This is a genomic window from Ralstonia sp. 1B3 (assembly GCF_036631435.1).
On the sequence record NZ_JAPNUG010000005.1, the window covers coordinates 1 to 57,671 of the forward strand.

Annotated in this window: 41 protein-coding genes, 1 tRNA gene and 17 pseudogenes; 9 read left to right on the forward strand and 50 right to left on the reverse strand. The window is 62.9% G+C overall.

The features are described 5' to 3' along the window. Positions 1–262: glutathione S-transferase family protein (locus OWR21_RS01080; RefSeq protein WP_332394418.1), on the reverse strand; the 262-nt coding region annotated here is incomplete at its 3' end. A 109-nt stretch (positions 263–371) separates the two neighbouring features. Between OWR21_RS01080 and OWR21_RS01085 the strand changes: the two are divergent. The 4 genes and pseudogenes from OWR21_RS01085 (at position 372) to OWR21_RS01100 (ending at position 4,573) form a co-directional block, all read left to right on the forward strand. Then, a pseudogene (locus tag OWR21_RS01085) lies at positions 372–1,879 on the forward strand (3-hydroxyacyl-CoA dehydrogenase). A 42-nt stretch (positions 1,880–1,921) separates the two neighbouring features. Then, a pseudogene (locus OWR21_RS01090) lies at positions 1,922–2,700 on the forward strand (oxepin-CoA hydrolase, alternative type). 12 nt (positions 2,701–2,712) lie between these two features. Continuing rightward, a pseudogene (locus tag OWR21_RS01095) lies at positions 2,713–3,446 on the forward strand (histidine phosphatase family protein). A 38-nt stretch (positions 3,447–3,484) separates the two neighbouring features. Then, the gene (locus OWR21_RS01100; RefSeq protein ID WP_316899393.1) at positions 3,485–4,573 is read left to right on the forward strand and encodes a phosphotransferase; all 1,089 of its coding nucleotides are present in this window, start codon (positions 3,485–3,487) and stop codon (positions 4,571–4,573) included. 9 nt (positions 4,574–4,582) lie between these two features. Here the strand turns inward: OWR21_RS01100 and OWR21_RS01105 are convergent. Both OWR21_RS01105 and OWR21_RS01110 read right to left on the reverse strand, forming a co-directional pair. Next, a pseudogene (locus tag OWR21_RS01105) lies at positions 4,583–5,000 on the reverse strand (glyoxalase). Next, positions 4,997–5,710, reverse strand: coding sequence for an SDR family oxidoreductase (locus tag OWR21_RS01110; RefSeq protein ID WP_332394419.1), 714 nt, complete (start codon positions 5,708–5,710; stop codon positions 4,997–4,999). The pseudogene OWR21_RS01105 and the gene OWR21_RS01110 overlap by 4 nt, the downstream one beginning before the upstream one ends. 235 nt (positions 5,711–5,945) lie before the next feature. Between OWR21_RS01110 and OWR21_RS01115 the strand changes: the two genes are divergently transcribed. Further along, complete coding sequence (locus OWR21_RS01115) at positions 5,946–6,812, forward strand: LysR family transcriptional regulator (RefSeq protein WP_332394420.1); 867 nt, start codon at positions 5,946–5,948, stop codon at positions 6,810–6,812. Positions 6,813–6,818: 6 nt separating this feature from the next. Here the strand turns inward: OWR21_RS01115 and OWR21_RS01120 are convergent. Both OWR21_RS01120 and OWR21_RS01125 read right to left on the reverse strand, forming a co-directional pair. Further along, positions 6,819–7,845: pseudogene (locus tag OWR21_RS01120) on the reverse strand (transporter). Positions 7,846–7,984: 139 nt separating this feature from the next. After that, positions 7,985–8,929 (reverse strand): LysR family transcriptional regulator, encoded by a 945-nt coding sequence (locus OWR21_RS01125; protein WP_332394421.1) that lies wholly within the window; start codon positions 8,927–8,929, stop codon positions 7,985–7,987. A gap of 93 nt (positions 8,930–9,022) precedes the next feature. On the opposite strand from OWR21_RS01125, the gene OWR21_RS01130 reads away from it, so the two are divergent. The 3 genes and pseudogenes from OWR21_RS01130 (at position 9,023) to OWR21_RS01140 (ending at position 11,655) form a co-directional block, all read left to right on the forward strand. Then, positions 9,023–9,460, forward strand: coding sequence for a PaaI family thioesterase (locus OWR21_RS01130; RefSeq protein WP_332394422.1), 438 nt, complete (start codon positions 9,023–9,025; stop codon positions 9,458–9,460). 76 nt (positions 9,461–9,536) lie between these two features. Continuing rightward, positions 9,537–10,796, forward strand: coding sequence for an acyl-CoA dehydrogenase family protein (locus OWR21_RS01135; protein ID WP_253537615.1), 1,260 nt, complete (start codon positions 9,537–9,539; stop codon positions 10,794–10,796). Between the two features lie 167 nt (positions 10,797–10,963). After that, positions 10,964–11,655: pseudogene (locus tag OWR21_RS01140) on the forward strand (glutathione S-transferase N-terminal domain-containing protein). Positions 11,656–12,374: 719 nt separating this feature from the next. On the opposite strand, the pseudogene ureG reads toward OWR21_RS01140, so the two are convergent. From ureG to OWR21_RS01350, 42 genes and pseudogenes are all read right to left on the reverse strand, one after another. Beyond that, positions 12,375–12,986 (reverse strand): annotated as a pseudogene (gene ureG, locus OWR21_RS01145) (urease accessory protein UreG); the annotation flags it as partial. Between the two features lie 11 nt (positions 12,987–12,997). Beyond that, positions 12,998–13,687, reverse strand: a complete 690-nt coding sequence (locus OWR21_RS01150) for an urease accessory protein UreF (RefSeq protein ID WP_332394438.1) — start codon at positions 13,685–13,687, stop codon at positions 12,998–13,000. Continuing rightward, positions 13,680–14,327 carry an urease accessory protein UreE gene (ureE, locus tag OWR21_RS01155; protein ID WP_332394423.1) on the reverse strand — a complete coding sequence of 216 codons (648 nt, stop codon included), beginning with the start codon at positions 14,325–14,327 and terminating at the stop codon, positions 13,680–13,682. Before ureE ends, OWR21_RS01150 begins: the two co-directional genes overlap by 8 nt. A 1,031-nt stretch (positions 14,328–15,358) precedes the next feature. Next, positions 15,359–17,076: pseudogene (gene ureC, locus OWR21_RS01160) on the reverse strand (urease subunit alpha). A gap of 13 nt (positions 17,077–17,089) precedes the next feature. After that, positions 17,090–17,395: an urease subunit beta gene (locus OWR21_RS01165; protein ID WP_063391398.1), complete on the reverse strand. Its 306-nt coding sequence runs from the start codon at positions 17,393–17,395 to the stop codon at positions 17,090–17,092. An 11-nt stretch (positions 17,396–17,406) separates the two neighbouring features. Then, positions 17,407–18,024: a HupE/UreJ family protein gene (locus tag OWR21_RS01170; protein ID WP_332394424.1), complete on the reverse strand. Its 618-nt coding sequence runs from the start codon at positions 18,022–18,024 to the stop codon at positions 17,407–17,409. A gap of 54 nt (positions 18,025–18,078) precedes the next feature. Then, the gene (locus tag OWR21_RS01175) at positions 18,079–18,381 is read right to left on the reverse strand and encodes an urease subunit gamma (RefSeq protein WP_004630759.1); all 303 of its coding nucleotides are present in this window, start codon (positions 18,379–18,381) and stop codon (positions 18,079–18,081) included. Positions 18,382–18,470: 89 nt separating this feature from the next. Continuing rightward, a pseudogene (locus OWR21_RS01180) lies at positions 18,471–19,359 on the reverse strand (urease accessory protein UreD). Positions 19,360–19,501: 142 nt separating this feature from the next. Then, a complete protein-coding gene (gene urtE, locus OWR21_RS01185; protein WP_332394425.1) occupies positions 19,502–20,194 on the reverse strand; it encodes an urea ABC transporter ATP-binding subunit UrtE in 693 nt (230 codons plus the stop codon). A gap of 140 nt (positions 20,195–20,334) precedes the next feature. Further along, the gene (urtD, locus tag OWR21_RS01190; protein WP_009241045.1) at positions 20,335–21,186 is read right to left on the reverse strand and encodes an urea ABC transporter ATP-binding protein UrtD; all 852 of its coding nucleotides are present in this window, start codon (positions 21,184–21,186) and stop codon (positions 20,335–20,337) included. Further along, positions 21,183–22,351, reverse strand: a pseudogene (gene urtC, locus OWR21_RS01195) (urea ABC transporter permease subunit UrtC). Before urtC ends, urtD begins: the two are co-directional and overlap by 4 nt. Position 22,352: 1 nt before the next feature. Next, a pseudogene (gene urtB, locus OWR21_RS01200) lies at positions 22,353–23,979 on the reverse strand (urea ABC transporter permease subunit UrtB). Between the two features lie 100 nt (positions 23,980–24,079). Beyond that, positions 24,080–25,336, reverse strand: coding sequence for an urea ABC transporter substrate-binding protein (gene urtA / locus OWR21_RS01205; protein WP_027681046.1), 1,257 nt, complete (start codon positions 25,334–25,336; stop codon positions 24,080–24,082). 265 nt (positions 25,337–25,601) lie between these two features. Further along, positions 25,602–26,081 carry a MaoC family dehydratase gene (locus tag OWR21_RS01210; RefSeq protein ID WP_092969588.1) on the reverse strand — a complete coding sequence of 160 codons (480 nt, stop codon included), beginning with the start codon at positions 26,079–26,081 and terminating at the stop codon, positions 25,602–25,604. A gap of 37 nt (positions 26,082–26,118) precedes the next feature. Continuing rightward, positions 26,119–26,604: a MaoC family dehydratase gene (locus tag OWR21_RS01215; RefSeq protein WP_147217705.1), complete on the reverse strand. Its 486-nt coding sequence runs from the start codon at positions 26,602–26,604 to the stop codon at positions 26,119–26,121. 56 nt (positions 26,605–26,660) lie between these two features. Then, positions 26,661–27,791 (reverse strand): acyl-CoA dehydrogenase family protein, encoded by a 1,131-nt coding sequence (locus OWR21_RS01220; RefSeq protein ID WP_332394426.1) that lies wholly within the window; start codon positions 27,789–27,791, stop codon positions 26,661–26,663. A 35-nt stretch (positions 27,792–27,826) separates the two neighbouring features. After that, positions 27,827–29,023: an acyl-CoA dehydrogenase family protein gene (locus OWR21_RS01225; protein ID WP_147217702.1), complete on the reverse strand. Its 1,197-nt coding sequence runs from the start codon at positions 29,021–29,023 to the stop codon at positions 27,827–27,829. Between the two features lie 84 nt (positions 29,024–29,107). Then, positions 29,108–29,569 (reverse strand): DUF1178 family protein, encoded by a 462-nt coding sequence (locus OWR21_RS01230; protein ID WP_316889522.1) that lies wholly within the window; start codon positions 29,567–29,569, stop codon positions 29,108–29,110. 137 nt (positions 29,570–29,706) lie between these two features. Continuing rightward, on the reverse strand, positions 29,707–30,318 hold the full coding sequence (locus tag OWR21_RS01235; protein ID WP_102066403.1) for an NUDIX domain-containing protein: 612 nt from the start codon (positions 30,316–30,318) through the stop codon (positions 29,707–29,709). Positions 30,319–30,362: 44 nt separating this feature from the next. Continuing rightward, positions 30,363–30,676 (reverse strand): annotated as a pseudogene (locus OWR21_RS01240) (DUF2818 family protein). Between the two features lie 13 nt (positions 30,677–30,689). Then, positions 30,690–32,165: an NADH-quinone oxidoreductase subunit NuoN gene (gene nuoN / locus OWR21_RS01245; RefSeq protein ID WP_316873300.1), complete on the reverse strand. Its 1,476-nt coding sequence runs from the start codon at positions 32,163–32,165 to the stop codon at positions 30,690–30,692. 16 nt (positions 32,166–32,181) lie between these two features. Beyond that, positions 32,182–33,648, reverse strand: a complete 1,467-nt coding sequence (locus OWR21_RS01250; protein WP_332394427.1) for an NADH-quinone oxidoreductase subunit M — start codon at positions 33,646–33,648, stop codon at positions 32,182–32,184. A 12-nt stretch (positions 33,649–33,660) separates the two neighbouring features. Then, the gene (nuoL, locus tag OWR21_RS01255) at positions 33,661–35,718 is read right to left on the reverse strand and encodes an NADH-quinone oxidoreductase subunit L (RefSeq protein ID WP_332394428.1); all 2,058 of its coding nucleotides are present in this window, start codon (positions 35,716–35,718) and stop codon (positions 33,661–33,663) included. Between the two features lie 29 nt (positions 35,719–35,747). Continuing rightward, a complete protein-coding gene (gene nuoK, locus OWR21_RS01260) occupies positions 35,748–36,059 on the reverse strand; it encodes an NADH-quinone oxidoreductase subunit NuoK (protein WP_004630788.1) in 312 nt (103 codons plus the stop codon). Positions 36,060–36,076: 17 nt separating this feature from the next. Next, a complete protein-coding gene (locus OWR21_RS01265; RefSeq protein ID WP_027681035.1) occupies positions 36,077–36,709 on the reverse strand; it encodes an NADH-quinone oxidoreductase subunit J in 633 nt (210 codons plus the stop codon). A 152-nt stretch (positions 36,710–36,861) separates the two neighbouring features. After that, the gene (nuoI, locus tag OWR21_RS01270) at positions 36,862–37,353 is read right to left on the reverse strand and encodes an NADH-quinone oxidoreductase subunit NuoI (protein WP_003261939.1); all 492 of its coding nucleotides are present in this window, start codon (positions 37,351–37,353) and stop codon (positions 36,862–36,864) included. A gap of 20 nt (positions 37,354–37,373) precedes the next feature. After that, positions 37,374–38,438 carry an NADH-quinone oxidoreductase subunit NuoH gene (nuoH, locus tag OWR21_RS01275; RefSeq protein ID WP_009241059.1) on the reverse strand — a complete coding sequence of 355 codons (1,065 nt, stop codon included), beginning with the start codon at positions 38,436–38,438 and terminating at the stop codon, positions 37,374–37,376. 8 nt (positions 38,439–38,446) lie between these two features. Then, a complete protein-coding gene (gene nuoG / locus OWR21_RS01280) occupies positions 38,447–40,798 on the reverse strand; it encodes an NADH-quinone oxidoreductase subunit NuoG (RefSeq protein WP_332394429.1) in 2,352 nt (783 codons plus the stop codon). A gap of 12 nt (positions 40,799–40,810) precedes the next feature. Next, positions 40,811–42,106 carry an NADH-quinone oxidoreductase subunit NuoF gene (gene nuoF, locus OWR21_RS01285; protein WP_065858872.1) on the reverse strand — a complete coding sequence of 432 codons (1,296 nt, stop codon included), beginning with the start codon at positions 42,104–42,106 and terminating at the stop codon, positions 40,811–40,813. Beyond that, entirely contained in the window at positions 42,107–42,610 is a 504-nt protein-coding gene (gene nuoE, locus OWR21_RS01290) for an NADH-quinone oxidoreductase subunit NuoE (protein WP_045206189.1), read from the reverse strand. It abuts the gene before it with no gap. Positions 42,611–42,725: 115 nt separating this feature from the next. Then, positions 42,726–43,979: an NADH-quinone oxidoreductase subunit D gene (locus OWR21_RS01295; protein ID WP_316899424.1), complete on the reverse strand. Its 1,254-nt coding sequence runs from the start codon at positions 43,977–43,979 to the stop codon at positions 42,726–42,728. A 13-nt stretch (positions 43,980–43,992) separates the two neighbouring features. Next, positions 43,993–44,594: pseudogene (locus tag OWR21_RS01300) on the reverse strand (NADH-quinone oxidoreductase subunit C). Position 44,595: 1 nt separating this feature from the next. Next, positions 44,596–45,078: a NuoB/complex I 20 kDa subunit family protein gene (locus OWR21_RS01305; protein ID WP_004630808.1), complete on the reverse strand. Its 483-nt coding sequence runs from the start codon at positions 45,076–45,078 to the stop codon at positions 44,596–44,598. Positions 45,079–45,084: 6 nt separating this feature from the next. Then, a pseudogene (locus OWR21_RS01310) lies at positions 45,085–45,443 on the reverse strand (NADH-quinone oxidoreductase subunit A). Positions 45,444–45,606: 163 nt separating this feature from the next. Beyond that, positions 45,607–45,691 (reverse strand) — tRNA-Leu (locus OWR21_RS01315). Between the two features lie 179 nt (positions 45,692–45,870). After that, positions 45,871–46,233: a preprotein translocase subunit SecG gene (secG, locus tag OWR21_RS01320; protein WP_147217688.1), complete on the reverse strand. Its 363-nt coding sequence runs from the start codon at positions 46,231–46,233 to the stop codon at positions 45,871–45,873. Between the two features lie 62 nt (positions 46,234–46,295). After that, positions 46,296–47,040: pseudogene (gene tpiA, locus OWR21_RS01325) on the reverse strand (triose-phosphate isomerase). Between the two features lie 80 nt (positions 47,041–47,120). After that, positions 47,121–48,125, reverse strand: a complete 1,005-nt coding sequence (locus OWR21_RS01330) for an NAD(P)H-quinone oxidoreductase (protein WP_332394430.1) — start codon at positions 48,123–48,125, stop codon at positions 47,121–47,123. A gap of 38 nt (positions 48,126–48,163) precedes the next feature. Then, a complete protein-coding gene (locus OWR21_RS01335) occupies positions 48,164–49,117 on the reverse strand; it encodes an HAD family hydrolase (protein WP_147217682.1) in 954 nt (317 codons plus the stop codon). A gap of 102 nt (positions 49,118–49,219) precedes the next feature. Further along, a pseudogene (pnp, locus tag OWR21_RS01340) lies at positions 49,220–51,393 on the reverse strand (polyribonucleotide nucleotidyltransferase). Between the two features lie 319 nt (positions 51,394–51,712). After that, on the reverse strand, positions 51,713–51,982 hold the full coding sequence (rpsO, locus tag OWR21_RS01345) for a 30S ribosomal protein S15 (protein WP_004630822.1): 270 nt from the start codon (positions 51,980–51,982) through the stop codon (positions 51,713–51,715). A 166-nt stretch (positions 51,983–52,148) separates the two neighbouring features. Next, positions 52,149–53,404: pseudogene (locus tag OWR21_RS01350) on the reverse strand (branched-chain amino acid ABC transporter substrate-binding protein). A gap of 133 nt (positions 53,405–53,537) precedes the next feature. Here OWR21_RS01350 and OWR21_RS01355 point away from each other — a divergent pair. Next, a complete protein-coding gene (locus OWR21_RS01355; RefSeq protein ID WP_332394439.1) occupies positions 53,538–54,032 on the forward strand; it encodes a hypothetical protein in 495 nt (164 codons plus the stop codon). 244 nt (positions 54,033–54,276) lie between these two features. Here the strand turns inward: OWR21_RS01355 and OWR21_RS01360 are convergent, their stop codons facing one another. The 3 genes from OWR21_RS01360 to OWR21_RS01370 all read right to left on the reverse strand — a co-directional run bounded on the left by OWR21_RS01360 (position 54,277) and on the right by OWR21_RS01370 (position 57,667). Further along, on the reverse strand, positions 54,277–55,818 hold the full coding sequence (locus OWR21_RS01360; protein ID WP_332394431.1) for a 2-isopropylmalate synthase: 1,542 nt from the start codon (positions 55,816–55,818) through the stop codon (positions 54,277–54,279). A 315-nt stretch (positions 55,819–56,133) separates the two neighbouring features. After that, positions 56,134–57,006, reverse strand: a complete 873-nt coding sequence (gene pssA / locus OWR21_RS01365; protein ID WP_147217676.1) for a CDP-diacylglycerol--serine O-phosphatidyltransferase — start codon at positions 57,004–57,006, stop codon at positions 56,134–56,136. A 13-nt stretch (positions 57,007–57,019) separates the two neighbouring features. Then, on the reverse strand, positions 57,020–57,667 hold the full coding sequence (locus OWR21_RS01370; RefSeq protein WP_004630830.1) for a phosphatidylserine decarboxylase: 648 nt from the start codon (positions 57,665–57,667) through the stop codon (positions 57,020–57,022). Positions 57,668–57,671: the final 4 nt, after the last annotated feature.

The window sequence follows — 57,671 nt, forward strand, 5'->3', positions numbered from 1 at the left end:
GCACCTTGGCCGCCCGGAACGGATCGGCCGGAATCAGCGGATGTTCCGGATACCGCGCTTCCAGATAGTCGACAATGACCTGCGATTCGCACATCCCACCGTCCTCGCCCACCAGATACGGCACCTTGTGCAGCGGCGAGATTTCGCCGTCGGTCTGGTCCGGCCAGCGCGGTGATTCCTCAAAAGGGATGCCCTTTTCCAGCAGGGCGAGCTTGACCTTGTTGTAGTAGTTGCTCGCAGAAAAGCCGTAAAGCGTCAGCATGAACCCGTCTCCTTGGTAATTTGGCCGCCCGTTATGGTCGGTGCGGATGCCAGAAATCGCACGCTCGTGCTATTTTAGCCAGACTTCTTTCGATCGCAGCGGATTTCATATGCAGACTATCGGGATTGTGGGCACGGGCGCCATGGGGCGCGGCATTGCGCAGATCGCGGCCCAGGCAGGTTTGCGCGTCAAGCTGTTCGACGCCAACCCGCAAGCCGTGGAAGCGGCGCGCACTGCACTGGCCGATACGCTCGCCAAGTTGGCCGCCAAGGGAAAGATGACGGCGGAGGAAGCCGACGCCACCGTCGCGCGGCTCGTCCCTGCAGACGCGCTCGCCGATCTGGCCGACTGCGACCTCGTGGTCGAGGCCATCGTCGAGAAGCTCGACGTCAAGCGCGACCTCTTCCGCCAGCTCGAAGACATCGTCCGCGCGGATGCCATCCTGGCGTCGAATACATCATCGCTGTCGATCACGGCGATTGCCGCCACATGCAAGCACCCGGAACGCGTTGCTGGCTTTCACTTCTTCAACCCGGTGCCGCTGATGAAGGTGGTCGAAGTCATCGACGGCCTGCGCAGCGCGCCCGCAACCGGTGATGCCCTGGCAGCACTCGCCAAGCGCATGGGGCACACCGCCGTGCGCTGCATCGACATGCCGGGCTTCATCGTCAACCACGCAGGTCGCGGCATGAATACCGAAGGCCTGCGCGTGGCGCAGGAAAGCGTGGCGGCGTATGCGGACATCGACGCCATCATGCGCGAGCAGGCGGGCTTTCGCATGGGGCCGTTCGAGTTGATGGACCTCACGGGGCTGGACGTTTCGCACCCGGTGATGGAATCGGTCTACCGCCAGTTCTATGACGAGCCGCGCTATCGTCCGTCGCAGATCACGGCGGTGCGCTTTGCCGGCGGCATTCTGGGCCGCAAGACGGGCGAAGGTTTCTACCGCTATCCGGAGGGGCAAAAACAGGTACCGGCAGAAACGCCCGCCCCGTCTGCGCGCCCGTCTTCGGTGTGGATCAGCCGCGCGCATGACGCCGGCCACGCCGCAGCGCAGCGCCTGTTGCTCGATCTGGGCATCACGCCCGAAGGCGGTTCCAAACCGTCCGCCGATGCATTGATCATCGTGACGCCGCGCGGGCTGGACGCCACGGCCTGCGTGGCCGCCGAGGGGCTCGACGCACGCCGCACCGTCGCGCTCGACACGCTCTATCCGTTTGCCGCCACCAAGCGCCGCACGCTGATGACCACGCCCGCCACCGACGCGGCCTACCGTGACGCCGCTCACGGCTTGCTGGCCTCCGACGGCGTGCCCGTCACGGTGATCCGGGATTCGGGTGGCTTTGTGGCGCAGCGCATCGTCGCGTGCATCGTCAACATCGCGTGCGACATCGCCCAGCAGCGCATTGCCACGCCGACGGACATCGACCTCGCTGTCACGCTGGGGCTCGGTTATCCCAAGGGCCGCTGGCACTCGGCGATACGCTGGGCACGAACGCCATCCTTGAAGTCCTGCAGAACCTCTACGTGCTGTATGGCGATCCGCGCTATCGCCCGAGCCCGTGGCTGCTGCGCCGTGCCCGTCTCGGCATGTCGCTGCTCACGCCTGATGCCTGATACGCCTGACGCCTGATTGCCGCTTACCCTGACGAGGCCGCCATGACCGCGCAATTGCTCTCCAAACGCATCGGCTCGACGCTGGTGCTGACGCTGTCCAACCCTGACGCCCGCAACGCGCTGGACCCGGTGATGTACACCGCGTCGATGGAAGCGCTGGACCGCGCCGCCAACGACAACGAAATTCGCGCCATCATCTTCACGGGCGACGGCAATGCCTTCTGTGCGGGCGGCAATCTGAACCGCCTGCTGGAAAACCGAAGCAAACCCAGGAGCGTGCAGGAAGACGGCATCGACGCGCTCAACCACTGGATCGAGACGATCCGCACGTTCCCCAAGCCCGTGATTGCTGCGGTGGAAGGCCCAGCGGCCGGCGCAGGTTTCTCGCTGGTGCTGGCGTGCGACTTGCGATTGCCGCATCGGACGCGAAGTTCGTGATGGCGTATGTGAACGTCGCGCTGACGCCGGACGGCGGTGGCTCGTGGCACATCGCGCGCTTCCTGCCGCGCCCGCTGGCGAGCGAAATCATCATGCTCGGCAAGCCTGTCAGCGCGGAGCAGCTCGCGCACTTCGGCCTCATCAATGAGGTGGTCAAACCCGGCGAGGCGCTGGACCAGGCGTTGGCACTGGCGGAAAAACTCGCTGCGCAATCGCCGCACGCGGTGGGCCGCATCAAGGGCCTGATCGCGCACGCCGAAGACGCCTCGCTGCACGATCACCTCAAGGCCGAGCAGCACAGCTTTGTCGAAGCGCTGCACCACGCCGACGGCAACGAAGGCATCTCCGCCTTCCTGCAAAAGCGCAAACCCCAATACCGCTAGTTTCCGGCTCGCATGGTTCCCTTCCCGACACCCAATCGCCGCCGCGTCTACCTGATGCGTCATGGCGCGGTGACGTACTTCGACGAAACCGGCCGGCCCGTTCCGTCGCCCGAAGCCGTGCCGCTCAACGAACTCGGCCGCAGCCAGACCACCGCCGCCGGCAAGGTCTTCGCGGCCGAGAACATCATCTTCGACCGCGTCATCGTCAGCGGCCTGCCGCGCACGGTAGAAACCGCGCAGCGCGTGCTGGCCGAGATGCCGGCGATGCAGGAACGCGGCATCGCGCTTGAGCACTGGCCCGAGCTGCAGGAAATCCGCGGCGGCAAGCTGGCGGAAATTCCCGAGCACGAACTCGCGCAAGCCTTCATCGGCGCGTTTGAAGGCACGGTGTCCGAAGACCGGCGCTTCCTCAACGGAGAAAGCATCGGCGAATTTCTTGACCGCGTGATTCCGGCCATCGCCCGGCTGCGCGCGCAAACGGACTGGGACACCGTGCTGCTCGTGCTGCATGGCGGCACCAACCGCGCGATCCTCTCGCATGCCATCACCGGCGGCGAGCGCGTGTTCTTCGGCAGCCTCGCGCAGACCGCCGGCTGCATCAACGTGCTCGATGTTGGCGAGGCCCCGACCGACTGGGTGCTGCGCATGAGCAATTTTCGGCGCCCTCGCCCGCGCATGTCGGCTCGCGCCTGACGACGATGGAAGTACTGCTGCAGCAGTACCTTCGCCATCGTCAACCGACCTGAACTTTCCTCGATACACAACAAGATTCGGAGACACACCCATGGCACAAACGGACCAGCAGGATTTCTCGGCCTTTGAGGGCACGCGCCCGGTAGCAGATCAGCAGAAGTTCGACATCGGCGCGCTGGAAGCGTGGATGCGCGAGCAGGTTGAAGGCTTTGCCGGCCCGCTCACGGTTGAACAGTTCAAGGGCGGCCAGTCGAACCCGACGTTCAAGCTGATCACGCCGTCGCGCACGTACGTGATGCGCGCCAAGCCCGGGCCGAAGGCGAAGCTGCTGCCGTCCGCGCACGCGATCGAACGCGAATATCGCGTGATGGATGCTCTCGCCAAGACCGACGTGCCCGTCGCGAAGATGTATGCGCTGTGCGAAGACGAAGCCGTGATCGGCCGCGCCTTCTACATCATGGAGTTCGTGCAGGGCCGCGTGCTGTGGGATCAAGCCCTGCCCGGCATGGCGCCCGCCGAGCGCACCGCAATCTATGACGAGATGAACCGCGTCATCTCTGCGTTGCACACGGTGGACTACGCCGCCATCGGCCTGACCGATTACGGCAAACCCGGCAACTATTTCGCGCGTCAGATCGAGCGCTGGAGCAAGCAGTACAAGCTGTCGGAAACCGAGTCGATTCCGGCCATGGACAACCTGATCGAATGGCTGCCCAAGCACGTGCCGCAGGAAGCCGAGGAAATCACCAGCATCGTTCACGGCGACTACCGGCTCGACAACCTCATCTTCCATCCGACCGAGCCGCGCGTGCTGGCCATCCTCGATTGGGAGCTGTCGACGCTCGGCCATCCGCTCGCCGATTTCAGCTACCACTGCATGAGCTGGCACATCGAGCCAGGCCAGTTCCGCGGCGTCGCCGGCCTGGACTTCGCCGCGTTGGGCATCCCCACAGAAGCCGAGTACATCCGCCAATACGAAGAACGCACCGGCCGCCGCATCACGGGCGACTGGAACTTCTACCTCGCCTACAACATGTTCCGCATTGCCGGCATCCTGCAGGGGATCATGAAGCGCGTGGTGGATGGCACGGCGTCGTCGGCGCAGGCGATGGAAGCGGGCAAGCGCGCCCGCCCGATGGCCGAACTGGGCTGGAAGTACGCCCAGCAGGCCGGCGCATGATGTTGCGCCTCACTTCGTAGCAGGCTTCTCGTACTCGCGCGCCGCTTCCAGCGGACCGGACAGCGGCGCCTCCAGCTCCAGCACCACCCCGCCCGGCAACTGCACGAAGATCTGTGCGGCAGGCCGCGCGGGGTGTTTCGACCTGGTGCGGCACGCCGCTCTGACGCACGGCGGCCAGCACATCGGCGGCATCCTTCCCGGTGCGGAACGCGATATGCGAAAACACCAACTCCGGCGTATCACCTTCCTGCGTCACGAGATGGACCAGCGCATCGTCGTTCTGGTACAGCCATGTGCCGGGAAACGGAAACACCGGGCGCGGCCCCGGTTTCCAGCCCAGCACATCAGCGAAGAATTTCAGGATGGGTGCCTCTCCTGCCACGTGAAAGTTCACGTGGTCGAAGGTCCAATCGCTGTCAGTCGTCATAGCAAACCGCCTCCTTCAATGTCGATGATGGCGCCGGTCATGAAGCCGTTTGTCATGGCCAGCAGATAGCCTTGCGCGAGGTCTTCCGGCGTGCCGACACGGCCGACCGGCAAGCCACTGCCGATGCGCGCGAGCATGGCCTGCCGATCGGCCGGCGCGCCCCACACTTCCGTATCCACCACGCCGGGGCTGATCACGTTGACGCGGCGCGGTGCGAGTTCCTTCGCCAGGTTCTTGGCGGCGGCTTCCACTGCAGCATTGATCGAGCCACGCAGCAGCCCGGTTGCCGTCGCCTTGCGCGAGAGCAGGCCCGAGGTGAGCGTAATCGATGCGCGTTCTGTCAGATACGGCAACGCAGCTTGCACCGCCATCAGCGCCGCAAACACCTTGGTGCCGAAGGCCTGCTCAAGATCGGCACGCTGCAGCGAGGCAAACGGCGGCGGGCTCGTGCGCGAACCGATGGTGATGACAAGGTGATCAATCTTCCCGCTGGGGGACAGCTGGGCTGCCTGCGCCAGCGCGCCCGCCAGCGACGCCGAGTCGTTCGCATCGACGGCAATGCCGTGCGCGCCATCCGCCGCCTTCGCCGAGCGCCCCAGCACGGTCACGCGCGCCCCTTCGGCTGCCGCCGCGCGTACCACCGCCTGCCCAATACCGGCCGTACCGCCCAACACCACCACGGACTGGTCCTGCAAGGTCTTCGAAGTCATGCCAATGCTCCTTTGAGAAGAGAAAGAAAAAACCGTCAATCGACTGGGGCCATTCTTTCATCAAACAAAAGCAAGATAATCTGGCTATGCTTTGATGATTCTCCAAATCTGCTTTGACAATGATCGCCCTCGACGACCTCCGCCTGCTGGTGCGCATTGCCGACGCCGGCAACCTTTCCGCCGCCGCGCGCCAGCTCGGCTGGCTGCCGCCACCGCCAGCGCCGCGCTCAAACGCGTGGAGACCGAACTCGGCGCCCGCCTGTTCGAGCGCACCACGCGCAGCATGCGTCCGACCGAAGCCGGCCAGCGTTATCTGGGGTATGCAAGACAGGCGCTGGAAGCGCTGGACGAAGGCGCAGAAAGCCTGGGGCAGGATCGCACCGAGCTGTCCGGCCCCATCCGCATTGCGGCCACATCGAACCTGGGGCGACACATCCTGCGCCCATGGCTCGATGCCTTCTGCGACGAGCATCCCGGCGTGCGGATCACGCTGGTGCTCGGCGACCGGCTGGCCGACCTGATGCGAGAAGACCTCGACTTCGCGCTGCGCTATGGGCATCTGCAGGATTCCGCGCTGGTGCGGCGGCCGCTTGCGTCGCATCCGCGTGTGATCGTGGGCGCGCCGTCGTATTTCAAGCAGCACGGCCGGCCTGCCCACCCGAGCGACCTCGCCGACCATCGCTGCCTGATCCTCCTGCGCAACGGCGAGCCCGTCACCCGCTGGCAACTCACGCACGCCAGCGGCCCCCCGATCGACGTACGCGGCGATTTCCAGTGCGACGACGGCGCCGTGGTGCGCGACTGGGCGATCGCCGGGCGCGGCCTGGCCTTCAAGTCGTGGCTGGATGTCGCGCAAGACGTGAGCGCGGGACGGCTGGAGGTGGCCTTGCCGGCATGGAGCCATGCCCCCACGCCGCTGCAGCTCGTGGCCCTGGCGCGCCGCCATCGGCCCGCGCGGCTGACGGCGTGTGCGGATTTTCTCGCCGCGCGCTTTGCGGAGTTCAGCGCGTGTTACCCGTTCCCGGCTGCAAAGACGGCAAAGGCAGCAACGGCATCGCCCAAACCCGCCAAAGCCAAGTCGGCCGTCACCGCGAATACGTAGACGTTCTTATTGGTTGTTGCGGCGGCGGACCACCACCAGGCCACGATGCACGTAAACGCCGCCACCAGCCCCACCATCAGCCAGAAGCCGTGATGGTTGTCGGCCAGCGGCACGCCACCCACGTTCATGCCGAAGAGCCCTGCGACGATGTTGATCGGCAGGGCCAGCACGGTCACCAGCGTCAGCGTGAACAGCGTCCGGTTGTTCTGCTCGTCCAGGCGCGCAATCACCTCTTCCTGCAGCAGCTTGATGCGCTCGATCAATCCGCTCATGTCGCGCAACACGACGGAGAACTCCTCGGTCGATTCGCGCAATTGCTGCACATCTTCCGGATGCAGCCACGCCGGCGGCCGGGCCAGCAGGCGAAACACCGAACCGGGCTCCGGTGCCAGCATGCGCTGCAGACGCACCAGCACGCGGCGGGTGCCCGCAAGCTCCTGCCGCCCGGAGGTGATCTTTGACGCCAGGAAACGGTCTTCGATGCGGTCGATGTCGATGCCGGTGGTGCGGACGATCTGCGTCATCAGATCAGCCTGATCGCACATCAAATGCCCCAGCAGGTCCGCTGGCGAGCGAAACGTCTCGCCGCTGCGCACGCACTCGCGCAAGCGGTCGACCGAATGCAATGGCTTGCGGCGCAACGTCACCAGCAGGCGCCGGTGTGCGATACCCACTGCGTCGCCACCTGCGTGGGCGTGCGCTCGAAATCGAAGATCACATCATTGAAGACAGCGACGAGCGCACCGTCCTGCTGCTCGATGCGCGTGGAGTGCGCCTCCTCGCCCAGCAACTCGAGAAACGATTCGGGCAGCTCGAGATGGCCCTGAAGCCACCGCATGCACCCCGCGCGCGACAGGTTGAAATGCAGCCAGATGAATGCGTCGCCGGCATCCTCGCTCTCTGCATGCTGGAGCGCATCCGCAATCTCGGACGAATCCAGCGCCACGCCGGGCTTGCCCGGTTCGAAACGAAAACCGCAGATGAAACCGGTGTTGTCGGATTGGAAACTGATCGCGGACGCAGTCGCAGTCATACATCGGAAGAAGAGACGGTTTGCCGGGAGCGCAGGCGCTGGACAGTGGCACACCGAATGCCATCAATCTGTCATAAACCGGCGTGGTTACGCCATTTGTGCGCCGCAGCCCCGATGATTGCGTCCGCCCTTGCGTTCGTCAACGCCCGTCTGCGAATGCCGCCACGGCGTCGTCCAGGGCCACCTCCGCCATCGCGGCGAATACGTGGTCCCGCAGCCAGCGGCTGGCGGCATCCTGGTCGCTGTTGGTGTGCCAGTACAGATACAGCTCAAGCGGCTGTACGTTGAACGGCAGCGGCAGCATCACGTTGCCATACGGCTCGTTGGCGATGCGCGCATAGCGGATCGGCAACGTGGCGAGCAGATCCGTGCAGCTCACCACGCGGCAGGCGGCCGGGTAATGCTGGCAACGCAGCCGCACACGTCGCTCGTGGCCGAGGCGGCGCAGCTCCACGTCTTCCAGCCCGGCGCCACGGCGCCGCGACGACACATGCACGTGCTCGCAGGCGAGGTAGCGCTCCAGCGTCAGCGGTTCGTTGGCGATGGGGTGGCCGAGGCGCGCCAGCACCACCATCGGATCGGTCAATAGCGGCGCATGGCGGATGGCCGGAGATGCCGGCACCAGAATGTCCGCCGCCGCGTCGATGGTGCCGGCCAGCAATTCGGTTTCGAGCTGGCGGCGGTCTCCGCGCACGGTCGTCACGTCGATGCGCGGCGCTTCCTTGGCGATGGCGGCCATGAGCGGCGGCAGCAACGTCGCTTCCAGCGCATCGCGCATCGACAGCGTGAAGCGGCGCTCACTCGTGGCAGGGTCGAAGCGCGTGCCCTCACGCAGGGTGCGCTCGAAGCCCTGCAGCGCCGTGCGCACCTCGGCGATCAGCGTGCGCGCCAGCGGCGTCGGCACCATGCCCTGCCCGCGCCGCTCGAACAGCGGGTCGTCGAACAACTCGCGCAGCCGCCCCAGAGCGTGGCTCACCGCCGGTTGCGTCAGGTTGAGCGTGCGGGCGGCCGCCGTAATCCCGCCTTCCGTATAGATGGCGTCAAAGACGACAAACAGGTTCAGGTCGACGCGCGATATATGCATGACATTGATGGACTGCAATCTACGAAATTCATTTCTCTTATTGTAGGCGAAGGCTTATTCTGCGGACACCACTTGTGAGTTGCGCCGCGCGCCATGACCACAACCCCTCATCTCGCCGTACCGACGGGTTTTGACCTGCTGAACAAGCCGAGCCCCTTCCTGACGATGCTGGGGCCGGTGTATGCCAAGGGGATGGGCGCGTCGATGGTGATGGGTTTCCACGTACAGCATCACCACCTGAATCGGCGCGGCATCCTGCATGGCGGCGTGGTGGCATCGTTGGCCGATGCGGCGCTCGGTTACTGCCTGGCCGAACCGGGCGAAGGCACCGGCGGCGCGCTGGCCATGTCGACCGCCAGCCTGACGGTGGATTTCATCGCCTCTGCCGGAGAAGGCGACTGGATCGAGATCACCCCGGAGGGATTGCGCACCGGCAGCAAGCTGGCCTTTGCGCAGGCCCTCTTCCATCGCGGCGACCGGTTGATTGCGCGCGCGAGTGCCGTGTTTGCCGTGCTCGGCGGGCGTGTTTGACGCATGGCCGAGTCTGTCTGAACTGAGTTGATGGTTGCCCGTTCGAGGCGCTTGTTCGATGTACTGAGGAGACACCATGAATTTCGATTACACGCCCAAGGTCAAGGAAATGCAGGCACGCCTGCTTGAATTCTTCGACCAGCACATCTACCCGAACGAGCACCGCTTCCACGAAGAAGTCGAAGCCAACCGCCGTGCCGGCAACGCGTGGATTCCCACGAAGGTCATCGAAGAACTCAAGCCGCTGGCGCGCAAGGCCGGGCTGTGGAACCTGTTCCTGCCGCGTTCGCCGCGCGCACCCGAAGGGCTGTCGAACCTCGAATACGCACCGCTGTGCGAAATCATGGGCCGCGTGCCCTGGGCGCCGGAAGTGTTCAACTGCTCCGCGCCCGACACCGGCAACATGGAAACGCTGGAGCGCTACGCGTCCGAAGAACTGAAAGACCGCTGGCTGGAGCCGCTGCTGCGCGGCGAGATCCGCTCCGCCTTCCTGATGACCGAGCCGGCCGTGGCCTCGTCGGACGCCACCAACATCGAATGCCGCATCGAGCGCCAGGGCGACGAATACGTCATCAACGGCCGCAAGTGGTGGTCGTCGGGCGCCGGCGACCCGCGTTGCGCCGTCTACATCGTCATGGGCAAGACCAACCCCGATGCCGGCCGCCACGAGCAGCAATCGATGATCGTGGTGCCGGCCAATGCGCCGGGCATCACCGTCATGCGCCCGCTGAGCGTGTTCGGCTACGACGATGCGCCGCACGGCCATATGGAAGTCGACCTCAAAGACGTGCGCGTGCCGGTGGGCAACATCCTGCTCGGTGAAGGCCGCGGCTTCGAGATCGCGCAGGGCCGCCTCGGCCCGGGCCGCATCCACCACTGCATGCGCAGCATCGGCGTGGCCGAGCGCGCGTTGGAGTTGATGTGCAAGCGCCTGTCGTCGCGCATCGCGTTCGGCAAGGCCATCGCGCAGCACAGCGTCTGGCACGAGCGCATTGCCGAAGCCCGCTGCATGATCGAACAGGCCCGCCTGCTGACGCTCAAGGCCGCGTACATGATGGACACAGTCGGCAACAAGGTCGCCAAGGCCGAGATCGCGATGATCAAGGTCGTGGCCCCGAACATCGCCTGCCAGATCGTCGACTGGGCGATCCAGGCACACGGCGGCGGCGGCGTGTCGGGCGACTTCCCGCTGGCCTCGGCCTACGCGCACCAGCGCACGCTGCGCCTGGCCGACGGCCCGGACGAAGTGCACCGCGCGGCCATCGCCAAGCTGGAACTGGCCAAGCATCTGCACCTGAAGGATGTTGTCGACATGCCGGTCACCCGCGGCTCCTGATCTGCGGCGCGGCCGTACCGTTCACTCCTTAACCCCGCCTTGAGCGGGGATTTTTTTGCCTCTGCCCGGCGTCTGCGCGTTTTTCGGTTCTGTGCTGGAATGGAACACTTTGCAGGCTGCTGGTGGCCTGCACTTCTCTTCCCGGCCAGAAGCCAAGGAGCCACTCGATGATCGACGTCTATAGCTGGGCCACGCCCAACGGCCACAAAGTGCACATCATGCTGGAGGAATGCGGGCTGCCTTACCGCGTTCACGGCATCAACATCGGCGCCGGCGACCAGTTCAAACCCGACTTCCTCAAGATCAGCCCCAACAACAAGATCCCGGCCATCGTCGATCAGGATGGCCCGGACGGCAAACCGATTTCGCTGTTCGAATCGGGCGCGATCCTGCTGTACCTCGCCGGCAAGACGGGCAAGTTCCTGCCCGAGGACGTGCGCGGCAAATATGAAGTGCTGCAGTGGCTGATGTTCCAGATGGGCGGCGTCGGCCCGATGCTCGGCCAGGCGCACCACTTCCGCATCTACGCGCCCGAGAAGATCGAGTACGCGATCAACCGCTATACGAACGAAGCGAAGCGTCTGTATGGCGTGATCGACAAGCGCCTGGGCGAATCGAAATTTCTCGGCGGTGCGGATTACTCCATCGCCGACATTGCGACGTGGCCGTGGCTGCGCAGCTGGAAGAACCAGGGGATCGAGCTGTCGGATTATCCGAAGCTGCAGCGCTGGTTTGAGGCCATTGAAGAACGCCCGGCCGTGCAGCGCGCGGTGAAGGTGCTGGCCCAGGAACGCCTGCGGTGCAGGACGACAAGGCGAAGGAGATTTTGTTTGGGGCTACGCAGTATCAGCGGCGTTGATTCGGCGTTTTCCTTTGCTGGAGGGGCTGCCTTGTTTGGCGGCCTTTTTTGTTTTTGTGGTCGGGTTGGGGGTGGGCTTTTGTTTTGTCCTCTGCGAGGCCGGCTTTGTGGTGCATCCCTATTTCACCCCTGCCGGGGGCGACTCACTTTCTTTGTCTTGCCAAAGAAAGTAAGCAAAGAAAGGCGCGCCCGATGCGGCGAAAGACTCCTTGAATTTATGTCGCAAGGAGGGGAAGGGAAAAACTCGCTTCGCTCAGACAGTTTCCTTCCTTTTCCTCCTTGCAACACAAATTCAAGGCGCCGCATAGGGCAGGGAAAGTCAAAGGCCAAACCATCGATCACCAGTGCAGTAGGAGCCAACAACGCAACGCGAAGCAAGGCGAGCAACAACACCACCGAGAAAGTGCCAACTAGGACAGCACACCATCGGTTTGGCCGTTGACGTTCCTGCCCTAGATGGCGCCTTGAATTTCTGTAAGCGGGCGGATAAAGGAAGGAGGCCTGTCTGAGCGAAGCGAGTTTGCCTCCTTCCCCGCCCGGTTACAGAAATTCAAGGAGTCTTTCGCCATCTCGGGCGCGCCTTTCTTTGCTTACTTTCTTTGGCAAGACAAAGAAAGTGAGTCGCCCCCGGCAGGGGTGAAATAGAGATGCACCACAAGAGCCCGCCCCCGCAGGAGAACAACCGCAAAAACCAAACCCCAAAAACCCCTAGCCCCCACCAACATCCCCTGCCTCTCAATAAACCGAATCACCTCATCCAACCCACCCTGCGCCCGCAGATTGCACATCACGAACGGCCGATCGCCGCGCATCTTGCGCGTGTCGCTCTCCATCACCTCCAGCGACGCCCCGACATACGGCGCCAGGTCCGTCTTGTTGATGATGAGCAGGTCCGACTTGGTGATGCCCGGGCCGCCCTTGCGCGGGATTTTCTCGCCGCCCGCCACGTCGATCACATAGATGGTCAAGTCCGACAGCTCGGGGCTGAACGTCGCCGCGAGGTTGTCCCCGCCCGACTCAATGAAGACGACGTCCGCATCCGGAAACTTGGAAAGCATGCGGTCCACCGCTTCAAGGTTGATCGACGCATCTTCGCGGATGGCCGTGTGCGGGCAGCCGCCCGTCTCGACGCCCATGATGCGTTCAGCGGGCAGCGCGCCGGAGATGGTCAGCAGGCGCTGATCTTCCTTCGTATAGATGTCGTTGGTGATCGCCACGAGGTCGTAGCGCTCGCGCATGGCCTTGCAGAGCATTTCGAGCAGCGTGGTCTTGCCGGAGCCCACCGGGCCGCCCACGCCAACGCGCAGGGCAGGAAGTTTCTTGGTTCGCATGTTGATCAGGTTCAGGATCGAAAGAGTCGTGAGTATTGCGTTTCATGCCGGGCAGACAACACGCCCAGCCCGGGCGAAAACGTAGACAGTTCAGGCGGATGACAGGCCGCACGCCGCGTAGCCTCTTCCACCGCACCCGCCACCGCTGCGTGCAGGCCAAAGAGAATCCGCTGCCCCGCAGCCTGCCCGAGCGGCACGGCCTTCACTGCCGCCGCCATCTGGTTTTCCACCCAGGCAAAGCAGTACGCCGTCACGCCGTCGCGCGGGTCGACATTCAGTGCGGCAGCGGCGGCGGCAAAGGCCGTCGGAAACGTCACTGAAGCGCGCGCGGCCAATGCGCCGCGCAGTGCGTCATCGCCCCATTCCATCTGCTGGATGAGTCGACTGAGCGACCAGCCCATCTGCGACGTTTCGAGCCGCAGCTCGCGCGTCTCGCGGGTGGCAAGGAACCAGGCATCGCGCTCGGCCACGGCATCGAAGCGGCCGGCCTGCCAGTCGGCAAACTGCAGCAGCCACAACGGCGCCTCGCAGGCGGCCAGCACGTCGAGCCCCTCGGCAATCCACGCCGCAGCCGACGCTTCATCGGTCACGTGCCGCACGTCCACCGCCGCCTCCAGGCCCTGCGAATAGCTGAAAGCGCCCACCGGCAGCGCCGGGGACGCGAGATGCAGCAAGGCGGTGAGCTGCGCCGCGTTAGTCATGGTGATGATGGTGATGGCCGCAGCCGGGGCCATGCACATGGCCGTGGCCGTGGTCGTGATCATGACCGTGCGCGTGACCATGCTCGTGGCCGTGGTCATGCGCGTGACTGTGGCCATGATCGCGCCCGTGATGCTCGTGGTACAGCGCCTGCGCGGCCGCGTAGTCCTCTTCGAACGTCGCATCGTGGCCGTGACGATGGCCGCCGCCATAGGCGCCCGCCTCGGGCTCGAACAGCGCCTCCACATGCGCGACGGTCACGCCCAGGCGGACCAGCATGTCTTCGAGCACCGGATCGGCTTCGAGCTGCAGTGCATCGGCGCTGACCTGCACGGGCGTGTGGCGATTGCCGAGGTGGTAGGCCGCGCGCATCAGTGCAAGACGGTTGTCGCTGCTCACGCGCAGCACCTGCTCCGGTGCGGCCTGCACTTCCACCAGCGTGCCGTCTTCAGCGACCAGCACATCGCCGCCGCGCATGACGGTGCCGCGCGGCAGCACGACGGCCACTTCACGGCCATCGTCGAGAGTGGCGCGCAGGCGGCTGCGGCTGCGCTCCAGGAATGGCAGCACCAGCTTGGGCGCGCGCTTGACCAGCACGGAGGCCAGGCCATGCGGTGCGGGGTGTTTGTTGATGGAAAGCATCGTTGGAACCTATTCACAATCTCGCGACTGCCCAGCTTGGAGCTGAGCCTGTCAAATACCGGGGTCCGAGCCTCGAAGGTCGAGCTCCGAGCCTCAATCGTCAGGCTCTGAGGCTCAATTGCCAAGCTCTGACACTCAACAGCGGGGCTCTGAACTCCGACTTTCACACTTTTGGTTTCGAATCCCAAGGGTTGAGGGTCGAACGTCGGGCTCGGAGGTCGGAGCACGAGGCTTTTGCATCGAGCATGGCCCTCGGAGGCCCGAAAAATTCTGCATTTTTGCTTCGGTTGCGTCTCGTTTTGTCTAGATCGGGTCTTGCGGCCGAATTGCTTCGCCTCGTTGGCTCTTATTCGATATCTGGAGTATCGAATTTGAGGGTTGGAGGGTCGTGGTTGGGGGTCTGAGCTTCGGGCTTCGAGGTCTAAGGCTCGTTTTCCTCTTTCTTGCCCGGGGCGGGGCTTGTTGGTTTGCTTCTGTTTCGCCCCCTGCCGGGGGCGACTCGCTTTCTTTGTCTTGCCAAAGAAAGTAAGCAAAGAAAGGCGCGCCCGATGCGGCGAACCCCTCCTTGAATTTGTGTCGCAAGGAGGGGAAGGAAAACTCGCTTCGCTCAGACAGTTTCCCTTCCTTTTTCCTCCTTGCAACAAAAATCCAAGGCGCCATCTAGGGCAGGAACGTCAAAGGCCAAACCATCGATCACCAGTGCAGTAGGAGCCAACAACGCAACGCGAAGCAAGGCGAGCAGCAACGGCACCGACAAAGTGCCAACTAGGACAGCACACCGCCGGTTTGGCCGTTGACGTTCCCGCCCTAGATGGCGCCTTGGATTTTTGTTGCGGGGAGGAAAAAGAAGGGAGGCCTGTCTGAGCGCAGCGAGTTTGCCTCCCTTCCCTCCCCGCGACACAAATCAAGGAGTCTTTCGCCATCTCGGGCGCGCCTTTCTTCTGCCTACTTTTCTTTGGCAAGACAAAGAAAAGTAGGTCGTGCCCGGCGGGGTACGAAACAGGGATGGACCACGGAGCCCATCCCAAAACTCAAAACAAGAAATACCTCTGCGCCATCGGCAACACCTCCGCCGGCTCACAAGTCAACACAACCCCATCCGCCACCACCTGATACGTCTCCGGATCAACCGTAATGTCAGGCCGCCAGTCGTTATGAATCATGTCCGCCTTGCTCACAGTACGCGTGCCCTTGACCACCGCTGTCGTCTTGGCCAACCCATACTGCTCCGCCACGTCAGCCGCAGCAGCTGATTGCGAGAGGAACGTCAACGACGTCCGCCCCAGCGCCCCGCCCGCCGACCCAAACATCGGCCGATAGTGCACCGGCTGCGGTGTCGGGATCGACGCATTTGCATCGCCCATCGCCGCAGAGGCAATCATCCCGCCCTTCAGGATCAGGCTCGGCTTCACGCCAAAGAACGCCGGCTTCCACAGCACGAGGTCTGCCCACTTGCCGACTTCAACCGAGCCGACTTCGTGCGCGATGCCGTGCGTGAGCGCGGGGTTGATCGTGTACTTGGCCACGTACCGCTTGACGCGGAAGTTGTCGTGCCCGCCGCGCGCATCGTTCGGGTCGCCGGCCAGCTTGCCGCGCTGCACCTTCATCTTGTGGGCGGTCTGCCACGTACGCAGCACGACTTCGCCGACGCGACCCATGGCCTGCGAATCGCTGGAGATCATCGAGAACGCGCCGAGGTCGTGCAGGATGTCTTCAGCGGCGATCGTCTCGCGGCGGATGCGGCTCTCCGCAAAGGCGATGTCTTCGGCGATGGACGCATCGAGGTGATGGCACACCATCAGCATGTCGAGGTGCTCGTCCAGCGTGTTGACGGTGAAGGGCCGCGTCGGGTTGGTCGACGACGGCAGCACGTTCGATTCACCGCACACGCGGATGATGTCGGGCGCGTGCCCGCCGCCCGCGCCTTCGGTGTGATACGTGTGGATCGTGCGGCCTTGAATGCCGCGACGGTGGCTTCAACAAAGCCCGATTCGTTCAACGTATCGGTGTGGATGGCGACCTGCGTGTCGGTGTCGTCCGCCACGCCCAGGCAGCAGTCGATGGCGGCGGGCGTGGAGCCCCAGTCTTCGTGCAGCTTCAGGCCGATGGCGCCTGCGTCGATCTGCTCGCGCAGCGCGCCCGGCAGGCTGCCGTTGCCCTTGCCCAGAAAGCCGATGTTCATCGGGTACGCATCCGCGGCCTGCAGCATGCGCTGCATGTACCACGGGCCCGGCGTGCAGGTGGTGGCGTAGGTGCCGGTGGCGGGGCCGGTGCCGCCGCCGATCATCGTCGTCACGCCGCTGTTGAGCGCTTCGTCGATCTGCTGCGGGCAGATGAAGTGGATGTGCGAGTCGACGCCGCCGGCGGTGACGATCATGCCCTCGCCCGCGATGATCTCGGTGCCGGGGCCGATGACGATGGTCACGCCGGGCTGGATGTCCGGATTGCCCGCCTTGCCGATCGCCGAGATGCGGCCGTGCTTCAGGCCGATGTCGGCCTTGACGATGCCCCAGTGGTCGATGATCAGCGCGTTGGTGATGACCGTATCGGCGCAGTCTTTCGATTCGCGCTGGCTCTGGCCCATGCCGTCGCGGATGACCTTGCCGCCGCCGAATTTCACTTCCTCGCCGTAGAGGGTGAAGTCGCGTTCGACTTCGACGATGAGTTCGGTATCGGCCAAGCGGACGCGGTCGCCGGTCGTGGGGCCGAACATTTCCGAATACGCGCGGCGATTGATCTTCAATGTCATGTCCGTGTCTCGCTCAAAGCTTGCCCATCACGCGGCCGGCAAATCCGTAGACCACGCGGTCACCGGCCAGCGCCACGAGTTCGACCGTGCGCTCCTGCCCCGGCTCGAAGCGCACGGCGGTGCCGGCGGCGATGTTCAGCCGATAGCCGCGCGCGGCTTCGCGGTCAAAGCGCAGCGCGTCATTCACTTCATAGAAGTGGTAGTGCGAGCCGATCTGCACGGGGCGATCACCGGTGTTGGCCACCGTGACCGTCAACGTGGCACGGCCTGCGTTGAGTTCGAGATCGCCGTCTTGCGGCAGGAGTTCTCCGGGGATCATGTCGCGCCCCGTCAGACAGCCGCCGCCAGCAGGCCGGCACCGTACAGCGCCACGCCCACACCCGACAGACGCGCCAGCCATGCCAGACGCGGCTTCAGCGCAAAGCCCGCGCCGATGCCGGCGGTATGCAGCAGCGCCGTCGCCACGGCAAAGCCGCCGACGAAATACGGGAACATGGCCTGCGCTCCTGCGGGGAATTCCGTGCCGTGCGCATAACCGTGGAACAGCGCGAACGCGCCGCACAGCAGCGCACCGCCCCACGTCGGCAGTTGGGCGCGCGCGGCAATCAGCAGGCCGAACACCAGCAGCGATGCGGCAATCATCGGCTCGGCCATCGGCACCGCCACACCGCCCGCGCCGAGCAGCGCACCCAGGATCATCAACGCGACAAAGGCGACCGGCGCCCACAGCGCATCACGCACCGAGCGCGAGGCCAGTGCACTCCACACGCCCACGGCCACCATCGCCAGCAGGTGGTCTGCGCCCGTGAGCGGATGCAGGAACCCGGCGAGCAGGCTGCCCTCGGCGGTATGGCCCGGATGCCCCGGGTGGGCAAACGCGATGGAGGCGCCGAACATAAGCGCAATGGCCGCTGCGGGCCGGACGAAGCGAGACAGGGTAGGCGTCATGGCAGGACTCGTAGTGGTGAGTGGCGTGCGGACTTTAAACTTGGAAATCAAAATTCAAACGATCGGGTGATGGACGGTGACGAGCTTCGTGCCGTCCGGAAACGTGGCTTCGACCTGGATGTCGGGAATCATCTCGGCCACGCCGTCCATCACGTCATTGCGGGTGAGAAGCGTGGTGCCGTAGTGCATCAGGTCGGCAACGGTCTTGCCGTCGCGTGCGCCTTCCATGATGGCGGCGCTGATGAAGGCGACGGCTTCCGGGTAGTTGAGCTTGAGGCCGCGGCCCTTGCGGCGCTCGGCCAGCAAGGCGGCGGTGAAGATCAGCAGCTTGTCTTTTTCGCGCGGGGTCAGTTCCACGAGGGCTCTCTTCGGTGAGGGTCAATTCAGTTGAGTTCAGATCGGGCGATGCGAGGTCAGGTCGCCATCATGTGGCCGTCATGTCGCAGTCATGTAGACCAGAGGCGCAGCGGGCGGCCTACCACGCCATGCATCGGTTCGCGCAGCGCCAGCCACGTCTGTGACAGCAACGCGCGCACATCTTCGGGCCGGCGTGCAAGCACGCGCAGCAGCAAAACGTTTGGCAGGCCGGGCGCATCTTGCGTGAGGCACGTGACGCCCGCGCGCAGGTCGTCGTTGTACGGCAGGCGCTCGGCCATCGATTCGGCAAGGGCTTCGGTGGCGCCCTCGCCTACGGCCCACAGCGTGCCGGTGACGTGAAAGCCGGCCATGCCCGTCGTCGCATTCAGCACGGGCGATTGCGCCTCGAACGCCGCCGATTCAATCCACAGCGGCTGCCCGTTGCAACGCAAGGCGGTGCGCATGGCGATGCGGCCTTCCGCCCATGATTCACCGGCGGCATGGCGGCCGAGCATGGTGGTGTCCCAGCCGATGGCGGTGGCGCCCGATGTCCAGATCCAGCGTCAGGTCGATGATCGGGCACGCCTGGTTGAAAACGATGTTCTCTTGCGGCAGCCAGTCGAGCCGCGCCCCCGCCTCCGCCCGGATGGCAACGCGCTGCGTGGCCGTGCGGCCGAGCGACTTGTACCACTTGGTGGCGCCGGGCGTGGTCAGCACAGCATGCGCGTCGGCACCGACTTCGATGTCGATATCGAGCACATCGCCGCCGGCAATGCCTGCGGGCGGATGCAGCATGACGGCATGGCAGACGCCCTCGCCTTCCGGATACAGCGCCTTCTGCACCCGCAGCGGCCCCTGATGCCGGCACGTCGCCAGCACAGTGCGCTCACCGCGCCGTGCAAACGCCAGGTGCAGCGAGGCCTCCCAGGATGCAAATGCGGTGGCCTGCGGCGGAACAGGAAAGTCGGGATGGCGCATCGGTCATGCAAACGGGAGGGTTGCCCCATGAAACGCGGCTGCGCGCTTCATGCCGGGCCCCACCCTAAGCAAACGGAAAGGTTTTCCATCATAGCCAGATGCCGCCCATTTGGCACCCGACTTTTCACACGACTCCTGTGCGTCAAACCGCCACCAGATCGCGCACGCCATCGGCCTCCATGTTCGCGCCGTCGCCCTGGGCGACGACCTCGCCGCGGCTCATGACGACGTAGCGGTCGGCAATGCTGCGGGCAAAGTCGTAGTACTGCTCGACCAGCAGCACCGACATGCCGAACTCATCGACGAGGCGCCGCAGCGTGCGGCCGATCTCCTGGATGATCGACGGCTGGATGCCTTCGGTCGGCTCGTCCAGGATCAGCAGGCGCGGCTCGCTCATCAGCGCGCGGCCAATGGCAAGTTGCTGCTGCTGGCCGCCGGACAGATCGCCGCCGCGACGGCCCCTCATCTCCTTGAGCACCGGAAACAGCTCGTAGATGGAATCGGGCACCTTGGAAGGCGCGCGCTTGGCGGCCGCACCAATCAGCAGGTTCTCTTCCACCGTCAGCCGCGGAAAGATCTCACGCCCCTGCGGCACATAGGCGAGGCCCTGCGAGACACGCTCATACGCGGGCAGCTTCTGGATGGTGCGCCCTTCCCAATCGATCGCGCCACTGGCGGTGGGCACCACGCCCATCAGGCATTTGAGCAGCGTCGTCTTGCCAACGCCGTTACGGCCAAGCAGCGTGGTGAGCTTGCCTGTGGGGACGTCAAAGCTGACGTTGCGCAGGATGTGGCTGCCGCCGTAGTACTGGTTCAGTTGTTGGACCTGCAACATCGCGTTCTTTCCTTTTGCCTTGAGAAGGCTCTGAAAAACGTAGCGAGCGGTCCGATGTTGGCCCGAGAAGCGCAGCCGTACACGGGTACGGCGAGCATCACAGGGCAAGATCGGGACGCGCAGTAGTTTTGCGGAGCCTTCTAACGCCCCAGATAGGATTCGATCACTCGCTCATCGCGCTTGACGGCATCGAGCGTGCCTTCGGCCAGGACGCTGCCTTCGGCCAGCACGGTCACGCGTCCTTCTGCTCCCGCCAGCGCGGCGACAAATTCCATGTCGTGTTCCACGACCATGATCGAGCACGTGCCGCGCAGGCCGTTGAGCAACGTTGCGAGCTGCATCGTCTCTTCATCCGTCATGCCGGCGACCGGTTCGTCGAGCAGCAGCAGTTGCGGTTGCTGCATCAGCAGCATGCCGATCTCCAGCCGCTGCTTCTGGCCGTGTGAGAGCAGCCCGGCAGGCCGATAGGCCTCCGCTTCCAGATGGATGCGGCCGAGCGTTTCTTCGATGCGCTGGCGGCCATCGTTCAGCAGACGCGCGCGCAGCGAGACCCACCAGCGCTTGTCGGCTTTCATGGCCAGTTCCAGGTTTTCCCACACGGTGTGCTGCTCGAACACGGTCGGCTTCTGGAACTTGCGGCCGATGCCGATCTGCGCGATGCGCGGCTCGGTCAGGCGCAGCAGGTCGATGGTCTGGCCGAGGAAGACTCGGCCGGTCACGTCGGCATTGCGCGGCCCGGTCTTGCCGGTAATCACGTCCATCATCGTGGTCTTGCCCGCGCCGTTGGGGCCGATGATGCAGCGCAGCTCGCCGTGGTCGATCGACAGCGTGAGCGCGTTCAGTGCGCGAAAGCCGCCGAAGCGCACGGTGACGTCTTCGAGATACAGGATGGCGCCGTGCGAGACGTCGATCGTGTCCGGCTCGACCAGGTGGCCCATGCCGGTGGCGGTGCCGGTCTCCGCGCGGTCGGGGAGTTCGGTGAACGTGCTCATGCGTGGTCTCCGGTGGCGGCCGCGGCTTCATGCGCCTGGGCTGACGCGGGCGCTCGCCTTTTCATGCGCAGCTTGCCCAGCAGCCCCAGCACGCCGTTCGGCAGATACAGCGTCACCAGCACGAAGATCGCGCCGAGCACGAACAGCCAGTACTCCGGCACCCATGCGGTGAGCAACGTCTTGGCGCCGTTGACGAGGAACGCGCCGATGATCAGGCCGATCAACGTGCCGCGCCCGCCCACGGCGACCCACACGGCCATCTCGATGGAGTTGCCCGGCGACATCTCGCCCGGGTTGATGATGCCGACCTGCGGCACGTAGAGCGCGCCCGCGATGCCGCACAGCACGGCCGAAAACGTCCACACGAACAGCTTGTAGCCCAGCGGGTTGTAGCCGGAGAACATCACGCGCGCTTCGGCATCGCGAATGGCGGTGACCACGCGGCCGAACTTGGACGTGACGATGGCGCGGCAGGCGATGAACGCCAGCACGAGCGCCACAAACGTCGCCACGAACAGCACGGTGCGTGTCGGCAATGCGGAGATCGGAAGCCGAGGATGCGTTTGAAATCCGTAAAGCCGTTGTTGCCGCCAAAGCCCGTCTCGTTGCGGAAGAACAGCAGCATGGCCGCATACGTCATCGCCTGCGTGATGATCGACAGGTAGACGCCTTTGACGCGCGAGCGGAAGGCAAAGAAGCCGAAGAGCCACGCCAGCACGCCGGGCACCAGAATCACCAGCAGCATCGCCCAGGCGAAGTGCTCGGTGCCGTGCCAGAACCACGGCAGCTCCTTCCAGTCGAGGAAGACCATGAAGTCCGGCAGATCGCTCTTGTACACGCCTTCGCGGCCGATGGAGCGCATCAGGTACATGCCCATGCCATAGCCGCCGAGCGCAAAGAACAGCCCGTGGCCGAGGCTCAGGATGCCGCAATAGCCCCACACCAGATCGAGCGCCAGCGCCGCGAGCGCGTAGCACATGATCTTGCCGATGAGCGTGAGCGCGTACGCCGACAGATGCAGCGGGCTGCCCTCCGGCACCAGCAGCGCGCACACCGGCGCGCCAATGCACACGATGAGCGACACGAGCACCAGCGCAGACCACCCGCGCCGCGACAGCAGCGGCATGCGCGCCGGAATATCGAGAGAGAACTTGGTCGTCGTCATATCAGGCCTCGGCGCTGCGGCCCTTGAGGGCGAACAGGCCCTGCGGACGCTTCTGGATGAACAGCACGATCAGCACCAGCACGATGATCTTGGCCAGCACCGCGCCATAGAACGGTTCGATGAACTTGTTGATGAGGCCCAGCCCGAACGCGCCGATGATCGTGCCGGCCAGTTGCCCCACCCCGCCCAGCACCACGGCCATGAACGAATCGATGATGTAGCTCTGGCCGAGGTCCGGCCCGACGTTGCCGATCTGCGAAAGCGCACAGCCGCCCAGGCCGGCAATACCGGCACCGAATGCAAACGCGTAGCTGTCGACCTTCCACGTGCGCACGCCAACGCAGGCCGCCATCGTGCGGTTCTGCGTGGTGGCCCTCACGAACAGGCCCAGGCGCGTGCGGTTGAGCACCGCCCACGCAATCGCCACGACGGCCAGCGCAAACAGCAGGATGACGAGCCGGTTGTAAGGCAGCACGAGGCCCGGATACAGCGCAATGCCGCCGCTCATCCAGCTCGGGTTCGCGACCTCCACGTTCTGCGCACCGAAGATCGAACGCACGGCCTGCATCAGCAGCAGGCTAATCCCGAAGGTGGCAAGCAGCGTTTCCAGCGGACGGCCATACAGGTGACGCAGCACCAGCCGCTCCAGCGCAAAGCCAACGACGGCCGCCGCCAGGAACGCGGCAGGCAGCGCTGCGGGCAAATACCAGTCGAACGCGTTCGGAAAGTAGTTGCGGAAGATGGTCTGCACCACGTAGGTGGCGTACGCGCCGATCATCAGGAATTCACCGTGCGCCATGTTGATGACGCCGATGAGCCCGTAGGTGATGGCCAGCCCAAGCGCCGCCAGCAGCAGCACCGAACCGAGGCTCAGCCCCGCAAACAGGTTGCCGACCAGCTCGGCCTTGCGTTGCTGCGCGGCGAGGCCGTCGAGCGCCTGTTGGGCCGCGGCGCGCAGTTCATCGTCGGCGCCGCTGTCCTTGGCAAGCAACGGGGCGATGCGCTGGCGCGTCTGCGGATTGGTGTCGCCTGCAAGCAGCTTGAGCGCTTCGAGCTTCTCGGCATGCGTGCCGTCGTCAAGCGCGAGATTGGCCCACAGCACATGCAGCTTGCTGCGCAACTCCGGATCGGTTTCATGCTTGCGCGCCGCGTCGACAATGGGGCGCGACGCCGTCTCGGGATGCGCAAGTATCGACGGCCTGCGCGCGCACGGCGCGATCGGGCGATTGCAGCACGAAGCCGCTCGCCGCGCTGTCCACTTGCGCACGCAGGGCATTGTTCAGTGTGAGGGACTGCAGATCGTCGGCCTTGACGGTGACGGGCTGGCCAGTGATCGCGTCCAGGTACTTCTCGCCGTCCTGACGCACCATGCCGGCGGCGGGTGCGAAGAACAGCGCGTCATTCTGCAAGGCTTGCAGGATCGGCCCGGCTTGTTCGGCGGGCGCAGCGGTCAGCGCGTTGAGCGCCTTGACCTTGGCATCGAAGTCGTCTTCGGCCAGCGGCTTGAGATCCGCCTGGGTCAGGGGTTGTCCGGCGGCCCACGCAGAACCTTGGGGCGTCGCGGCCAGACAGAAAGCGCACAGCAGTGCGGCAAGGGAATGAAACAACCAGCGGGACAAGCGCATCATGGCAATCCGATGCGTGGCGGCCGGTGTTGGGGCCGTCCGTCACGTCGTGCAGCGTCGTTCAAAGGACCGGCCGCGCTGTATGCGCCGCCGGTCCGCCTGATTACTTCACTTCGTCAGGCTTGCCCTCGTTGCCCGGGATGTACGGGCTCCACGGCTTGGCGCGGATCACCGTCGGCGTCTTCCACACGACGTTGAACTGGCCGTCGCCGCGCACCTCGCCAATCATCACGGGCTTGCTCAGGTGATGGTTGTTGTTCATCACCAGCGTGAAGCCCGACGGTGCCTTGAACTGCTGGCCGTACATCGCCTTGCGGACCTTGTCCACGTCGGTGGAGCCGGCCTTTTCGACGGCCTGCTTCCACATCATGATGCCGACGTAGGTGGCTTCCATCGGGTCGTTGGTGACGCGCTTGTCGCCACCGGGCAAGTTGTTGGCCTTGACCCACGCAGCCCACTTCTTCTTGAAGTCGTCGTTGACCGGGTTCTTGACCGACATGAAGTAGTTCCATGCCGCCAGGTGGCCCACCAGCGGCTTGGTGTCGATACCGCGCAGTTCTTCTTCACCCACCGAGAAGGCCACCACCGGCACGTCCTTGGCCTTGAGGCCGGCGTTGCCAAGTTCCTTGTAGAACGGCACGTTGGAGTCGCCGTTGATGGTCGACACCACGGCGGTCTTGCCGCCCTGCGAGAACTTCTTGATGTTGGCAACGATGGTCTGATAGTCGGAGTGGCCGAACGGGGTGTAGACCTCTTCGATGTCGCTGTCCTTCACGCCCTTGCTGTGCAGGAACGCGCGCAGGATCTTGTTCGTCGTGCGCGGATAGACGTAATCGGTACCGAGCAGGAAGAAGCGCTTGGCACCGCCGCCTTCCTTGCTCATCAGGTATTCCACGGCCGGAATGGCCTGCTGGTTGGGCGCCGCGCCGGTGTAGAAGACGTTCTTCGACATCTCTTCGCCTTCGTACTGCACCGGGTAGAACAGCAAACCGTTCAGCTCTTCATAGACCGGCAGCACCGACTTGCGCGACACCGACGTCCAGCAGCCGAACGTCACGGCCACCTTGTCCTGCGTCAGCAGCCCACGCGCCTTCTCGGCAAACAGCGGCCAGTTCGATGCCGGATCCACCACCACCGGCTCCAGCTTGCGGCCCAGCACGCCACCACTCTTGTTGATCTCGTCGATCGTCATCAGCGCAACGTCTTTCAGCGACGTCTCGGAGATGGCCATCGTGCCCGACAGCGAATGCAGGACGCCGACCTTGATCGGTTCTTTTGCCTGAGCAAACGCGAGGCTCGACACGGACAACAGCGTTGCGGCGGCGACGGCAGACAGCTTCAACAGCTCACGACGTTTCATTGCGGCTCCTTGGGTTTATTGGTGGCGAGAACGACTCCCCGGGGCCCAAAAGTGCAACTACCGTGCCATCGCATTTGGCTCATTCGAAGGGAAATTCGCGCCAAAACGGTGCCAAAGCCGCGCCAACTCAGCGCATTTGCTCATCGGAATGCGCCTGCTTGGGGCGCAAGACGACAAGCACAAAACAAGCGGGGCGCAAGGGCAAACCGATGCAAAAAGAAAGGCCGGCATTGCGCCGGCCTCGGAGCCTTGCGAAGAACGGGACTCAGGAATAGCGGCGCGAAATCGATTCGGCCACGCACACGGGGCGCTCCTGCCCCTCTCGCTCGATGGTCACGGCCCAGGTCATCTGTGCGCCGGTCAACGCGGGGGCGTTGGGCAGCGGCGGCAGCGCTTCCATTTCGACCAGCTTCACGCGAGCGCGCACGCGGCTGCCGACCGGCACCGGCGCCGTAAAGCGAACCTTGTTCAGGCCGTAGTTCACGCCCATCTTCACGTCGGACATCTCGATCGCATTGGCCATCAGCATCGGCAGCAGCGACAGCGTCAGAAAACCGTGCGCCACGGGTGCGCCAAACGGCGACTCACGCTTGGCACGCTCCACATCCACGTGAATCCACTGGTGATCGCCCGTGGCCTCGGCAAAGAGATTCACCTGTTGCTGCGTGATCTCGGTCCAGTCGCTCACGGCAACTTCCTGGCCGATCAAACCTTTCAGCTCGTCGAGCGATTCGATGATGCGCATCTGGGTTGTCTCCTTGTTGTGATGCGATGAGGTGTCATCAAGCCTTCGGGCGTCGGCCAAACAAGCCCATGCCCGTGACCGTGCAGACGAGTTCGCCGCGCTGGTTGCGCGCCTCCCAGCGGTTGACCGCCACGCCGCGGTCCGGCTTCGACTGCGACGGACGCACTTCCATGCACGTGCTCGACACCGACAGCGTGTCGCCCGGATACACCGGCTTCATCCAGCGGATTTCATCCACGCCCGGCGAGCCCATGCTGGCTGCCTTGCCCAGAAAGCCGGTCACCATCAGCCGCATCATGATCGAGCAGGTCATCCAGCCGCTCGAAATAATGCCGCCGTAGATGCTGTGCTTGGCGGCCTCTGCATCGATGTGGAACGGCTGCGGATCGTACTGCCGCGCAAAGGTCAGGATCTCCTCTTCGGTGACGGTGTAGGTGCCCATCTGCAGCGTGCGGCCGACCTCGAAATCGTCGAAGTAAAACTCGTACGGTAGCGTTGCTTCTGCCCTTTGGTTCTCAGCCATATCGTCTCCTCCAAATGACAACGCCCCGCACGAATGCGGGGCGTTCAGGTTTGCCGTTACGCCGCCTGCTGGAAGCCGGGCAGCGATGCGAAGCGTGCCAGGTGGTGATCCACATCACCCAGCGTCGTGTTGATCATCGTCAGCCGCTTGAACATATGTGCGGCCGGCAGTTCGTTCGTCACGCCCATGCCGCCGTGCAACTGCACCGCTTCCTGGCCAACATCACGCGCAGCCTGGCCGACACGTGCCTTGGCCGCCGACACATAGCGGCGGCGCGCCTCGACATCGCCATCTTCAAAGTGGGCAGCCGCAAGATACGTGATCGAACGCGCCTGCTCGCCATGGATGAACATGTCGACCATGCGGTGCTGCAGCGCCTGGAAGCGCGCGATGGGCACGCCAAACTGCTGGCGGGTCTTGGTGTACTCCAGCGTGGCGGCGTTCAGCGCATCGATCAGACCGATCGCTTCAGCGCACAACAGCACGCAGCCAAGATCGGCGACGGCATCGATGGTCTCCCACGCTTCGCCGGCCTTGCCCAGCAGCGTTGCCGACGCGTTGTCGAAGCGGATGTCCGCAGCGTGCAGGTTGTCGATCGTGCGGTAGTCCTTGACCGTCAGGCCAGCGGCATCGCGATCAACCACGAAGAGCGACAGGCCCGATGTATCGCGCGCTTCGCCGCCCGTGCGCGCCGAGACGATCAGCTTGTCCGCCTGCGCGCCATGCACCACAACCGCCTTCTCGCCGGCAAGCGTCCAACCGGCGCCCTGCTGCGTAGCGCGCGTGGTGACGTTGAACAGCTCGTAACGCGATTGGCGCTCGCCGAATGCAATGGCCAGCTTCACAGCGCCGCCAGCGACTTCTTCCAGCAGCGCTTCCTGACCGCCCGCAAGCTTCAGGGCCTGGGCGCCCAGCACGGTGGCCTGATACGGCTCCACCACCAGGCCGCGGCCCAGTTCCTGCATCACCACCAGCAGGTCCATCGCGCGGCCATCAAAACCGCCTTGTGCTTCAGGCACCGGCAGCGCGGTCAGGCCCAGTTCGGCCAGTGCATCCCAGTGGCCCTGCGACACACCTTCCGGCGAATACACGACCTTGTTGCGCGCCTCAAAGCTGTAGTCCTTCTCGATGAAGCGGCGCACCGCATCGGCCAGTTGCTTCTGTTCGTCGGTGAACGAGAAATCCATGTTTGTCTCCGCTATGTGTTCTGTCGCCGTTCTGCTCAGACGCCAAGGATCATCTGCGAGATGATGTTGCGCTGGATTTCGTTCGACCCGCCGTAGATCGAGGTCTTGCGATAGTTGAAGTAATACGGCGCGAGCGGGGCGGCATCGTTGTCGCCCGTCACGGCCTGCGAGGTGTCGCCTTCAAGGTAGCTCGGATCGAACGGCTGGGCATACGGCCCCACGGCCTCGACCATCAGCTCGGTCAGCATCTGCTGGATCTGCGTGCCCTTGATCTTGAGCAGCGACGCCTCGGGCCCGGGGCCCTTGCCGGCGTTCTCGCTCGACACCACGCGCAGCACCGTCATCTCCAGCGCCAGCAGTTCGATTTCCAACGACGCCACCTTGGCGCCGAATACCGGGTCCTGCAGCAGCGGCTTGCCATTCTTCTGGTGTTGCTTGGCAACGCGCTTGAGGAACGCCAATTCGCGCTTGGAATTGCCCACACGAGCAATGCCCGTACGCTCGTGGCCGAGTAGGTATTTGGCGTACGTCCATCCGCGGTTCTCATCACCGATCAGGTTCTGGACAGGCACCTTGACGTTGTCGAAGAAGACCTCGTTCACCTCGTGCTCTTCGTCCAGCATGATGATCGGGCGCACGGTAATGCCCGGCGTCTTCATGTCGATCAGCAGGAACGAGATGCCTTCTTGCTTCTTCGCATCGGGGTCGGTGCGGACGAGGCAGAAGATCATGTCGGCGTGTTGGCCGAGCGTCGTCCAGGTCTTCTGGCCGTTGACGATGTAGTGATCGCCTTCGCGCACAGCACGCGTCTTCACCGAGGCCAGATCGGACCCGGACCCCGGCTCCGAATAGCCCTGGCACCACCAGTCGGTGCAATCAACGATGCGCGGCAGGAAGTAACGCTTCTGCGCTTCATTGCCGTACTTCATGATCACGGGCGCGACCATGCTGACGCCGAACGGCAGCACGCCAGGCGCGCCGACCTGCGCGCACTCTTCGTCCCAGATGTGTTTTTGGATAGGGGACCAGCCGGTGCCGCCCCACTCGACCGGCCAGTGCGGTACCGACCAGCCCTTCGCTGCGAGCGCCTTGTGCCAGCGGACGAAATCGTCGCGGCTCAGGCGGCGGTGGTTCAACACCTTGTCCTGGATGTCCTTGGGAAGATTGGCTTCCAGCCAGCCGCGGACTTCCTGGCGGAACGCATCATCGGCCGCCGAGTAATTCAGATCCATGCCTGTCTCCTGTGGTTGGCTCCCCACCGTGGCAAATCGGTGAAGAACGTTCTGTCGGACCGGCGCGGACCTGAATCGGGGCTGCTAGTGCACGGGCTGCTTCAGCGCGTCGGGCACCAGCAGCGGCATCACGTCGATGCCTTCCTCTGCCAGTTCCTGCGCTTCCTCCCGAGACGTCGTCCCGCGAATGCCCCGCTCCGGCGCCTCGTTGTAGTGCATGCGGCGCGCCTCTTCTGCAAACCGCTCACCGACGTCCTCGGTATTGGCAAGGACATGGCGGACGGCTTTCAGGTAAAGCTGTTGCAGGGTTGCGGGCGCACTGCCCTCGCCTTCGGCCGCCTTGCCGGCGCCGCTCTTGTGGGCGGTCTCCGTACGAGACGACGACAGATTCAGGCGCGGCGCACTCGGCAAGCGCTCAACCTCGTTGTGGCCGCAAACAGGGCACGTCAATAGCCCGCGCTCTTGCTGCGATTGCAGATCGGCATCGGAGCCGAACCAGCCTTCGAAGCGATGGTCATTGGCACAGCGGAGGTCCAACACTTTCATGATCGGTCCAGCGCATGGGGATGAGTGTATCCCCGATTCAAAAATTTGTGAACGGTCGTGCTAATTTTTTCGCACGACCGTTCGCCATGGTAGCGAAGACAGCAAAATCGTGCGATCAAGCGAGAGCAGCAAGCGGCTCAGGCTGCACCTGGGGTCCAGGCTCCGGACAGAATCTTCTCGAGCCAGAACGTGCCGATGATGGTCTTCACATCCGAAATTTTGCCATCGCGCACCCAATCGATAAGCTGACCAGCCGAGGTGACAAAAGTCTCGAGAAATTCGCCTTCATCGAGCATCGCTTCGCCTTGCTTCAGATCCCGGGCAAGATAAATGTCGATGAATTCAGTGGAATACGAAATGACCGGGTGGATGCGTGTGAGGTAGTCCCAGCGCTCGGCCGTGTAGCCTGTTTCCTCCCGCAGTTCGCGCTTGCCGCATGCCAGCGCGCCTTCCTGCGGGTCGAGCTTGCCGGCTGGAAACTCGATCATCACCCTGTCGACTGGATAGCGAAACTGGCGCTCCATGAGCACGGTGCCATCGTCGAACAGCGGAATCATCATCACCGCACCGGGATGAACCAGATATTCGCGGCTGGCATTTCGGCCGTCCGGCAGACGGACGATGTCCTGCTTGAGCGTGAGGAATTTGCCCTGGTGCATCAGCGCAGAGGCCACCTGCGTCTCGCGCAGGCCGGCGTCCGAGTCCTGCGCAGTCTCAGAGGTTTCGTTCGGCGGGGTGTGATCGGACATGGCGCTCTCTCATGCCGAGACAGCGGGAACCTGCCCGGCGGGAATTAACGGGATTCGCGGGGATGGCGAACCAGGTATTGCCACGTAAAGCCGGGAACGCGAACACCAGCATCAGGCATGCGGTGATCGCGTAGAACTGCCAGCCTTGCGCAAACGCATTGCCCTGGCTCGATTCAATACCGAAGCCGATCAGCCCAACCACAACATACATGGCAATCAGCTCGGTGCCGCGCAGCCAGAACGGCTTGCGCGGCCAGCGCGCCGGCACCAGTGCCAGCACGCGTTGGTTGACGAACGGCAGGTTGGCACAGATCAGTGCCAACACGATGACAAACAGGCCGCCCGTCGACGTGCTCATGACGCTCGGCGTGTTACGAAGCCAGCGTCAGGCGGATCGCCTGATAGCACACGGCCATCAGCCCGGCCGGGAAGATACCGAGCAACAACACCAGCAAGCCATTGATCGACAGCAGCGAGCGCAGGCCGAAGGTGGCTTCCACAGGGCCTTCGTCAGCCGGCACGTCGAAGTACATGACCTTGATGACACGCAGGTAGTAGAACGCGCCCACGAGCGAGAACAGCACCGCCACAACGGCCAGCCACGACATGCCCGCATCGACCACTGCGCCCAGCACCGACAGCTTGGCGTAGAAGCCGACCGTCGGCGGCAGGCCCGCCAGCGACATCATGATGAACAGCATCAGCAGCGCAAACCACGGGCTCTTTTTCGACAAGCCTTTCAGGTCCGCAATGTCCTCTGCCTCGTAGCCCTTACGGGACAGCAGCAGGATGATGCCGAACGCGCCCAGTGCGGTCAGCACGTAGGTAATGGCATAGAACATCGACGCGCTGTAGGCCTGGGCCGTCAAATCCGGCTTGCCAGAGCTGACGCCCGATACCAGACCCAGCAGCAGGAAGCCCATGTGGGAGACCGTCGAATAGCCCAGCAGTCGCTTGAAGTTAGTCTGCACAACGCCCGTGATATTGCCGATGGCCAGCGACACGACGGCCAGCACGATCAACATGTTCTGCCAGTCGAACGCCAGCGGCAGCAGGCCCTCCACCAAGATACGCAGCGTCATCGCGAATGCAGCCACCTTCGGTGCGCCGGCAATCAACAGTGTCACAGCCGTCGGCGAGCCCTGGTACACGTCGGGGACCCACATGTGGAACGGTGCCACGCCAAGCTTGAAGCCCAGGCCAGCAACAATGAACACCACGCCAAACACGAGGATCGTCTTGTTGATCTCACCGTTCTTGATGGCGTCAAACACCTTGCCCAGTTCCAGCGAGCCGGTCGCGCCGTACAGCATCGACATGCCGTACAGCAGCAGGCCCGATGCCAGTGCGCCGAGGATGAAGTACTTCATGGCCGATTCGGACGACACGTCCGAACGGCGACGCAGCGCTACCAGCGTGTACGACGCCAGCGACAGCAGTTCCAGGCCCAGATAGAGCACGAGGAAGTTGTTGCCGGTGATCATCACCACCTGACCGCCCAGTGTAAACAGGGCGAACATGTAGAACTCACCCGCATACATGTCGCGGTCGGCGAGATAGCGGCGCGTGTACACCAGCGTGGCAAACAAGGTCAGCGCACAGAACGACGCCAGCACGTTGGCCATCGGATCGATCACGGCCATGTTGCCGAAGACGTAGTGCGTCTCACCGTTCGCGGCGTTCAACGCGAACCAAACGGCCAGCACCAGCGTAATCACCAACGAAACCGGATACGCCACGCTGCTTCGTTTCTGGCCACGTGCCAAGTCAATCCAGTTGACGGCACCAATGCCCAGCGCGAGAAAAACGATTGGGGCAAAAGCCGCAATAGAGGAGGACGATTGCATAGTTTCTTCTCGCTGCTTACAGCTTCGACTGAGCCACGTGGGTCAGCAGATTGACCACGGACGCATGCATGACATCGGTGAAGGGCTTCGGATACAGGCCCATGTACAGGGTGGCGATCGCGAGCACGCCCAGCATGAAGAACTCGCGGCAATTCAGGTCCTTCAGCTCAGCCACATGCTTGTGCGTCACATCACCGAAGATCACGCGCTTGACCATCCACAGCGAATACGCTGCGCCAAAGATCAGCGCCGTCGCAGCCAACAGGCCAATCCAGAAGTTGAATTTCACGGAACCCAAGATGACCATGAACTCGCCGACGAAACCCGAGGTTGCCGGCAGGCCGCAGTTTGCCATCGCAAAGAAGACCGACAGCGCCGCGAACTTCGGCATCGTGTTCACCACACCGCCGTAATCGGCGATCTGACGCGAGTGCACCCGGTCGTACAGCACGCCGATGCACAGGAACATCGCACCCGAGACGAAGCCGTGCGAGATCATCTGGACGATAGCGCCCTCCACACCGATCTCGTTGAAGATGAAGAAGCCCAGCGTGACGAAGCCCATGTGCGCGATCGAGGAATACGCGACCAGCTTCTTCATGTCGGCCTGCACGAGCGCCACCAGACCGATGTAGATCACGGCAACCAGCGAAATCGCGATGATGAACGCGGACAGGCTATGGCTGGCATCCGGCGCGATCGGCAGCGAGAACCGCAGGAAACCGTAGGCGCCCAGCTTCAGCATGATCGCAGCCAGCACCACCGAACCGCCGGTCGGCGCTTCCACGTGGGCATCCGGCAGCCAGGTGTGCACCGGCCACATCGGCACCTTCACGGCAAAGGCCATAAAGAAGGCCAGGAAGATCAGGATCTGCTCGTTCATCGAGAGCTTGACCTGATGCCACTGCAGGATTTCGAACGTGCCGCTGTGGAAATACAGGTACAGCAGCGCAACCAGCGTCAGCAGCGAGCCCAGCAGCGTGTACAGGAAGAACTTGAACGCTGCATAGACGCGGTTCGGGCCGCCCCATACACCGATGATGATGTACATCGGGATCAGCGTGGCTTCGAAGAATACGTAGAACAGCAGACCGTCGAGCGACGCAAATACGCCGATCATCAGACCCGAGAGAATCAGGAACGCAGCCATGTACTGCGCCACGCGCTCGGTAATCACTTCCCAGGCGGCGATGACGACGATGACAGTGATGAACGCGGTCAGCACCACGAACCACATCGAAATGCCGTCGACACCCAAGTAGTAGCTGATGTGGAAGCGCTCGATCCACGACGACTTCTCGACGAACTGCATCGCAGCCGTCGTCTTGTCGAAACGCGTGATCAGCGGCAACGTCATCACAAAGCTGATCAGCGAGCCGATCAGCGACATCCAGCGGACATAACCGGGATTGCGGTCTGAGCCCGAGGCCAGCACCAGCACGCCGAAGAAGATCGGCAGCCAGATCGCAAAAGACAGAACCATTTTTGTAATCCCTTATTTGCCTGCCAGGAACACGAAATACGTCAGCAGCCCAACCGTGCCGATGATCATCGCGAACGCATAGTCATAGATGAAGCCGGACTGGAGCAGGCGCACGACAGTCGCGAACCAGCCCACCAGACGCGCGCTGCCGTTGACGACAACACCGTCGATCACACCTTGATCGCCGCCCTTCCACAGGCCGCGGCCGAACTTGACCGCACCGTTGGCAAAGACGATCTCGTTGATCTTGTCCATGTAGTACTTGTTGTCCAGCAGCTTGTAGACACCGGAGAAACGCTTGGCGATCGCCGCCGGAATATCCGGACGCTTCAAGTAGAAGAACCACGACAGCACAACACCCGACACCAACAGAATGAACGGTGCCGACGTGAAGCCGTGCAGCGCCATCGCCACCCAGCCGTGGAAGTCTTCGGCCAGCACCTTCATGGCTTCATGGTTTTCGCTGTTGAAGATGACTTCCGAGAACACCACACCGTGCTTGAAGAACTCGCCGAACAGCATCGGCTGGATCGCCATTGCACCGATGATGATCGACGGGATCGCCAAGAGCACCAGCGGCACCGTCACCACCCACGGCGACTCGTGCGGTTTTTGACCGGGCGCCAGACCATGGTGATGGTCGTGATCACCTTCTTCCTCTTCATGATGGTCGTGGTGGGCGTGGGCCTTGCCGAAACGCTCTTCACCGTGGAACACCAGGAAGTACATGCGGAACGAGTAGAACGCGGTCACGAACACGCCCGCCAGCACGGCCCAGTAGGCGAAGCCCGCGCCCGGCAGGTGCGATTCACGCACCGCTTCGATGATCGAGTCCTTGGAATAGAAGCCCGAGAAGAACGGCGTGCCGATCAGCGCCAAGGAACCCACCAGCGAAGTCAGCCACGTGATTGGCATGTACTTGCGCAGGCCGCCCATGTTGCGCATGTCCTGATCGTGGTGCATGCCGATGATGACCGAGCCGGCACCCAGGAACAGCAGCGCCTTAAAGAAGGCGTGCGTCATCAGGTGGAACACGGCCACTTGGTATGCCGATGCACCTAGCGCGACGGTCATGTAGCCCAGCTGAGACAGCGTGGAGTACGCCACCACACGTTTGATGTCGGTCTGGATGATGCCCAGGAAGCCCATGAACAGCGCGGTGATGGCGCCGATGATCAGCACGAACGACAGCGCGGTGTCCGACAGCTCGAATAGCGGCGACATGCGTGCGACCATGAAGATACCGGCCGTCACCATGGTGGCCGCGTGAATCAGTGCGGAAATCGGGGTCGGGCCTTCCATCGAGTCCGGCAGCCACACATGCAGCGGGAACTGTGCGGACTTACCCATCGCACCGATGAACAGGCAGATGCAGGCGACCGTCAGCATGTGCCAGTCAGTGCCCGGGAAGCCGATCGTGGCCAGGTTGTCGCGGGCGGCGAACACGTCGGCGTAGCTCAGGCTACCGCTGTACGCCAGCAGCAGGCCGATACCGAGCACGAACCCAAAGTCGCCCACGCGGTTGACCAGGAACGCCTTCATGTTGGCGTAGATGGCCGTCGGACGCTTGAACCAGAAGCCGATCAGGAGGTACGACACCAGACCCACCGCTTCCCAGCCGAAGAACAGCTGCAGGAAGTTGTTGCTCATCACGAGCATCAACATCGAGAACGTGAACAGCGAGATGTACGCGAAGAACCGGTTGTAACCGTCGTCTTCCGCCATGTAGCCGATGGTGTAGATGTGCACCATCAGGGAGACAAAGGTCACCACGCACATCATCATCGCCGTGAGCGAATCGATGAGGAAGCCGACTTCCATCTTCAGCGAGCCGACCGTCATCCACTCATAGACGGTGCCGTTGTAGCCGGCACCATTGATGACGTCGGACAACGTCAGCGCCGACAGGATGAAGGCGATCGCAACACCGAGGATGGTGACGCTGTGGGATGCCGTGCGGCCGATCTTCTCGCCAAAGAACTTGGTGCCGAACAGCCCGGCGATCGCTGCGCCGGCCAGCGGCGCGAGCGGAATCGCCAGCAGCAGGTTGGGATTGAGCGTGGTAGCCATGGAACGCTTCTTATAGGTGGATGCGGAGGTCAGCCCTTGAGGCTGTCCAGATCGTCGACGTTGATGGTGTCCAGATTACGGAACAGCACCACCAGGATGGCGAGACCAATCGCGGATTCCGCCGCGGCCACCGTCAGGATGAAAAACACGAACACCTGCCCCGCCAGATCGCCCAAGTAGTGGGAGAACGCGACGAAGTTCAGGTTGACCGCCAGCAGCATCAGTTCGATCGCCATCAGCAGCACGATGACGTTCTTGCGGTTCAGGAAGATGCCGACGATGCTGATGGCAAACAGCACCGCGCCGAGCACGAGGTAATGGGCAAGGGATAGCGAAGACATATGGGTTCTCCCGGGGCTCAGCTCTTGGATTCAGCCGAAGCTGCGCCAGCCGACTTTTCCGCCGGCATCGAGACCAGACGCACGCGGTCCTTGCGCTTCACGCGGATTTGATCGGACACGTTCTGTGCCTTGGTGTCCTTGCGACGGCGAGCGGTCAGGGCCACGGCGGCGACAATCGCCAGCAGCAGCACCGCGCCGGCCACTTCAAAGGCATAGATGTAATCGGTGTAGATGAGCTTCCCGAGCGCTTGCGTGTTCGGGCCGGTAAAGCCCTTCGGCAGCTCCTGCACGGGCTGCACACGTCCCATGAAGGTCTTGGTCAGCACGACAGCCATTTCCAGGATGATGACCACGCCGACGAAGGCTGCCATCGGCACATAGGTCCAGAAATCGCGTCGCAGGTGTTCGATGTCGATATCGATCATCATCACCACGAACAGGAACAGCACCATCACCGCCCCAACGTAGACCAGCACCAGCGTGATGGCGAGAAATTCCGCCTTGAGCAGCATCCAGATCGCCGCCGCGGTGAAGAACGAGAGCACGAGGAACAGCGCCGCGTGCACCGGGTTCTTCGCGGTGATGACCTTCAGCGCTGCGAGCACCAGCACGAGCGCGAAACAGTAGAAGATGATCGTCGTGATTTCCATGATCCTGGCACGGGCCGTTTTGCGGCACGCGCTTGTCCGAAGCCGCGATGGCCTGACGCCACCGCAACTGGTTGGCTCTCGAAGAGCCGTTGTCCAACCGGGATGTCAACTGCAACGCCCGCCAACTCCAGCTGCACGGCGGACGTCTTGAATCAGCGGTACTTTGCGTCGGCCGCCTTATTGGCCGCAATTTCCGGCTCGAAGCGATCACCCACGGCCAGCAGCATGTCTTTGGTGAAATACAGGTCGCCGCGCTTTTCACCGTGGTATTCCAGGATGTGCGTCTCGACGATGGCGTCCACCGGGCAAGCCTCTTCACAGAAGCCGCAGAAAATGCATTTGGTCAGGTCGATGTCATAGCGCGTGGTGCGGCGGGTGCCGTCGTCGCGCTGATCCGACTCGATCGTGATGGCCAGGGCTGGGCACACGGCTTCGCACAGTTTGCAAGCGATGCAGCGTTCTTCGCCGTTCGGATAGCGACGCAGTGCATGCAGACCGCGAAAGCGCGGCGACAGCGGCGTCTTCTCTTCCGGAAAGAGAACAGTGATCTTGCGCGCGAACAGATAGCGCCCGGTCAGCGCTAGGCCCTTGAAGAGTTCCTTCAGGAGCAGGCTGTTAAAGAATTCCTTGATGGCAAGCAACATGGTGCCTTCCTATTGTCCCGTTACTTCCAGATGTTCCACGGCGACACCAACCAGATGGCGACGACGACAAGCCAGCCCACAGTGAGCGGAATGAAGATCTTCCAGCCCAGACGCATGATCTGGTCATAGCGATAACGCGGGAACGATGCGCGCAGCCAGATGAAGACCGACAGCAGCAGGAAAACCTTGATCAGCAGCCAGAAGAAGCCCGGAATCCAGTTGAGGACCGGGGCGTCGATCGGCGACGCCCAGCCGCCCAGGAACAGCGTTGCGGTCAGCGCCGAGATCACGATCATGTTGATGTACTCGGCCAGGAAGAACAGCGCGAACGCCATGCCCGAGTACTCGATCATGTGGCCGGCCACGATTTCGGATTCGCCTTCCACCACATCGAACGGGTGGCGGTTCGTTTCAGCCACACCCGAGATGAAGTAGACGCCGAACATCGGCAGCAGCGGCAGCCAGTTCCACGAGAGAATGTTGATGCCGTGACCCGCAAAGAAACCGCGGTTCTGCGAGTTGACGATGTCCGACAGGTTCAGGCTGCCCGTCACCATCAGCACCGTCACAAGCGCGAAGCCCATCGCGATTTCGTACGAAATCATCTGTGCCGAGGCACGCATCGCACCGAGGAACGCGTACTTCGAGTTCGAAGCCCAGCCCGCCAGAATCACGCCGTACACGCCTACAGAGCTGATCGCCATCACGTACAGCAGGCCGGCGTTGATGTTCGACACCATCGCCTCGGCCTGGAACGGAATCACCGCCCAGATCGCAACAGCGGGCATCAGCACCATCAGCGGCGCAATGATGTACATGCCACGGCTGACAGCGCTCGGCACCATGACTTCCTTGAGCAGCAGCTTCAGCACGTCGGCAATCGGCTGCAGCAGGCCCATCGGGCCCACACGGTTCGGGCCCAGACGCACGTGCATCCAGCCGATGAGCTTGCGCTCCCACAGGATCAGGTAAGCCACGCACAGCAGCAGCGGCAGAATGATGCAGACCGCACGGACCAGCGTCCAGATCAGCGGCCACCACCCACCGAAGGTGGCGGTACCGAAAGAAGTAATCGACTCGATCATGTTGACCCTTACACCGTAGCCGCCAGCGCGGACGATTCAACCTTCTCAACGCTTACCGCACCGAACATGGCCCCCAGCTGCGCCGACGCCTCGGTCGCGGTGGGCACACGGATCACGCCGGAAGCCAGTGACTTGTCCAGCACTGCCGGTAGCACCACACTGGTCTGCCCTTGCGTCACGCGCACGGCATCACCATTGACCAGGCCCAGCTGTGCATAGAGATCTGCCGGCACGCCAGCGCGCACTGCGGCGCGTGCTGCAGCCGTCAGTTGCAGGGAGCCCGCACGACGCACGATCGGGTCGGCGTGGTAGATCGGCACATCGGCCAGACGTTCGATGCCTGCCGCAGCGGCAGCAGGCGCGGCGGTCTGTGCGGTCGTCGCGTTCGACAAACGCTCGCTGACCGGCTTGGCCAGCACCTCGTCGCGCACCACTTCCGAGCTGTCGTATTCGAAGCCCGGGACGTTCAGCAGGTTGCCCAGCACGCGCAGAACCTTCCAGGCGGGACGCGAATCGCCCAGGCCGCGCACAACGCCGTTGAAGCTTTGTGGCAGGCCTTCGCAGTTGATGAACGTGCCCGAGGTTTCCGTGAACGGAGCCGTCGGCAGCAGCACATCTGCGTACTCGAGTGCAGCGCGGGAAGCAAACGGAGCGAGCACGATCACGGTGTCAGCCTGGTCCAGTGCGGCACGGGCCTGCACGGGGTTCGCAGTATCGAATTCCGGCTCAGCGCCCAGCAGCACGTAAGCGCGACGCGGTTGCGCCAGCATGGCGGCGGCGTCCAGACCATTGCCTTGCGGCAACGCACCGGCAATGTAGCCGCCCACGGTGTTGGCCGCTTCCGTCAGGAAACCCAGCGTCGCGCCGGTCTGCTGCGCCACCCACTGGGCCAGCGCATGCAGTTGCGAGAACTGCGGATGCGCCACAGCAGCGTTACCGAGGAACACAGCCTTACGTTCTCCCGACGCCAGGCTTGCAGCGATGCGCTTCGCAACGTCACCGGCTTCGATGCTATCGGTGCCACCCGGGCGGGCAACGTTGTTGGCAGCCGCCACCGCCACCGCAACTTGCGACAGCAGCGACAGCCATTGCGACGGCGCGCCCAGCAACTGCGTAGCAGGCATCAGCAAATCTTCGCCACCTGCGCCAATCACGCTCAGTTGCGCACCCTTCTTGCCTGCCTGACGCAGACGCGCGGCCAGCAGCGGGTGATCCTTGCGCAAGAAAGAGCCTACGATCAGCGTACGCTGCAGCAGCGACACGTCGGCGATCGGCATGCCGAGCCACGGAGCGCCCGTCGGCTTGACCGAGAAATCGGACTGACGCAGACGGAAATCGACGTTGTCGCTGCCAATGCCGCGCACCAGCTTTTGCAACAGGAAGAGTTCTTCCAGCGTGCTGTGCGGGCTTGCCAGTGCACCGATCTGCTCGGCACCGTGATCACGCTTGATCTCATTGAGGCCGTTGGCCACGTATTCCAGCGCGGTGGTCCAGTCGACCGCGTTCCACTGACCGCCTTGCTTGAGCATCGGCTGGGTCAGGCGGTCGTCGCTGTTCACGCCTTCATAGGCGAAGCGGTCCTTGTCAGACAGCCAGCATTCGTTGATGGCTTCGTTGTCCAGCGGCAGAACGCGCATCACGCGCTGATTCTTTGTCTGGACGATCACGTTGGCGCCCAGGCCATCGTGCGGCGACACCGACTTGCGGCGTGCCAGTTCCCACGTACGGGCCGAATAGCGGAACGGCTTGCTGGTCAGCGCGCCAACGGGGCACAGGTCGATCATGTTGCCCGACAACTCGGAGTCAACAGTCTGACCGACAAACGTCGTGATCTCGGAATGCTCGCCGCGATTGAGCATGCCCAGTTCCATCACGCCGGCAATTTCCTGACCGAAACGGACGCAGCGCGTGCAGTGAATGCAGCGCGTCATCTCTTCCATGGAGATCAGCGGGCCCACATTCTTGTGGAACACCACACGCTTTTCTTCCTGGTAGCGCGATTCAGACTTGCCGTAACCCACAGCCAAGTCCTGCAACTGGCACTCGCCGCCCTGATCGCAGATCGGGCAATCCAGCGGGTGGTTGATCAGCAGGAACTCCATCACGGACTTCTGCGCCTTCACCGCCTTCTCGGAATTCGTGAAGACCTTCATGCCCGCGGTGACGGGCGTGGCGCAGGCCGGCAGCGCCTTGGGCGCCTTCTCGACCTCGACCAGGCACATCCGGCAGTTGGCCGCGACAGACAGTTTGCGGTGATAGCAGAAGTGAGGAATGTAGGTGCCCGTCTGGCGAGCCGCCTCCATCACCAGGCTGCCTTCAGCAACCTCGACCTTCTTGCCATCGATTTCGATTTCAACCATGTTCTGCCACGCTTAAATGTAGGTGGGCACCATGCACTGCTTGTGTTCGACGTGATACGCGAACTCGTCCCAGTAGTGCTTGAGCATGCCGCGGACCGGCATCGCGGCGGCATCGCCGAGCGCGCAAATGGTCCGGCCCATGATGTTTTCAGCCACGTTGTTCAGCAGGTCCAGATCTTCCTGGCGGCCCTTGCCGTGCTCGATGCGATCGACGACGCGGTACAGCCAGCCGGTGCCCTCACGGCACGGCGTGCACTGGCCGCACGACTCTTCGTAATAGAAATACGACAGACGCAGCAGCGACTTCACCATGCAGCGCGTTTCGTCCATCACGATGACGGCGCCCGAGCCGAGCATCGAACCCGCCTTGGCGATCGAGTCGTAGTCCATGTCGGAGGCCATCATCAGATCAGCCGGCACCACCGGCGCCGACGATCCACCCGGGATCACAGCCTTGAGCTTCTTGCCACCGCGCATGCCGCCGGCGAGCTCCAGCAGCTTGGAGAACGGCGTACCGAGCGGAATCTCGTAGTTGCCCGGACGCTCCACGTCGCCGGACACAGAGAAGATCTTCGAGCCGCCGTTGTTCGGCTTGCCCATCTTCAAGTAGTTATCCGGACCGATGGCCAGCAGGAACGGCACCGCGGCAAAGGTTTCGGTGTTATTGATGGTGGTCGGCTTGCCGTACAGGCCAAAGCTCGCCGGGAACGGCGGCTTGAAACGCGGCTGGCCCTTCTTGCCTTCCAGCGACTCGAGCAGTGCGGTTTCTTCACCGCAGATGTACGCGCCATAGCCATGGTGCGCATGCAGCTGAAAGTTGAAGCCGGAGCCCAGGATGTTGTCACCGAGGAAGCCCGCAGCGCGCGCCTCTTCCAGTGCCTGTTCGAAGATCTTGTATTCGTTCCAGATCTCGCCGTGGATGTAGTTGTACCCCACGGTGATGCCCATCGCGTAGCCGCCGATGGCCATACCTTCGATCAGCGCGTGCGGGTTGTAACGGATGATGTCGCGATCCTTGAACGTGCCCGGCTCGCCTTCATCCGTGTTGCAGACCAGGTATTTCTGGCCCGGGAACTGGCGCGGCATGAAGCTCCACTTCAGGCCGGTGGGGAAGCCTGCACCGCCACGGCCGCGGAGGCCCGAGGCTTTCACGTCGGCAATGACTTGCTCGGGGGTGATCTTCTCGGTAAGGATGCGCTTGAGCTGTTGATAGCCGCCACGCTTGACGTAATCTTCGAGGTGCCAGTTGTCGCCGTTCAGACCGGCGAGAATCAACGGCTGGATATGTCGATCGTGCAGGGAGGTCATTTACTTGCCTGCTCCGGTGGTCGGCGCCTTCGACTGGAGGTCGGCGATCAGCGCGTCGAGCTTCTCGTTGCTCATGAAGCTGCACATGTGGGTGTTGTTGACGATCATGACCGGTGCATCACCGCACGCGCCCATGCACTCGCCTTCCTTCAGCGTGAAGTTGCCGTCGGCCGTGGTCTCGTTGAAACCGATGCCCAGCTTCTTCTTCAGGTAGTCGGCAGCACGTTCGCCGCCGGACAGCGCGCACGGCAAGTTCGTGCACACCGACAGCTTGAATCGGCCGACCGGCTTGGTGTCGTACATGTTGTAGAACGTCGCCACTTCCTCGACCCACACCGGCGGCATTTCGAGGTACTCGGCCACGAACTGCATGACTTCGGGCGAGACCCAGCCTTTCTCGCTCTGCGCGACCGCCAGCGCCGCCATCACGGCGGACTGCTTCTGGTCGGCGGGATATTTCGCGACCGCCCGGTCGATTTCCTTGAGAGCTTCTGCTGATAGCATGTTCGTTGCGATTGGTGCGGGACGCGGGGCGTATTACCTGACTGCCTTACCCCGGCGTGCGTCCTCGTTTCACAGCCGCGCTTGCCTGCGCGTCAAACCGTTGTTTCCTGCGGGTTCAGCGATCGATCTCGCCAAACACGATGTCTTGCGTACCGATGATCGTCACCGCATCGGCGATCATGTGACCCTTCGCCATTTCGTCGAGCGCGGCCAGATGAACGAAGCCTGGGGCGCGGATCTTCAGGCGGTACGGTTTGTTGGCGCCGTCGGAGATGGCATAGATGCCGAACTCGCCCTTCGGGTGCTCAACGGCGGCATACGCCTCGCCTTCTGGCACATGCATACCTTCGGTGAAGAGCTTGAAGTGGTGAATCAGCTCTTCCATGTTGGTCTTCATGTCCACGCGCGACGGCGGCGCCACCTTGTGGTTATCGGTGATCACCGGGCCCGGGTTCTTGCGCAGCCACTCAATGCACTGACGGATGATGCGATTGCTCTGACGCATCTCTTCCACGCGCACCAGATAACGGTCGTAGCAATCGCCGTTCACGCCGACCGGGATATCGAAATCGATGCGGTCGTACACCTCGTACGGCTGCTTCTTGCGCACGTCCCATTCGATGCCAGAACCACGCAGCATCGCACCGGAGAAGCCCTTGTTCAGTGCACGCTCCGGACTCACCACGCCGATGCCAACCAGGCGCTGCTTCCAAATCCGGTTGTCCGTCAGCAGCGTTTCGTATTCGTCAACGTACGTCGGGAAGCGGTTGGTGAAGTCTTCGATGAAGTCCAGCAGCGAACCCGAACGCGCTTCATTCAGCGCAGCCAGTGCCTTCTCGTTGCGCACCTTGGATGCCTTGTATTGCGGCATCGTGTCGGGCAGGTCGCGATACACGCCGCCCGGACGGTAGTAGGCTGCGTGCATGCGCGCGCCTGACACCGCCTCGTACATATCGAACAGATCTTCGCGCTCGCGGAAGGCGTACAGGAACACCGCCATGGCGCCCACGTCCAGCGCGTGCGAACCGATCCACATCAGATGGTTCATGATCCGCGTGATCTCGTCGAACATGACGCGGATGTACTGGGCGCGCAGCGGCACCTCGAGACCCAGCAGGCGCTCGATTGCCATCACGTAGGCGTGCTCGTTGACCATCATCGACACGTAGTCGAGACGGTCCATGTACGGCACGCTTTGAATCCAGGTCTTCTGTTCGGCGAGCTTTTCCGTCGCGCGATGCAGCAGACCAATGTGCGGGTCGGCACGTTGAATGACTTCGCCGTCCAGCTCAAGCACAAGGCGCAGCACGCCGTGTGCGGCCGGGTGTTGCGGACCGAAGTTCAGGGTGTAGTTCTTGATATCTGCCATGATCGGGCGCCCTTCAGTGCTTCAGACCACCGTATTGATCCTCGCGGATCACACGCGGCGTAATCTCGCGCGGCTCGATGGTTACCGGCTGGTAGACCACGCGGCGCTGCACCGGGTCATAGCGCATTTCAACGTAACCCGACACGGGAAGTCCTTGCGGAACGGATGGCCAATGAAGCCGTAGTCGGTCAGGATGCGGCGCAGATCCGGATGGCCTTCGAAAACGAGTCCGTACAAGTCGAAGGCTTCCCGCTCGTACCAATCGGCGGAATTCCAGATCGTGGTCACTGACGACACCACGGGCAGGTCGTCATCCGGCGCGAACACGCGCACGCGAACGCGCCAGTTGTGCGTGATCGAGAGCAGATGCGACACAGCGGCAAAACGCGGGCCGTTCCAGGCGCCGTCGCCGTAGTCGGCATAATCGACGCCACACAGGTCGATCAGTTGCTCGAATTTGAGCGAGACATCGTCGCGCAGCGTGTGCATGACGTCGTAGTAATCGGCAGCCTTCACTACGAGAGTGAGTTCGCCGATCGACTCGATCAGGCTTTGAACGCGATTACCCAGCGCTTTTTCCAGCGCGGCCTTCAAGGTGGCAAGCTTCTCGGTCATGTCAGGCCTTGCGCGCGATGGTGTTGGTGCGACGGATCTTGGCCTGCAACTGGATGATGCCGTAGATCAGCGCTTCGGCCGTCGGCGGGCAGCCCGGCACGTACACGTCGACCGGCACGATGCGATCACAGCCGCGCACGACAGAATACGAATAGTGGTAGTAACCACCGCCGTTCGCGCACGAACCCATCGAGATGACCCAGCGAGGCTCGGCCATCTGGTCGTACACCTTACGCAGCGCCGGGGCCATCTTGTTGCACAGCGTGCCGGCCACGATCATCACGTCGGACTGACGCGGCGACGGACGGAACACCACGCCGAAACGGTCCAGGTCGTAACGGGATGCGCCTGCGTGCATCATTTCCACAGCGCAGCACGCCAAGCCGAACGTCATCGGCCACAGGGACCCAGTACGGGTCCAGTTGATCAGCTTGTCAGCGGTTGTCGTGACAAAGCCTTCGTTGAGTACGCCTTCGATCGCCATTTCACATCACTCCCAATCGAGCGCGCCTTTTTCCAGATGTAGACGAAGCCCACGAGAAACTCGAGAAGAAACACGCCCATCGCGAAGAACCCCGGCCAGCCGATCTCGCGCAGCGCCACGCCCCAAGGGAAAAGGAACGCCGTCTCCAGATCGAACAGGATGAACAGGATGGCGATGAGGTAATAGCGCACGTCGAACTTCATGCGCGCGTCTTCGAATGCTTCGAAGCCGCACTCGTACGGCGAGAGCTTGTCAGGATCGGGATTGTTCGGACCGAGAACTCGGCCGATGGTCATCAGAGCAAGGCCAAGGCCCACGCCGACAACGATGAACAACAGTACGGGGAAATAGGCTTCGAGGTTCAAGGGACGCCCGCCTTTTTGAATGGTTGCAACAGCACTGCCCGCAGGCGGCGCCTTGTCGCCCCATCGAAGGCGCCGGGTCCGCAGCCTTACGACGCCTCGACAGCGCGTCGTCTTGCGGAGGGGCCTGCGCGGAACATCCCGTTGAACAGACCCCGAATTTGATTGGTGCCGACGGCGAGACTCGAACTCGCACAGCTTTCGCCACTACCCCCTCAAGATAGCGTGTCTACCAATTTCACCACGTCGGCTGGGGGAAGAAACTCTATCAGGAAGCCGGTTGAGACTTAACGCCCTTGCCGTTTCCCGTATTGTTCCAAGCCTTGCATTCTACCGCAAAGCAACGCTTTTGTTCAATGCACAAACAAAAATCTTATGCGTCGCGACACGCCGGAAAACCTCTACGGCGCGCCGCCATCGTTACATCAAATTACTTCGGGACAGCGGGTGCGGAAGCCGCACCCGACGCGGCGGCAGGAGCCGAAGCCGCAGGGGCTGACGCCGTGGACGTAACAGGCGCAACCGAACCCATCACACCCGCCGACACGCTGCCCTTGCTGGTGCCGATCAACGTCAACGCCAGCGTGGCAATGAAGAAGACCGTAGCCAGGACGGCCGTCGTACGCGACAGGAAGTTGGCCGACCCCGTCGCGCCAAACAAGCTGCCTGAGGCGCCGGATCCAAACGCCGCCCCAACATCCGCGCCCTTGCCATGTTGCAGCAGCACCAGGCCGATCACGCCGAGCGCGCTCAGAATTTGCGCAACCAGCAGCAGAGTTTTCAGAATTGCCATTTCGTTTCTCTCAATAATATGTTGCGGTCGCACATGGAAGACATGGCGACCCGATCCGTCGTTTATGCGCGACCGATCGCCAGAAAATCTTCTGCCTTCAGCGATGCGCCGCCGATCAGGCCGCCATCGATGTCCGCCATTGCAAACAACTCGCCAGCATTGTCCGGCTTGACGCTGCCGCCGTACAGAATCGCCATGCGCTGCGCCACGCCAGCGTCGCGGGCAGCAACACGTGCGCGCAGGAACGCGTGCACAGCCTGCGCCTGCTCGCTCGTTGCGGTCTTGCCCGTGCCGATGGCCCAAACCGGCTCGTACGCCACGACGATACGACCGAGCTGTTCGACCGACAGCGCTTCCAGCACCGCGTCCAGCTGGTTGGCGACCACCTGCTCGGTCTCACCCGCTTCGCGTTGCGCCAGCGTTTCGCCTACGCAGACGATCGGAGTGATGCCGTGTTCGAGCGCACGCAGCGCCTTGGTCGCCACTTGCGCATCGGTTTCGCCGTGGTACGAGCGACGCTCGGAGTGACCGACGATCACGTAGCCGCAGCCAAATTCCGACAGCATCGATGCGGCGACTTCGCCTGTGAAGGCACCCCGCGTTTCAGCCGATACGTCCTGCCCCCCAGCCCACTGCGGAACCGGCGAGCAAGGACTGGCACTGAGCCAGGTACGGAAACGGCGCACACACAGCCAGTGTGGCGTTGGTTTTGCCTGCCGCCTTGATTTGGTCAAGCAGCGCAGCGTTCGCGCTCAGGCTGCCATGCAGCTTCCAGTTGCCCACCACCAGCTTCGGTCTTGCGTTCACGTTTTGCCCGGTCGACTGTCAAATAAACCCGGCATTCTACCGTGGCGGTAAAAACAGGGTCAATTTCGGCATCTTGGATGTCAATCCCAAACCAACATGATCTTGCCGATATGGGCACTCGATTCCATCAAGGCATGCGCCTGCGCCGCCTGCGCGGCCGGCATGACCTCGTGCACGACCGGCTTGATGCGCCCTGACGACAGCAACGGCCAGACCGTTTCATACAGATTGGCGGCGATGGCCGCCTTGAATGCCACGGGGCGCGGCCGCAGCGTCGAGCCCGTCAGCGTGATGCGCCGACGCAGGATGTCGCCGAGCGGCACTTCGGCCTTGGCACCGCCCAACAGCGCAATCAAGACGATGCGGCCGTCGTCGGCGGTGCAGGCGATTTCGCGCGCGACATAGCTGCCGCCGACCATGTCGAGCACCACGTCGACGCCGCGCCCAGTCTCGGCCTTGACGATTTCGGCGAAATCTTCGGTCTTGTAATTGATGGCGCGCGTGGCGCCGAGTTCGACGCAGGCGTCACACTTGTCGGCGCTACCGGCGGTGGCAAACACGCGGTGACCCAATGCGGAGGCGATCTGAATCGCCGTCGTTCCGATGCCGCTGGAGCCGCCCTGCACGAGCAGCGTTTCATCGGCGCCGTGCGCACCCCGCCCCAGCAAGCCGCGGTCGAATACGTTTGACCACACGGTGAAGTAGTTCTCGGGCAATGCAGCGGCCTCGACATCGGACAAGCCGGCCGGCACCGGGAGCACTTGGCCCAGCGGCGCCGTGCAGAACTCTGCATAGCCGCCGCCTTGCACCAGCGCGCAGACGCGATCGCCCACCGTCAAGCCGTAGCGATTGTCGGCGTGCGCCAAATCTCCGCTGACGATCTCGCCCGCAACCTCAAGCCCCGGAATATCCGAGGCGCCGGGCGGCACCGGGTAGTTGCCCGTACGCTGGAACACATCGGGCCGGTTCACGCCTGCAGCGCGCACGCGGATCAGCACTTCACCCGCCTTGGCTTCCGGCATCGGCCGCTCGCCAAGCTGCAACACTTCGGGACCACCGTATTGCGTGATTTCAATCGCTTTCATGGGAATCGGATCAATGAGGTTGAGACGCAGTGCTTGAGTTACGAGACGCTGCGCTTGGGCTCGACAAAGTGCTGCGGAATGCCACGCGTCGTCTCGCGCATGATTTCTTGTTTGCCGTGGACGATGCCGTCGGCAATCTTGCCGATATGCAACTTGAGCCACATCTCCGTCGGCGAGCCGGCGCGATAGTCGGCCGGGCCCAGCATGTCGACGCGATCATCGGCACGCAAGTTGTCGGCCTGCTCGAATGAGCGAGGGCTCTCGGGGTTGTAGACCGCATACGTCCGGCCGCCGCCCTTGCGGGCAACCGAAAACGCCGGAATATCGCTCGGCCCGTCAGCCACGTAAATCATGTTGGCGAAGGGCACGCGGCGCTCGTCCTCGGCAATCGACGAATTCACGCTCACCGCTTCCGGGTGCTTGTTGACGCCCTTGTTGATCTCGAACAGCGCCCGCGTCTTGGTGGTGTTGTCGATGGCGTAGATGACTTCCGAGATGACCGGCCTGCCATTTGCGTTCGAATCGGGCGCCTCCAGGAATTCGCAGCCCCATACCCCGTCGATGTATGGGGCGATGGGCGAACCCTTGATCATCTCCGTCAGGCCGGTGCTGACGATGTAGTGTTCCAGCTTGATGTCGAACGCCTGGTAGGCTGCGTTGTCGCGCACCCACGCCTTGCTGCGCTCGAAGAAATCGGTCACGCCGGGAAAAAATTCGAGTTCAGCGCCCAGTTCGCGCAGCGTGGCGTTGTCGAGGCCACCCATGCGTCCGTCGCGCACATGGCGCAGCAGCACGTTGAGGTAGAACGTTTCCTGGTTGACCTTCTGGCCGCGCGATTCGATTTCGCGCGCGCCCGCGGCCACTTCGTCCCAGAAACCCTGCTCGGCGATATTGAAACGGTCGAACAACGGCACTTGCATGTAGCGCGGAATCAGCGTCTTGTCGAAATCCCAGACGATGGCGATGCGGTTTTGCTCGAACAGGCGGCTCATGATGGGGCGCGAAGAGACAACGGGAGGGAACTCGCGACGCAGTGTAAACAAAAAAACGGCTGGACATCGTCCAGCCGTTTTTCCTTGGCGAAAACCGCTCGCTTACTGCTGTTGTTGCTGCTGTTGTTGCGAGGCAGCGTCGCCAGCACCCGGGGCTTGCGGTGCAGCGGCAGGCACGTCGCCTTCTTCAGCCTTGGCAGCCTTGATCGACAGACGCATGCGACCCTTCTCGTCAGTGCTCAGCAGCTTCACGCGCACGGCCTGGCCTTCCTTCACATAGTCGGAAACCTGGTTCACGCGCTCGTTGGCGATTTCCGAGATGTGCAGCAGACCGTCCTTGCCCGGCAGGATGTTCACGATCGCGCCGAAGTCCAGCAGCTTCAGAACCGTGCCGTTGTAGATCTTGCCCACTTCGGCTTCGGCCGTGATGCCTTCGATGCGACGCTTGGCTTCTGCCATGCCTTCCGACGAAGTCGACGCGATGGTGATCGTGCCGTCTTCCTGGATGTCGATCGTGCAGCCGGTTTCCTTGGTCAGCGCCTGGATGGTCGAACCGCCCTTGCCGATCACGTCGCGGATCTTCTCCGGGTTGATCTTGACGGTGATCATGCGCGGAGCGTGCTCCGACAGCTCGGTGCGTGCGCCGCCCATGGCAGCCTGCATCTTGCCCAGGATGTGCAGACGGCCTTCCTTGGCTTGCGCCAGCGCGACCTGCATGATTTCCTTGGTGATGCCCTGCACCTTGATGTCCATCTGCAGCGCAGTGATACCGGCATCGGTACCCGCCACCTTGAAGTCCATGTCGCCCAGGTGATCTTCGTCACCCAGGATGTCGGTCAGCACAGCGAACTTGTTGTCTTCCAGGATCAGGCCCATGGCCACGCCGGCCACGTGCGCCTTGAGGGGCACGCCAGCATCCATCAGTGCCAGCGAACCGCCGCACACCGAAGCCATCGACGACGAGCCGTTCGACTCGGTGATTTCCGACACCAGACGGATCGTGTAAGCGAATTCGTCGTCCTTCGGCAGCACCGGGATCAGCGCGCGCTTGGCCAGACGACCGTGGCCGACTTCACGGCGCTTCGGGCTGCCCACGCGGCCGGTTTCGCCCGTGGCGAACGGCGGCATGTTGTAGTGAAGCATGAAGCGATCACGGTATTCGCCTTGCAGCGCGTCGATGATCTGCTCGTCGCTCTTGGTGCCGAGCGTGGCCACCACCAGCGCTTGCGTTTCACCGCGCGTGAACAGGGCCGAGCCGTGCGCACGCGGCAGCACCGACGAACGGATCTCGATCGGGCGCACCGTGCGGGTGTCGCGGCCGTCGATACGCGGCTCGCCGTTCAGGATCTGGCCGCGGACGATCTTCGATTCGAGTTCGAACAGGATGTTGTCGACTTCCACGCCGTCGGCTTCCACACCGGCTTCGGCCAGCTTAGCCGCAACCGACTTGTAGACTTCCTTCAGCTTCTGGCTGCGAGCCGACTTCTGGCGCAGTTGGTAAGCGGCTTGCAGATCGGCCAGGCCCAGTTCGGACACCTTGGCGACCAGCGCTTCGTTCTTCGGAGCGGCTTGCCAATCCCACTCGGGCTTACCGCCGTCGCGCACCAGCTCGTGGATCGCGTTGATGGCGATCTGCATCTGCTCGTGGCCGTACACCACGGCGCCCAGCATGACCTCTTCCGACAGCTGCTGCGCTTCCGATTCGACCATCAGCACGGCACGCTCGGTACCGGCCACAACCAGGTCCAACTCCGAATGCGCGAGTTGGGCACGATTCGGGTTCAGCAGGTATTGGCCATCCTTGTAACCCACGCGGGCAGCGCCCACTGGGCCGTTGAACGGCAGGCCCGACACAGCCAGCGCAGCCGAAGCCGCCACCAGCGCCGGAATGTCAGCCGGCACTTCCGGGTTCATCGACAGCACGTGGATCACGACCTGGACTTCGTTGTAGAAGCCTTCCGGGAACAGCGGACGCAGCGGACGATCGATCAGACGCGAGGTCAGCGTTTCGTTTTCCGACGGACGACCTTCACGCTTGAAGAAACCACCGGAATCTTGCCGGCGGCGTACGTCTTCTCGAGGTAATCGACGGTCAGCGGGAAGAAGTCCTGGCCCGGCTTCGCGCTCTTGGCGCCCACCACGGTGGCGAGCACGACGGTGTCGTCCATGTCGAGCAGCACAGCGCCGCTCGCCTGACGGGCAATCTCACCCGTCTCCATGCGGACCTTATGGCCGCCCCATTGGAATTCTTTGACGACCTTATTGAACATGGTCATAGCATCTCCTGTTCGGTATTCGCGGCGCGCTTCATTGCGCCTCACCGCGACAAACACGTTCCGTAGGACGGTGCGGTTGCAGAGGTGTGTTTTATGCCATTCCAGCGCAGCGCTGGCATCAATGCTGCGCTGGAATGACACAAGGCCCTGCTTCCTGCCGCCCCCGGTCCCATGGCAGCCGCTTCATCTTGAACTGGCCGGCTGCCATCACTTACCGGTTGCCCGGTGCGGCCACAAACGCGGCCGCCAAAAACAAAATGCCTGCATCAGCACGCTGACGCAGGCACTTTTCATCACGCGCAGTGCGTGATACCCACCATTACTTACGCAGACCCAGCTTCGCAACCAGGGCGGTGTAACGGTCAGCGTCCTTGCTCTTGAGGTAGTCCAGCAGACGGCGACGACGGCTCACCATGCGGAGCAGGCCGCGACGGCTGTGGTGATCCTTCATGTGCGCCTTGAAGTGCGGCTGCAGTTCGTTGATGCGAGCGGTCAGCAGTGCAACTTGCACTTCCGGGCTGCCCGTGTCGTTGGCGCTGCGGCCGTTATCTTTGACGATGTCTTGCTTGTTGATGTCAGCGACGGACATTTTTGATTCCTTTGACTTGCGGACACTGCAGCGCCTGAATAGCCATAGCCGCCGTTGGTGCCGTGTTGAACAATGATCTTGCCGCACAGCCCGAGACAGGTCTGGACAGCAAGACCGCGATTATAGCGTAGAACCCGACTCTGACGACAGATCTGTGTCGTCCGACTCAGTGGCGAACCATTTTGCAGCCGGTCGACAAAGTCGTTTGCGATTCTGGGATCACTTTCAGCGTGCGAAAGCCAAAGCCGGAGCCCTCGATATCGAAGGCCGCACCGGGCGTGCCTGCCCGCTCCATCTGCGTGACGACAAGGGGCTGAATGGCCTGGTGATCCTGGGCCCGCAGCGTGATGCGGTGGAAACCAGTATCGAGCGATGCGCCTTCCAGCGCACGCGCCACGGCCGCAGCTTCGGTGGTTCCTGCCCGCTCGATGGCAGCGGCGAGCATGTCGACCATCATCTGATCGCGGAGCAGCGGGTAATCGTCGGCGGGGCCGGATAACGCGCGCGGAATGCCTTGTAAAACGCATCGGACTTGGCGCCGCCCAGATTTGGGTGCCACTCCGCCACCGCCACCACGCGGCCAACGCCCGCCTCCCCCATCGCCCCGGGCGCGCCGAGCGAATTGCCGTAGAACGTAAAGAAGCGCGCCTTGAGCCCCGCATCCCGGGCCGCCTTGACGAGCAGTGTCAGATCGTTACCCCAGTTTCCGGTGATGACCGTATCCGCACCCGACGCGGCAATGCGCGCCACGTACGGTGCAAAATCCTTGACCTTGCCGATGGGATGCAGCACCTCGCCAACGATCGCGATGTCTGGCCGCTTTTCGCTCAACTGCTGGCGTGCCAATTGCGCCACCTGGCGGCCGAATGTGTAGTCCTGCCCGATCAGGTAGACCCTCTTGATCGCCTTGTCGGCGCGGATCACCTCCGTCAGCGCCTGCATGCGCATGTCTGCGGATGCGTCGAAGCGAAAATGCCAGAAGCTACATGCCTCGTTGGTCAGTGCAGGATCGACGGCGGCGTAGTTCAGGAAGAGCACCCGCGCGTTCGGATGGCGGTCGTTGTAACGCGAAATCGACGCCGACAACGCCGCCGCTGCCGCCGAGCTGTTGCCTTGGAGCACGAAGCGGATGCCCGCATCCGTAGCCGCCTGCAATTGCAGCAACGATTCATCGACGGTGTTCTTGCTATCGAAACGCACGAGTGCAAGCGGATGACGCCCATCGGGCAGCTTCACACCGCCGCGCGCATTCACGCCTTCAATCGCCATGCGCAGATTGCGATCCACCGCCTCGCCCGCGTTGGCAAACGGGCCTGAAAGTCCTTCGATCAGCGCCAGCCGGATCGGCGCGGCTTCGGGCTGGGCACCTGCTGACCCGCACAACCCCACGGCCGCCAGCGCGGCCACAAACCAACGAAACATCATGGCAACTCTCCGTGAAGCGCGGATGGTAAAGCGCCGCCGCGTGTCGACACAAGCCGGCGTAAATCGCACGCCTACACTGAAGCCATCGGGAGGGCCCATTGTGAACATTCGATCGACATGGCAGTGCGCGGTGCTGCTCGCAGCAGCGCTGGCGTCGGCAAGCGCGTGTACCGCATTGGCCCCCGTACAAACGGGCGAAGCACTGGTCGGCCAACCCGCCTCAGCCGTGGAAGCACGCTTTGGCAAACCGCCCGAGCGGTATCCGCGCGCCAACGGCGGCACGCGATGGCTATACCCGACGCAACCGTATGGGCAATTCACTTATGCCGCTGATTTCGATGCGAGCGGCAAGCTCATCTCGTTCCGGCAGATTCTGACCACAATGGATTTTGCACAGGTCCGCGTCGGCACGGCGACGCAAAACGATGTGCTGCAGACGTTCGGCAAGCCCGAAGAAACCGCGTATTTCCGGCTGATGGATCGGCAGGTTTGGTCCTACCGTTTCAAGCATGAAGGCGTATGGCCTTCGCTGATGCACATCTATTTCGACCGCGACGGCATCGTGCGGCTCACGCAGGTCAGCCCCGACCCGATGTACGACCACGATCACGATTCAAGCCGCTGAGCCAGCGTCAAACGTCAGAACGGCAACATCCACGCGAGGCGCATCGCCTGGCGTGGACGTTCGGGTCGGCCATGTCGTGGATCGCACAGACATCGCTCTCAAAGACGGCCGGCATGGTGCACGCTCCTGACGTGTCCGGTGCCGCCGCACCCGCTTCGCGTTCCGGTGGATAACCGGGTGCGCGCTCAGTGGTGATCGTGTTCGGGTCTGGGCTGACTCCTGCGTGTGTTGATGAAACCCGCGATCAGATCTGCGGGTTAAGTTTTTCGCTGCTCTTGTCCTGGAGCTTGTTCAGCGCGGCAAGGTAAGCCTTGGCCGAAGCCGCAACGATGTCCGGATCAGTGCCCACGCCGTTGACGATGCGGCCCGACTTGGACAGCCGCACCGTCACTTCGCCTTGCGCCTGCGTGCCCGTCGTGATCGCGTTGACCGAATAGAGCAACTGCTCTGCGCCGCTGGCGACCTTGCTCTCGATCGCATTCAGCGTGGCGTCGACCGGGCCGTTGCCCTCCGCTTCGCCCGTCACTTCCTGGCCGTCCGCCACGAAGACAATGCGCGCGTGCGGGCGCTCGCCGGTTTCCGAACGCTGGGCAAGCGACACGAAACGGAAGTGCTCGCCCTCGCTGTGCTGCGCTTCGTTGGAAACGATGGCGACGATGTCTTCGTCGAAGATCTCGGCCTTCTGGTCGGCCAGCTCCTTGAAGCGCGTGAAGGCGGCGTTCAGTTCGGCTTCAGAATCCAGCTCGATGCCCAGTTCCTGCAGACGCTGCTTGAACGCGTTGCGGCCCGAGAGTTTGCCCAGGACGATCTTGTTGGCCGTCCAGCCCACGTCTTCGGCCCGCATGATTTCGTACGTGTCGCGCGCCTTCAGCACGCCGTCCTGGTGGATGCCCGACGCGTGCGCGAAAGCATTGGCGCCGACGACGGCCTTGTTCGGCTGCACGACGAAACCGGTGATCTGCGAGACAAGCTTGGAGGCCGGCACGATCTGCGTGGTATCGACACCCACGTCGAGATTGAAATAGTCGCGACGGGTCTTCACGGCCATCACCACCTCTTCGAGGCTGGTGTTCCCGGCGCGCTCGCCCAGGCCGTTGATCGTGCATTCGATCTGGCGTGCGCCGCCCAACTGGACAGCGGTCAGCGAGTTGGCAACAGCCATGCCCAGATCGTCATGGCAATGCACTGACCAGATCGCCTTATCGGAATTGGGAATGCGCTCACGCACTGAGCGGATCAGCGCGGCATAACCTTCTGGCACCGCGTAGCCCACCGTATCCGGCAGGTTGATGGTCGTCGCGCCTTCGGCAATCACGCCTTCCAGCACGCGGCAGAGGAAATCCATGTCCGAGCGGCTGCCATCTTCCGGCGAGAACTCGATGTCGTCGGTGAACTGGCGCGCGAAGCGCACGGCAAGACGCGCCTGCTCGTACACCTGATCCGGCGACATGCGCAGCTTCTTCTCCATGTGAAGCGCCGAGGTAGCGATGAACGTGTGGATGCGGAACTGTCCCGCCGGCTTGAGTGCTTCGGCAGCGCGGGAAATGTCGCGGTCGTTCGCACGGGCCAGCGAGCAAATCCGCGAATCCTTGATCGACTGTGCAATCGCGCGGATCGCTTCAAAGTCACCATTGGAGCTGGCCGCGAAGCCGGCTTCGATCACGTCCACCTTGAGCCGCTCGAGCTGCTTGGCGATGCGGATCTTCTCTTCCTTGGTCATCGATGCCCCAGGGGACTGCTCGCCGTCGCGCAAGGTGGTATCGAAAATGATGAGTTTGTCGCTCATGGCGGCTCCTTGGTGGGGTGACGTTTTTGGCGTCGGTCTTAGTGGTGTCTTAGATGGTTTCTTGCGGCGCAGAATGCAAAACGCCCCGGCGTGCATGGTTGCAGGCCGGGGCGCTGTGAATTCTGGTTCGCGAAAACTTGGCGGTTTCTGCTTGCCTTGTCTTGCGATTTCCTATGCGCGTGTCCCGACCTGACGACCTAGTAGGCCATCAATCGAGACTAGCGTAATCAGAATGGAAATCGAGCGCGAAAGCATGCGGACGAATATAGACGAATTCAAAAATTGACGCAAGCGCACACTGATGAAGCGCATGGGTCACTCATGCGCGTCGTCTGGCGTCTGCTTCGGCAGGCGCGGACTACCCTGCTGCCCATGCAGCGCGCGCCAGCCCCAAAGCACGTAGCCCGAGACTGCGTAACCAACGAACAGGCCGAACAGCGCGACCGGCGGATCGCTCGATATCACGACGAACAGCACAAGCACGAGCACCATCACGCCGAACGGTACGCGGTGGCGAACATCCAGCGCCTTACCGCTGTAGAACGGCGCGTTGGACACCATCGACAGCCCTGCGTACAGCGTCAGCCCGAAGGCCACCCACGGCATCCACAGTTCCTTGACGGGCAGCTTGTTGTCGATCGCCAGCCAGACAAATCCGGCGATGAGCGCGGCGGCGGCTGGGCTCGGCATGCCCTGGAAGAAGCGCTTGTCGACCGACCCGATGTTCGTGTTGAAACGCGCCAGACGCAGTGCAGCGCCAGCGCAATACACAAACGCCGCGAGCCAGCCCCACTTCCCCAGGTCGCGCAGGATCCACTCGTACATCACCAATGCCGGCGCGACACCGAATGACACCATGTCCGACAGCGAATCGTACTGTTCGCCGAACGCGCTTTGCGTGTTGGTGATGCGCGCGACGCGGCCGTCCATGCCGTCGAGCACCATCGCCGCGAAGATGGCGATGGCAGCCGTCTCAAAATTCAGGTTCATCGCCTGCACGATGGCGAAGAAGCCCGCGAACAGCGCGGCCGTCGTGAACGCGTTGGGCAGCAGATAGATGCCACGGCGGCGCGGACGCACGATCTCAAGATCGTCGTCATCCGAGCGAGGCTGGTTGTGCCGCAGCGGACGCAGGTGCGTCACATTGCCGGCGGTAAAACGCTTCTTGCGTCGGTTGAACGCGGGCATAGCGGCCTCCGGATCAGTCCAGCTCAGCAAGCACCGTCAGCGTGGCGGATACTTTCTCGCCGATGGTCACGCGCGGGCGTGCCGTCAGCGGCAGATACACGTCAACGCGCGAGCCAAAGCGGATGAAGCCATAGCGCTGGCCCCGCGTGAGCACTTCCCCTGCCTTGGTATAGCAAAGGATGCGCCGCGCGATCAATCCGGCCACCTGCACCGAAGTGACGAGCTGGCCATCAGCGCGGCGCAGCACGATAGCGTTGCGCTCGTTTTCGAGCGACGCCTTGTCCAGGTCAGCATTGACGAACTTGCCCGGAAAGTACTGTACCTGCTGCACCGTGCCATCGACCGGCGCGCGGTTCGAATGCACGTTGAACACGTTCATGAACACGCTGATCTTCAGCGAGTCGCGATCCGCATACGGGTCACGCACCTGCTCGACTGCGACGATGCGACCGTCGGCCGGCGAAAGAATCGCATTGGCCTGCGTTGGCACGGCGCGCGCCGGGTCGCGGAAAAACTGCAGCACGAACAGCGTCAGCACCCAGAACGGCCAGGCCCAGCCGAAGCCGGCGGCAGCCTGCACAATGAGCGTGACGATGAAAATCCCGCCCAGGTACGGCCAACCCTCGCGGGCGATGATGGGATGCGGATACGTGTTGTTCAAATCA

Coding starts and splice junctions, on each gene's coding strand:
- OWR21_RS01360 (WP_332394431.1), bottom strand. CDS start 55,818: ATGAGCGACAAACTCATCATTTTCGATACCACCTTGCGCGACGGCGAG.
- nuoI (WP_003261939.1), bottom strand. CDS start 37,353: ATGTTGCTTGCCATCAAGGAATTCTTTAACAGCCTGCTCCTGAAGGAA.
- OWR21_RS01330 (WP_332394430.1), bottom strand. CDS start 48,125: ATGAAAGCGATTGAAATCACGCAATACGGTGGTCCCGAAGTGTTGCAG.
- urtD (WP_009241045.1), bottom strand. CDS start 21,186: ATGAGCACGTTCACCGAACTCCCCGACCGCGCGGAGACCGGCACCGCC.
- OWR21_RS01165 (WP_063391398.1), bottom strand. CDS start 17,395: ATGATCCCCGGAGAACTCCTGCCGCAAGACGGCGATCTCGAACTCAAC.
- pssA (WP_147217676.1), bottom strand. CDS start 57,006: ATGCCCGCGTTCAACCGACGCAAGAAGCGTTTTACCGCCGGCAATGTG.
- secG (WP_147217688.1), bottom strand. CDS start 46,233: ATGGCAATTCTGAAAACTCTGCTGCTGGTTGCGCAAATTCTGAGCGCG.
- urtA (WP_027681046.1), bottom strand. CDS start 25,336: ATGAAACGTCGTGAGCTGTTGAAGCTGTCTGCCGTCGCCGCCGCAACG.
- OWR21_RS01305 (WP_004630808.1), bottom strand. CDS start 45,078: ATGGCGATCGAAGGCGTACTCAACGAAGGCTTTGTCACGACAACCGCT.
- nuoE (WP_045206189.1), bottom strand. CDS start 42,610: ATGCTATCAGCAGAAGCTCTCAAGGAAATCGACCGGGCGGTCGCGAAA.
- rpsO (WP_004630822.1), bottom strand. CDS start 51,982: ATGTCCGTCGCTGACATCAACAAGCAAGACATCGTCAAAGATAACGGC.
- OWR21_RS01110 (WP_332394419.1), bottom strand. CDS start 5,710: ATGACTTCGAAGACCTTGCAGGACCAGTCCGTGGTGGTGTTGGGCGGT.
- OWR21_RS01225 (WP_147217702.1), bottom strand. CDS start 29,023: ATGGATCTGAATTACTCGGCGGCCGATGATGCGTTCCGCCAGGAAGTC.
- nuoN (WP_316873300.1), bottom strand. CDS start 32,165: ATGCAATCGTCCTCCTCTATTGCGGCTTTTGCCCCAATCGTTTTTCTC.
- OWR21_RS01135 (WP_253537615.1), top strand. CDS start 9,537: ATGAATTTCGATTACACGCCCAAGGTCAAGGAAATGCAGGCACGCCTG.
- OWR21_RS01250 (WP_332394427.1), bottom strand. CDS start 33,648: ATGGTTCTGTCTTTTGCGATCTGGCTGCCGATCTTCTTCGGCGTGCTG.
- OWR21_RS01230 (WP_316889522.1), bottom strand. CDS start 29,569: ATGAAAGTGTTGGACCTCCGCTGTGCCAATGACCATCGCTTCGAAGGC.
- OWR21_RS01265 (WP_027681035.1), bottom strand. CDS start 36,709: ATGGAAATCACGACGATCATCTTCTACTGTTTCGCGCTCGTGCTGGTG.
- OWR21_RS01150 (WP_332394438.1), bottom strand. CDS start 13,687: ATGACTAACGCGGCGCAGCTCACCGCCTTGCTGCATCTCGCGTCCCCG.
- OWR21_RS01220 (WP_332394426.1), bottom strand. CDS start 27,791: ATGGATTTCTCGTTCACCGACGAACAGAAGCAACTGGCCGATGCGGTG.
- OWR21_RS01130 (WP_332394422.1), top strand. CDS start 9,023: ATGACCACAACCCCTCATCTCGCCGTACCGACGGGTTTTGACCTGCTG.
- nuoL (WP_332394428.1), bottom strand. CDS start 35,718: ATGGCTACCACGCTCAATCCCAACCTGCTGCTGGCGATTCCGCTCGCG.
- OWR21_RS01295 (WP_316899424.1), bottom strand. CDS start 43,979: ATGGCAGATATCAAGAACTACACCCTGAACTTCGGTCCGCAACACCCG.
- OWR21_RS01100 (WP_316899393.1), top strand. CDS start 3,485: ATGGCACAAACGGACCAGCAGGATTTCTCGGCCTTTGAGGGCACGCGC.
- nuoF (WP_065858872.1), bottom strand. CDS start 42,106: ATGACCTCCCTGCACGATCGACATATCCAGCCGTTGATTCTCGCCGGT.
- ureE (WP_332394423.1), bottom strand. CDS start 14,327: ATGCTTTCCATCAACAAACACCCCGCACCGCATGGCCTGGCCTCCGTG.
- OWR21_RS01210 (WP_092969588.1), bottom strand. CDS start 26,081: ATGCGCATCATCGAATCGCTCGACGAGCTGAAAGGTTTGATCGGCCAG.
- OWR21_RS01235 (WP_102066403.1), bottom strand. CDS start 30,318: ATGTCCGATCACACCCCGCCGAACGAAACCTCTGAGACTGCGCAGGAC.
- OWR21_RS01170 (WP_332394424.1), bottom strand. CDS start 18,024: ATGACGCCTACCCTGTCTCGCTTCGTCCGGCCCGCAGCGGCCATTGCG.
- OWR21_RS01335 (WP_147217682.1), bottom strand. CDS start 49,117: ATGAGCCGCCTGTTCGAGCAAAACCGCATCGCCATCGTCTGGGATTTC.
- nuoK (WP_004630788.1), bottom strand. CDS start 36,059: ATGTCTTCGCTATCCCTTGCCCATTACCTCGTGCTCGGCGCGGTGCTG.
- urtE (WP_332394425.1), bottom strand. CDS start 20,194: ATGTTGCAGGTCCAACAACTGAACCAGTACTACGGCGGCAGCCACATC.
- OWR21_RS01215 (WP_147217705.1), bottom strand. CDS start 26,604: ATGGCTGAGAACCAAAGGGCAGAAGCAACGCTACCGTACGAGTTTTAC.
- nuoG (WP_332394429.1), bottom strand. CDS start 40,798: ATGGTTGAAATCGAAATCGATGGCAAGAAGGTCGAGGTTGCTGAAGGC.
- OWR21_RS01125 (WP_332394421.1), bottom strand. CDS start 8,929: ATGCATATATCGCGCGTCGACCTGAACCTGTTTGTCGTCTTTGACGCC.
- nuoH (WP_009241059.1), bottom strand. CDS start 38,438: ATGATCGAGTCGATTACTTCTTTCGGTACCGCCACCTTCGGTGGGTGG.